Annotated in this window: 57 protein-coding genes and 2 pseudogenes (1 of these 59 running past the window's edge); 23 read left to right on the top strand and 36 right to left on the bottom strand. The window is 69.2% G+C overall.

Features of this window, described 5'->3' with window-relative positions; all coding sequences use genetic code 11:
* Window positions 1–414 precede the first annotated feature (414 nt).
* Entirely contained in the window at window positions 415–624 is a 210-nt protein-coding gene (locus ACTWQF_RS33955; protein ID WP_443283607.1) for a hypothetical protein, read from the top strand.
* A gap of 71 nt (window positions 625–695) precedes the next feature.
* Here the strand turns inward: ACTWQF_RS33955 and ACTWQF_RS33960 are convergent.
* The 3 genes and pseudogenes from ACTWQF_RS33960 to ACTWQF_RS33970 form a co-directional block, all read right to left on the bottom strand.
* Window positions 696–1286: pseudogene (locus tag ACTWQF_RS33960) on the bottom strand (transcriptional regulator).
* Window positions 1287–1423: 137 nt separating this feature from the next.
* On the bottom strand, window positions 1424–2671 hold the full coding sequence (locus tag ACTWQF_RS33965) for a replication-relaxation family protein (RefSeq protein ID WP_443283672.1): 1248 nt from the start codon (window positions 2669–2671) through the stop codon (window positions 1424–1426).
* A gap of 889 nt (window positions 2672–3560) precedes the next feature.
* Window positions 3561–3968, bottom strand: a complete 408-nt coding sequence (locus tag ACTWQF_RS33970; protein WP_443283608.1) for a DUF6233 domain-containing protein — start codon at window positions 3966–3968, stop codon at window positions 3561–3563.
* 214 nt (window positions 3969–4182) lie between these two features.
* Between ACTWQF_RS33970 and ACTWQF_RS33975 the strand changes: the two genes are divergently transcribed.
* Window positions 4183–5049, top strand: coding sequence for an endonuclease/exonuclease/phosphatase family protein (locus tag ACTWQF_RS33975; protein ID WP_443283609.1), 867 nt, complete (start codon window positions 4183–4185; stop codon window positions 5047–5049).
* Between the two features lie 11 nt (window positions 5050–5060).
* Window positions 5061–5498, top strand: coding sequence for a hypothetical protein (locus tag ACTWQF_RS33980; RefSeq protein WP_443283610.1), 438 nt, complete (start codon window positions 5061–5063; stop codon window positions 5496–5498).
* Between the two features lie 118 nt (window positions 5499–5616).
* Here the strand turns inward: ACTWQF_RS33980 and ACTWQF_RS33985 are convergent, their stop codons facing one another.
* The 4 genes from ACTWQF_RS33985 to ACTWQF_RS34000 form a co-directional block, all read right to left on the bottom strand.
* Window positions 5617–6435, bottom strand: a complete 819-nt coding sequence (locus tag ACTWQF_RS33985; RefSeq protein ID WP_443283611.1) for a hypothetical protein — start codon at window positions 6433–6435, stop codon at window positions 5617–5619.
* Window positions 6432–7337 (bottom strand): sigma-70 family RNA polymerase sigma factor, encoded by a 906-nt coding sequence (locus ACTWQF_RS33990; RefSeq protein WP_443283612.1) that lies wholly within the window; start codon window positions 7335–7337, stop codon window positions 6432–6434. The genes ACTWQF_RS33985 and ACTWQF_RS33990 overlap by 4 nt, the downstream gene beginning before the upstream one ends.
* Window positions 7334–7552: a hypothetical protein gene (locus tag ACTWQF_RS33995; RefSeq protein ID WP_443283613.1), complete on the bottom strand. Its 219-nt coding sequence runs from the start codon at window positions 7550–7552 to the stop codon at window positions 7334–7336. The genes ACTWQF_RS33990 and ACTWQF_RS33995 overlap by 4 nt, the downstream gene beginning before the upstream one ends.
* Window positions 7553–8144: 592 nt before the next feature.
* Window positions 8145–8789 carry a hypothetical protein gene (locus tag ACTWQF_RS34000; protein ID WP_443283614.1) on the bottom strand — a complete coding sequence of 215 codons (645 nt, stop codon included), beginning with the start codon at window positions 8787–8789 and terminating at the stop codon, window positions 8145–8147.
* 449 nt (window positions 8790–9238) lie between these two features.
* Between ACTWQF_RS34000 and ACTWQF_RS34005 the strand changes: the two genes are divergently transcribed.
* Together ACTWQF_RS34005 and ACTWQF_RS34010 are read left to right on the top strand one after the other, a co-directional pair.
* Entirely contained in the window at window positions 9239–10387 is a 1149-nt protein-coding gene (locus ACTWQF_RS34005) for a ParA family protein (RefSeq protein ID WP_443283615.1), read from the top strand.
* Window positions 10384–11565: a ParB/RepB/Spo0J family partition protein gene (locus ACTWQF_RS34010; protein ID WP_443283616.1), complete on the top strand. Its 1182-nt coding sequence runs from the start codon at window positions 10384–10386 to the stop codon at window positions 11563–11565. Before ACTWQF_RS34005 ends, ACTWQF_RS34010 begins: the two co-directional genes overlap by 4 nt.
* Window positions 11566–11746: 181 nt before the next feature.
* On the opposite strand, the pseudogene dnaN reads toward ACTWQF_RS34010, so the two are convergent.
* The 7 genes and pseudogenes from dnaN to ACTWQF_RS34045 all read right to left on the bottom strand — a co-directional run bounded on the left by dnaN (window position 11747) and on the right by ACTWQF_RS34045 (window position 16591).
* Window positions 11747–12879: pseudogene (gene dnaN / locus ACTWQF_RS34015) on the bottom strand (DNA polymerase III subunit beta).
* Window positions 12880–12969: 90 nt separating this feature from the next.
* Window positions 12970–13608, bottom strand: coding sequence for a hypothetical protein (locus tag ACTWQF_RS34020; RefSeq protein WP_443283617.1), 639 nt, complete (start codon window positions 13606–13608; stop codon window positions 12970–12972).
* Entirely contained in the window at window positions 13605–13895 is a 291-nt protein-coding gene (locus ACTWQF_RS34025) for a hypothetical protein (RefSeq protein WP_443283618.1), read from the bottom strand. Before ACTWQF_RS34025 ends, ACTWQF_RS34020 begins: the two co-directional genes overlap by 4 nt.
* Before the next feature lie 261 nt (window positions 13896–14156).
* Window positions 14157–14732 (bottom strand): hypothetical protein, encoded by a 576-nt coding sequence (locus ACTWQF_RS34030; protein WP_443283619.1) that lies wholly within the window; start codon window positions 14730–14732, stop codon window positions 14157–14159.
* Between the two features lie 109 nt (window positions 14733–14841).
* Window positions 14842–15261, bottom strand: coding sequence for a hypothetical protein (locus ACTWQF_RS34035; protein ID WP_443283620.1), 420 nt, complete (start codon window positions 15259–15261; stop codon window positions 14842–14844).
* Window positions 15258–15602, bottom strand: a complete 345-nt coding sequence (locus ACTWQF_RS34040) for a hypothetical protein (protein ID WP_443283621.1) — start codon at window positions 15600–15602, stop codon at window positions 15258–15260. Before ACTWQF_RS34040 ends, ACTWQF_RS34035 begins: the two co-directional genes overlap by 4 nt.
* On the bottom strand, window positions 15599–16591 hold the full coding sequence (locus tag ACTWQF_RS34045; RefSeq protein WP_443283622.1) for an AAA family ATPase: 993 nt from the start codon (window positions 16589–16591) through the stop codon (window positions 15599–15601). The genes ACTWQF_RS34040 and ACTWQF_RS34045 overlap by 4 nt, the downstream gene beginning before the upstream one ends.
* 208 nt (window positions 16592–16799) lie before the next feature.
* On the opposite strand from ACTWQF_RS34045, the gene ACTWQF_RS34050 reads away from it, so the two are divergent.
* Complete coding sequence (locus ACTWQF_RS34050; protein WP_443283623.1) at window positions 16800–18002, top strand: IS110 family transposase; 1203 nt, start codon at window positions 16800–16802, stop codon at window positions 18000–18002.
* 143 nt (window positions 18003–18145) lie between these two features.
* Here the strand turns inward: ACTWQF_RS34050 and ACTWQF_RS34055 are convergent, their stop codons facing one another.
* The 16 genes from ACTWQF_RS34055 to ACTWQF_RS34130 all read right to left on the bottom strand — a co-directional run bounded on the left by ACTWQF_RS34055 (window position 18146) and on the right by ACTWQF_RS34130 (window position 32336).
* A complete protein-coding gene (locus ACTWQF_RS34055) occupies window positions 18146–18703 on the bottom strand; it encodes a hypothetical protein (protein WP_443283624.1) in 558 nt (185 codons plus the stop codon).
* A 30-nt stretch (window positions 18704–18733) separates the two neighbouring features.
* On the bottom strand, window positions 18734–19195 hold the full coding sequence (locus ACTWQF_RS34060; RefSeq protein WP_443283625.1) for an RRQRL motif-containing zinc-binding protein: 462 nt from the start codon (window positions 19193–19195) through the stop codon (window positions 18734–18736).
* Window positions 19196–19895: 700 nt separating this feature from the next.
* Window positions 19896–20480, bottom strand: a complete 585-nt coding sequence (locus tag ACTWQF_RS34065; RefSeq protein ID WP_443283626.1) for a hypothetical protein — start codon at window positions 20478–20480, stop codon at window positions 19896–19898.
* 182 nt (window positions 20481–20662) lie between these two features.
* On the bottom strand, window positions 20663–20884 hold the full coding sequence (locus ACTWQF_RS34070; RefSeq protein ID WP_443283627.1) for a hypothetical protein: 222 nt from the start codon (window positions 20882–20884) through the stop codon (window positions 20663–20665).
* A gap of 216 nt (window positions 20885–21100) precedes the next feature.
* Window positions 21101–21715 (bottom strand): hypothetical protein, encoded by a 615-nt coding sequence (locus ACTWQF_RS34075; RefSeq protein ID WP_443283628.1) that lies wholly within the window; start codon window positions 21713–21715, stop codon window positions 21101–21103.
* Complete coding sequence (locus ACTWQF_RS34080) at window positions 21708–23387, bottom strand: hypothetical protein (protein ID WP_443283629.1); 1680 nt, start codon at window positions 23385–23387, stop codon at window positions 21708–21710. The genes ACTWQF_RS34075 and ACTWQF_RS34080 overlap by 8 nt, the downstream gene beginning before the upstream one ends.
* The gene (locus ACTWQF_RS34085) at window positions 23384–24454 is read right to left on the bottom strand and encodes a hypothetical protein (protein ID WP_443283630.1); all 1071 of its coding nucleotides are present in this window, start codon (window positions 24452–24454) and stop codon (window positions 23384–23386) included. The genes ACTWQF_RS34080 and ACTWQF_RS34085 overlap by 4 nt, the downstream gene beginning before the upstream one ends.
* 96 nt (window positions 24455–24550) lie before the next feature.
* Complete coding sequence (locus ACTWQF_RS34090; RefSeq protein WP_443283631.1) at window positions 24551–25849, bottom strand: hypothetical protein; 1299 nt, start codon at window positions 25847–25849, stop codon at window positions 24551–24553.
* Between the two features lie 4 nt (window positions 25850–25853).
* Window positions 25854–26129: a hypothetical protein gene (locus ACTWQF_RS34095; RefSeq protein WP_443283632.1), complete on the bottom strand. Its 276-nt coding sequence runs from the start codon at window positions 26127–26129 to the stop codon at window positions 25854–25856.
* 1 nt (window position 26130) lies between these two features.
* A complete protein-coding gene (locus ACTWQF_RS34100; protein WP_443283633.1) occupies window positions 26131–27129 on the bottom strand; it encodes a C40 family peptidase in 999 nt (332 codons plus the stop codon).
* A gap of 164 nt (window positions 27130–27293) precedes the next feature.
* Window positions 27294–28901 (bottom strand): FtsK/SpoIIIE domain-containing protein, encoded by a 1608-nt coding sequence (locus tag ACTWQF_RS34105; RefSeq protein ID WP_443283634.1) that lies wholly within the window; start codon window positions 28899–28901, stop codon window positions 27294–27296.
* Window positions 28902–29198: 297 nt separating this feature from the next.
* On the bottom strand, window positions 29199–30359 hold the full coding sequence (locus ACTWQF_RS34110) for a hypothetical protein (protein WP_443283635.1): 1161 nt from the start codon (window positions 30357–30359) through the stop codon (window positions 29199–29201).
* 44 nt (window positions 30360–30403) lie between these two features.
* Entirely contained in the window at window positions 30404–30727 is a 324-nt protein-coding gene (locus ACTWQF_RS34115) for a hypothetical protein (RefSeq protein ID WP_443283636.1), read from the bottom strand.
* A 257-nt stretch (window positions 30728–30984) separates the two neighbouring features.
* Window positions 30985–31317 carry a hypothetical protein gene (locus ACTWQF_RS34120; protein ID WP_443283637.1) on the bottom strand — a complete coding sequence of 111 codons (333 nt, stop codon included), beginning with the start codon at window positions 31315–31317 and terminating at the stop codon, window positions 30985–30987.
* 187 nt (window positions 31318–31504) lie between these two features.
* Window positions 31505–31807, bottom strand: a complete 303-nt coding sequence (locus ACTWQF_RS34125; RefSeq protein WP_443283638.1) for a hypothetical protein — start codon at window positions 31805–31807, stop codon at window positions 31505–31507.
* Window positions 31808–31985: 178 nt separating this feature from the next.
* Window positions 31986–32336, bottom strand: a complete 351-nt coding sequence (locus ACTWQF_RS34130) for a hypothetical protein (RefSeq protein WP_443283639.1) — start codon at window positions 32334–32336, stop codon at window positions 31986–31988.
* 655 nt (window positions 32337–32991) lie between these two features.
* Here ACTWQF_RS34130 and ACTWQF_RS34135 point away from each other — a divergent pair.
* The 9 genes from ACTWQF_RS34135 (at window position 32992) to ACTWQF_RS34175 (ending at window position 40842) form a co-directional block, all read left to right on the top strand.
* Window positions 32992–33792: a GntR family transcriptional regulator gene (locus ACTWQF_RS34135; protein ID WP_443283640.1), complete on the top strand. Its 801-nt coding sequence runs from the start codon at window positions 32992–32994 to the stop codon at window positions 33790–33792.
* On the top strand, window positions 33792–34568 hold the full coding sequence (locus tag ACTWQF_RS34140) for a GltA (protein ID WP_443283641.1): 777 nt from the start codon (window positions 33792–33794) through the stop codon (window positions 34566–34568). Before ACTWQF_RS34135 ends, ACTWQF_RS34140 begins: the two co-directional genes overlap by 1 nt.
* 235 nt (window positions 34569–34803) lie before the next feature.
* Window positions 34804–35394 (top strand): hypothetical protein, encoded by a 591-nt coding sequence (locus ACTWQF_RS34145; protein ID WP_443283642.1) that lies wholly within the window; start codon window positions 34804–34806, stop codon window positions 35392–35394.
* A gap of 1184 nt (window positions 35395–36578) precedes the next feature.
* Entirely contained in the window at window positions 36579–37757 is a 1179-nt protein-coding gene (locus ACTWQF_RS34150; protein WP_443283643.1) for a transcriptional regulator, read from the top strand.
* A 9-nt stretch (window positions 37758–37766) separates the two neighbouring features.
* Window positions 37767–38639 carry a DciA family protein gene (locus ACTWQF_RS34155; RefSeq protein ID WP_443283644.1) on the top strand — a complete coding sequence of 291 codons (873 nt, stop codon included), beginning with the start codon at window positions 37767–37769 and terminating at the stop codon, window positions 38637–38639.
* 151 nt (window positions 38640–38790) lie between these two features.
* The gene (locus ACTWQF_RS34160; protein ID WP_443283645.1) at window positions 38791–39810 is read left to right on the top strand and encodes a hypothetical protein; all 1020 of its coding nucleotides are present in this window, start codon (window positions 38791–38793) and stop codon (window positions 39808–39810) included.
* Between the two features lie 46 nt (window positions 39811–39856).
* The gene (locus ACTWQF_RS34165) at window positions 39857–40120 is read left to right on the top strand and encodes a hypothetical protein (protein WP_443283646.1); all 264 of its coding nucleotides are present in this window, start codon (window positions 39857–39859) and stop codon (window positions 40118–40120) included.
* A gap of 102 nt (window positions 40121–40222) precedes the next feature.
* A complete protein-coding gene (locus ACTWQF_RS34170; protein WP_443283647.1) occupies window positions 40223–40471 on the top strand; it encodes a hypothetical protein in 249 nt (82 codons plus the stop codon).
* Entirely contained in the window at window positions 40468–40842 is a 375-nt protein-coding gene (locus tag ACTWQF_RS34175; RefSeq protein ID WP_443283648.1) for a PIN domain-containing protein, read from the top strand. Before ACTWQF_RS34170 ends, ACTWQF_RS34175 begins: the two co-directional genes overlap by 4 nt.
* Before the next feature lie 102 nt (window positions 40843–40944).
* Here the strand turns inward: ACTWQF_RS34175 and ACTWQF_RS34180 are convergent, their stop codons facing one another.
* The gene (locus tag ACTWQF_RS34180) at window positions 40945–41559 is read right to left on the bottom strand and encodes a hypothetical protein (RefSeq protein WP_443283649.1); all 615 of its coding nucleotides are present in this window, start codon (window positions 41557–41559) and stop codon (window positions 40945–40947) included.
* A 38-nt stretch (window positions 41560–41597) separates the two neighbouring features.
* On the opposite strand from ACTWQF_RS34180, the gene ACTWQF_RS34185 reads away from it, so the two are divergent.
* Window positions 41598–42047: a hypothetical protein gene (locus ACTWQF_RS34185; protein ID WP_443283650.1), complete on the top strand. Its 450-nt coding sequence runs from the start codon at window positions 41598–41600 to the stop codon at window positions 42045–42047.
* Here the strand turns inward: ACTWQF_RS34185 and ACTWQF_RS34190 are convergent.
* The gene (locus ACTWQF_RS34190; RefSeq protein WP_443283651.1) at window positions 42044–42652 is read right to left on the bottom strand and encodes a hypothetical protein; all 609 of its coding nucleotides are present in this window, start codon (window positions 42650–42652) and stop codon (window positions 42044–42046) included. The genes ACTWQF_RS34185 and ACTWQF_RS34190 overlap by 4 nt on opposite strands.
* A gap of 179 nt (window positions 42653–42831) precedes the next feature.
* On the opposite strand from ACTWQF_RS34190, the gene ACTWQF_RS34195 reads away from it, so the two are divergent.
* Entirely contained in the window at window positions 42832–44184 is a 1353-nt protein-coding gene (locus ACTWQF_RS34195) for an XRE family transcriptional regulator (protein ID WP_443283652.1), read from the top strand.
* 460 nt (window positions 44185–44644) lie between these two features.
* Here the strand turns inward: ACTWQF_RS34195 and ACTWQF_RS34200 are convergent, their stop codons facing one another.
* Together ACTWQF_RS34200 and ACTWQF_RS34205 are read right to left on the bottom strand one after the other, a co-directional pair.
* The gene (locus ACTWQF_RS34200; protein ID WP_443283653.1) at window positions 44645–45220 is read right to left on the bottom strand and encodes a flavoprotein; all 576 of its coding nucleotides are present in this window, start codon (window positions 45218–45220) and stop codon (window positions 44645–44647) included.
* The gene (locus ACTWQF_RS34205) at window positions 45217–46452 is read right to left on the bottom strand and encodes a helix-turn-helix domain-containing protein (RefSeq protein ID WP_443283654.1); all 1236 of its coding nucleotides are present in this window, start codon (window positions 46450–46452) and stop codon (window positions 45217–45219) included. Before ACTWQF_RS34205 ends, ACTWQF_RS34200 begins: the two co-directional genes overlap by 4 nt.
* 78 nt (window positions 46453–46530) lie before the next feature.
* On the opposite strand from ACTWQF_RS34205, the gene ACTWQF_RS34210 reads away from it, so the two are divergent.
* The 4 genes from ACTWQF_RS34210 to ACTWQF_RS34225 all read left to right on the top strand — a co-directional run bounded on the left by ACTWQF_RS34210 (window position 46531) and on the right by ACTWQF_RS34225 (window position 50483).
* Entirely contained in the window at window positions 46531–46992 is a 462-nt protein-coding gene (locus ACTWQF_RS34210) for a hypothetical protein (protein ID WP_443283655.1), read from the top strand.
* Window positions 46989–47390 carry a DUF6415 family natural product biosynthesis protein gene (locus ACTWQF_RS34215; protein ID WP_443283656.1) on the top strand — a complete coding sequence of 134 codons (402 nt, stop codon included), beginning with the start codon at window positions 46989–46991 and terminating at the stop codon, window positions 47388–47390. The genes ACTWQF_RS34210 and ACTWQF_RS34215 overlap by 4 nt, the downstream gene beginning before the upstream one ends.
* A gap of 271 nt (window positions 47391–47661) precedes the next feature.
* Window positions 47662–49200, top strand: coding sequence for a UvrD-helicase domain-containing protein (locus ACTWQF_RS34220; RefSeq protein ID WP_443283657.1), 1539 nt, complete (start codon window positions 47662–47664; stop codon window positions 49198–49200).
* A complete protein-coding gene (locus ACTWQF_RS34225; RefSeq protein WP_443283658.1) occupies window positions 49200–50483 on the top strand; it encodes a competence protein CoiA family protein in 1284 nt (427 codons plus the stop codon). The genes ACTWQF_RS34220 and ACTWQF_RS34225 overlap by 1 nt, the downstream gene beginning before the upstream one ends.
* A 42-nt stretch (window positions 50484–50525) precedes the next feature.
* Here ACTWQF_RS34225 and ACTWQF_RS34230 read toward each other — a convergent pair whose 3' ends face one another.
* Window positions 50526–53105 (bottom strand): ATP/GTP-binding protein, encoded by a 2580-nt coding sequence (locus ACTWQF_RS34230; protein ID WP_443283660.1) that lies wholly within the window; start codon window positions 53103–53105, stop codon window positions 50526–50528.
* 288 nt (window positions 53106–53393) lie between these two features.
* Window positions 53394–53873, bottom strand: a complete 480-nt coding sequence (locus ACTWQF_RS34235) for an NUDIX domain-containing protein (RefSeq protein WP_443283661.1) — start codon at window positions 53871–53873, stop codon at window positions 53394–53396.
* A gap of 209 nt (window positions 53874–54082) precedes the next feature.
* On the opposite strand from ACTWQF_RS34235, the gene ACTWQF_RS34240 reads away from it, so the two are divergent.
* Both ACTWQF_RS34240 and ACTWQF_RS34245 read left to right on the top strand, forming a co-directional pair.
* Window positions 54083–54832: a hypothetical protein gene (locus tag ACTWQF_RS34240; protein WP_443283662.1), complete on the top strand. Its 750-nt coding sequence runs from the start codon at window positions 54083–54085 to the stop codon at window positions 54830–54832.
* A gap of 332 nt (window positions 54833–55164) precedes the next feature.
* Window positions 55165–55187, top strand: the start of a protein-coding gene (locus ACTWQF_RS34245; RefSeq protein WP_443283664.1) for a DapH/DapD/GlmU-related protein. 757 nt of this gene lie beyond the right edge of the window; the window shows 23 of its 780 coding nt (coding positions 1–23); its start codon is at window positions 55165–55167; its stop codon lies beyond the right edge, outside the window.

A 55187-nucleotide genomic window follows, 5' to 3' on the forward strand; every position in this document is an offset into this window, starting at 1 on the left:
CGCCGCCGTTGATGGCATCCAGGACCGTGGCCTCAACGCTCACGTTGAGGTGGTCGCCGTGGTTTACCCAAGAGCCGTAGTCGGTGGTGATGTTCATCCGGGTCCTTCCGGTAAGGGCCTGGGGCTAGTCCCCTGACCTCACACCACTAATATAGCTTCCTAAAATAGGAAGGTGCAAGGTCTTCCGTCACCGGTCACCCACCACCGTCCCCCGGCCCGCCCGCTCCTCCCGATCCCGGAACGCACCCGCCGCACGGCAATCAAGCGCGCACCGGACCCGAACCGGACCACAGCAACGGCGCATTGCCTTTCCGGTCAAAAAGGGTGCCGTTCAGCGCCAACTGTGCCCATCCGCCGTGCGCCTGACCCACGCATGTCCTACAAGGGCTGGGGGCGTAGGTGAGAGGGGGGCGGGTGCTGACCATCAACATGGCGGTGCTCCTGGCGTTCGTTGTCGTGGTACGTCTGCGACGACGTACGGAAGCACGGAGCCGCAACGACGAGAAACTGACCGTCTTCATCGTCCTGGTGCTGGGGCTCCTTCTCGCCCCCACAGAACTGGGACAAGGGATCCTCCGAGTGACCGGCCAGGTGGTCGAGCAGATGGCCCAGGTCAAGCTGTAAGCCCCGGGCTGGTGCCGAGACAGCTGCACCACTGAGCACGTGCAACGGCCACGGCCAGCCCTTGGTGCACTTCAGGCAGCGAAACCGACGGAAGTGGCGTACTCGTACTGGCCCCACTGCGAGCCCAGATCGGTCAGCTCGTCGTCCCACGCATCCGCGAGCGCCTGGTCGTCTCCGGCCGCCCAGGCGTCCACGATCCGGTCCCAGCGGCGGATCCGCAGTCACCGGAACCCAGCACGGTCGGTGGCGATGACCCGCTTGCGGGGGTCGGCCACCGCGCTCTGGTCCAGGGGCTGGATCTCCACCCGGGTACCGCCGCGGGCGTTGAGGCGCTGCAGCAGGTGACGGGCGACGTTGCGGCGCCGGTAGGCACGGTAGGCCGCGTCGATCCGGGCGAGGTTGTCGCGGGAGGGGGTCTGCTTGTGCTGGAGCCAGCGGCGCAGCGTCCCCCGGGCCACGCTGATGCCCGCCTCCCGCATGGCTTGGTATCCGGCTGGCGAGTTGGTCAGGTAGTTCAGCCGGGCGCTCAGGCCGCGGCGGGTGGTGACCGGCGAGCGGATACCGCCCTCTATCGCCAGGCGGTCGAGGACCTCGGCGGCGAGCTGGGCGCTCTTGCGGCCCTGGGCGCCGTAGAGGCCGAAGTTGAGTGTGCGCTCCGGCATTACTCGGCCTCGTTCCTCGGATCGATCATCGGGGTCATCCATTCTTCCTTCTGTCGGAGAGTGTCCGTCCGGAACACGGAAAGGGCCCCGCCGCCTCCCACTTGTGCTGAGAGGGACGTTGCGGAGCCTCTCCAATGTCAGGCCCGCCGACGGAACAGGCCGCGGAGCCTGCCCGGCTCCTGGTCGTGCTCGGGCTCCGGCTGTGGTGCCGGCGTTGCCTCCCGCGAGTGGTCGGCGGCCTTCTTTCGGGCGGCATCGTCGGCGTGGCATGTCCCGCATATGGTCAGGTCGCCGGCCTTCCAGGACCTGGGGCGTGTGGTGGTCTGCTCCCAGCGTTCGTCGGTGAACTTCGCCCCGCACCGCGTGCACACCGGGCGGCGGGCCTCGCGTTCGGCGGCGCGCCGGCGTTCTGCTTTGGCGCGGGCGGCTTCGGCCTGGCGGTGGAAGAGGGCGTCGCCGTCGGGGTTGTCGAGCGCGGCGTTCAGCGTCTGCTTCCCGTTGCGTCCCAAGCGCCGCCACACCGCAGCGTGAGCGCCGTGCTCGCGCAGCTCCTCCAGGGTGGTGACGATGACCGGCACGGCCTGGCTGTAGTCCCGGGCTGTGACGCCCTCCCACACGCCGCCCGGGTCGTACCGGGTGCCGCACCAGTGGCGACGGCCGGCCTCTTCCAGCACCTTGACGGTGTTGGCGACCTTGGCGGGCGTGGTGTCGGCGAACACGAACGCCAGCGGCGGCGTGCCTTCCCGTCCGGTCGGCGGGTAGAAGCGGCGCCACAACCGCTGTTCGTGGGCGATGTCGCCTCCCGCGCCAGCCAGCCGCTTGGTCCGCTCGTCCGCGTCTGCGGGCAGTTGCCGGAACCAGTCGGCGTAGCGGCGGAGTTTGTGCACCAGCTCGTGGGCGTCCTCGGTGCGGCGGTCGATCTCCAGGAGCAGCACCGGTACCCCGGCCGCGGCGGCTCGCATCACCAGGTCGGCCCGCTGCACGTATCCGCTGGCGAGCCGGTGGGCGACTTCGGTCTGGAAGCCGAGCCGGTTCCCGATCCCGGCGCGGTGCAGTTCGGCGGCCGTCGAGGTGACCGCCGCGGCGTGGTCGTCGTAGCCGGTGCCCAGCACCTCGCCACTCCCGGGGTCGTACTCCTGTTTGCGGAGCGCGGAGAGGCGTATCCCCTCGGGCTGCAGCAGTCGCTTGGCCTCACGGTGCCCTCGCGCGGTCAGCACCCACACCTGCCGCTGGTCGTCCTGAACGGACTCGATCCTCACCAGGCGGTGGTCTTCGAGATCCAGGAGCGTCTCCCGCGTGAGCTTGTCGTGCCGGTTGGCCGGCCGGGTCAGCTTCCACAGCTGATCGGCGGTGGCCCGCTGGAAGATCCCGAGCGCCTGCAGCAGCTCCTTGCGCCGGGGGCCTGTCGAGTTCTTCCGGTGAACAGGACGCCTTGAGTGATAAGGGTTGTCGGACCCCCGCCGGCCCCCAGCTCGCCGGGTCCGGCCTGCGGAAACGCCCCGCTGATGCGAAGCGGGGGCGGAGGGGGCGATGGAGGGGTCTGCGGAGGGGACAGGCGCGCCCTGGCCAAGCAGTGCGCCATGGGCCTGTTCAGCAGCGGGAACGAGACGGCGTAGGGGATCAGCGGCGGTCATCGAGTCCTCTTTACTCCGGCCATGCGGCCGGATCGACGGCGGGCCAGGCCCACGCGCTCCCGGCACGCGAGCCGGTAGCCACCGTGGCGAGGCACCCCTTGACCACGGTCTGACACTCCAGCACCACCGCTGTCCCATATGCCCCTTGACCACCCCTTGTCCGCGCAGTTCGTCCGTGACCGACGCCATACGCCCTGGCCCCGGAACGAAGAGTCACCAGCGCCCAGAGGGAGAAGAGATCTCCCCTTCTCCCCCGGAGAGGAGATCTCTCCCCCTCCCGGGACTGACTCCGTCGCCGTGCTCCAAGCACCCCGATGCGCACCCCGCACCAACCAATGCGCACCCGATGCGCACCCCACGCCAGCCAGTGCGCACCCGATGCGCACCACCATCGTGTAGTGCGCGCACCGCAGATCGGGAGCGGCTCCGCCGCCAGACGATGCACCGCGCCGCGCGCATCGAGTGCGCACCGCAAGCGGGCAACGCCTCTGTCACCCACCCCCCTTTGACCGCGATCTGTCCGGCGGCCCCCGGAGAGCCCGGTCAGGAGAAACACGGGAATGCGCACACCGCGATGCAGCGCACCGTTGGTGCGCATCGGGCGCCCTCAGTGCTGTGCACTCTGGCCCCTTGTCTCGTGTCAGCGGTGTGCGCGCAGTGCTTGGTCGGGTCGGCAGATGTCACATAGGCGATCTGCGGTCAGCGTGGCCAGGATGTCGCGGGCTTCTGCTGTGGTGACCTGGCGCCGGCGCCAGCCGCCGCGAGCCTGCCAGCAGTCACGGCGATGGAGCTGCCACCAGGGGTTGCCGCCGTGCACGCCCGGGGACCGAACAGCCAGCCACTGACGGCCGGCCACCGCGCCCTCGGTCGGTACATGCTCATAAGACTCGCCCGGGATCGGGGCGATGTTCTCCGCTGCGACGCTGATAGCGACGGGCATGCCCTCCGGGCTGGCGTATCCGTCCGGGCCGGGGCGGGCCGGGAGGATGGCCTCGCATTCGTACCACCATCTGCCGTCCCGCGTGCGGGCACGAGTGGTAACGACCACGTCCAGCTCCTGTCCGTCCGGCATCCGGGCTCGCGCCCACGGCCCCGCACGGCCGCGCCACTCACTCACCACATCCGAATAATAGTTCGATAACGGTGAGGTGGGCTCTCTTCCCTGCCAGTCGCACACCCTCGTTCAAGTCGGAGTGATCAGCCGTGGGCAGGGCGCTGAGAGGCGGCTACGGTGCGGGGATACGCACAGCAGGGGGTGGCATATGAAGCTGACGATCGTGGTCCAGAACCTGGGGAACGGTGGGCTGCGCAACGGCGCGGGGGATCCGGAGGACCGCTGGCCGCATCTGGCTCAGCGGATCCTCAGCGCGGGTGAGCCGGACCTGGTGCTGCTCCAGGAGGCGGTCGGCTGGGACAGCTACGGCCACCGGCAGCTCAGCCGGGCCATGCATGACCTGGGCATGGATGCGCCACCGCTGCCGCCGTCCAGCTCCGGTCTCCGGCCGGCGATGCTCTACCGGCGTGAGACGGTCGGCCGCTGGCTGCACTGGAACACCGACTTCGCGCAGGAGACGCTGCACGGCTTCGGTGTCGCGACCTTCGACGTCGGCCTGCCCTCTCCGCTCGCGGTCATCAGCGTCCACCTGAACCCGTTCGTCGCCGACAAGGCACGGGACGAAGCGAAACTCATCGCGACGCGGGCGCTGCGGTACGGGCCATACGGCATCGTGGCTGGCGACCTCAACTACCCGCCCGCTGACCCGCGCCACCCCGCCCCCGACTACGGCGCGATGCTGCCGTACAACAGGTCGGCCCGCACAAGGTTGCCGTCCGAGGTCGACGGCCAGCTGGTGCCCGACCGGCGGGTGACAGAGACCCTCGCCTACACCGGCTTCGTCGACGCCGCGTGGACGCTGTACGAACAGCGCGACGATGACGATGCGGCTCTGTTGCGCCGGACCGGAACCGACGACCGGATCGACCAGCTATGGGCGTCAGCGCCGCTGGCCGACACCATCGTCGACTACACCCTGCTGGACAAGCCGGACGGCGCTTCCGACCATCATGGCTTCGCTGTGCGCCTCGATCTCGCCCTGGCGAAGACCGACAACGTGTGGGAGTACAAGTAGTGGCCGACCCGATGGCCCCAGACGACATCCTCCGCGCCTGCGCCTACCTGGAAGCGGTGTGGCGCGAAGAGACGGGGGAGATGGCAGCGCTCCTGGAGCACCGGCCCGGCGAGACCCCGACGGCTGTCCTGGTCGCCGACCTCGGCGACAACATCATGCAGCTGTTGCTGCCCGCACAGTTCGGGATCCAGGACGGCATGCCCGAGCAGGGACTGGCAGCCGCGGTGGAGAGGATGCAAGCCGATCCGACCGTGCGGGTCTCCCAGGTCCTCATCGAGACCCTCACGGCCTGGGCGCCCGACGCGACACCGGAGCAGTCCGAAACCATCGCCCGCTCCCTCATCAGCTACCTCACGTCCATCAGCAACGCCACCGAGGACGATGTGCTGCCGCTACTCGAAGCCCTGCGCCAGTCCGCCCTCCAGCGAGCCGCCGACCCGGGCTCCTGAGACTGAGTGGTAAGTGCCCCAGTGGCTGATCCTCCGGCGGCGTGTGGCGGATCCGGCCGGTGTCAGGCCCGTGCCTGGCAGGGCTGGGCTGTCTCTTGGAGGCTCGCCCAGCCCTTGCTCAGCGTGTGGCGGTCTCGCCCATCTGCCGGTGGGGCAGTTCTGCGAGCCTGGAGCGGGATGCTGAGCGGGAGGCATCGCGCTGGGTGCGTTGGTGCGGGCCGCTGCGTGCGGGAAGACGGCTGTGGACGTCGGGTCGGTGGGCGGCGGTGGTGAGCAGAGTGCGGATCCGGCGAGCAAAATCGGGTCCGGGCATGGGCAGGTCCATCTCGGGTTCGCGGAGGTAGCCGACGGCGACTGCGCTGGGGATGTAGTCCATGAGGTTGGTGAACGCGGTTGAGCGGTCTCGGGTGGAGTGCTTGGCGAGGTGGTGCAGGACGCGCAGGATCGTGGTTGTGGAGGCGCTGGTGATGCGGTCGTGGTCGTCAGTGTCGGTCGCACTTGGTGGCTGGACGTCGTCGGTCTGGCGGTGCCACCAGTGGGCTGCGTCGTCTTCTCCGAGGGATAGATGGTGGAGGTAGAGGCAGTAGGCGGCGGCGGCTTGCCCGGCGCCGGCGGCGTACTGCCACCAGAAGCGGGCGCCGTCGTCGGTGTCGGTCAGTTGCAGGACGCAGGCGAGGATCAGGGCGCTGCGAGGTTCGGGAAGCTGGTCGGTGACGAACCCGCCGATGGCGGTGGCGGGGGTGTGGGTGACGAGGGTTTCGCACAGTGTGCGCAAGTCGTCGGCTGCGGCGTTGGACGTGCAGCGCGGCTGCTGCGGTGCGGTGGCCGTGCCGGTGTCCGGGCCGGCAGTGGGGGTGAGGGGCGGGACGATGTCACGGGGTACGACGCGTTCGCGGACCAGCAGTGCTCGCGAGAGGATCTCTTCGATGGGGGTCATGCGGTGTGTCCTTCGGTCTCCGGCGGCGGGCAGAGGATGCTCTCCAGGCAGCGGATGGCCTGACGCTCATCGGACCGCACAGCGGCCAGCGGGACGCCGAGGAGGGAAGATGTCTCCTCGGGCGTCATTCCGCACAGGTAGCGCAGCACCATGACGTCGAGCTGGGAGCCGGGCAGTCTGCTGATCGCCTGAAACGTCTTCAGGCTTTCCTCGATCTGGTGCATGCGGTCGGTCTCGGTGGTCAGGGTCTGCAGGGCGACGGTGTCGAAGGCAGCCCGGGCGAGTTCGGGTTGGCCATCGAGGTGCGGGGTCTTGGCCATGACGGTGGTGCGCAGGACGTTCCAGGCGAAGCGCCGGGTGTCCGGGCTGGAGAGAGCCTCGTCCCAGGACAGCCAGAGGCGGTCGAAGGTGTCGGCCACTGCGATGTCACTGGCCTCGTCGAGGAGGAAGACCTGGGCGTAGCGGTGGTAGTAGCTCTCCACCATCTGGCGAAGGGCGCTGTGTTCCAGGGGCGGGGCGGCATGAGCCGTGGTCAACGTAGGCGTGTCACCGGAGCGTTCGATCCAGTCGCTGGATTTTTGTGCGTCGAGAGCCGCCTGGCGCCACAGCCAGTAAAGGGGCCAGTCGGGCATGGCCAGCTCAGTGGACAGGCGGTGGATGATCTCCCAGCGTGGATACAGCCCCAGGCCCCGCAGCAGTTCGGAGAGCTTGGACTTGTGCAGCCAGACTCGATCACTGAGGTCGCTGAGAGTCCGCCCGCTGGCGAGGTAGGTCTCACGCACTGGTTCCAGCCAGGCCCGGTGGGAGCTGCCCACGTTATCTGCGATGGGGCCGAGTTTGCGGCCCGGACGAGCCGGTGCCGGCCCGGGGGCGGGCACCGGCGATTCGGAGGGAATCGTCACAGGGCGCCGTCCTCCTTATCGGGTACCGCCGTGACGCGGTGCCCCGAAGCCGATGCGGTCCGCGAACGGGCCGCACGGACAAGCTGCGCCACAGTCAGGCCCAGAACGGGAGCGAGTGAGGCGATGGCGGCTACATGGCCCATCGCCGCCATCACGATGCTCCAGGCGAACACCACCGCCATCGCGACCGTGATCATTATCTGCTTGTGGTCCATCCCTCTCCTCGGTGTCGGCGTCGGCCATTCCCGCGCGACCATCCGGAGACGCGCAGGGCTCCCCCAACAAGCGGGTGCCGTCCGCCGCTGGGAGGGCACTCAGCATGGACCGACAACGAGGCGTTACGCCACGTGATCAAGGAATCACGGAACAATGCCAGTCGTGGAGCGAGCACGAATGACCAATCCGGCACAGGTAAAGAGCAGTCCGGCTTCGTTCCGAGTGGAAGTTTCCTGTATCTCTTGCAATCCCACCGCCGACCCCCGTCAATGGGTGCAAGACACCCTCGGTGTCGGCCTTCCATCCGGAAGAGGCCCGTCCCCGTGCCGACAAATAAGGGGACGCGCTGTGCCTGTTCCCGCCTGGCCGGTCTTGACGGCCAGGCGGGAACGCATGCGTCCTGCAGGACACCAGCACGACCGTAGACCAGGCCACTGACAACGCCCCAGGCTGACCGGCCCCCTGGGCCATACCGCCTGGCTCACCGGCTGCCAAGTCGCTTCTCATGGCACTTCGGGAGGCACCTGCCCTGCCCCGAATGAAGGTTCGGTGCGACAGGACAACCTCCGGTCCTTCGGGGGTCGCCTCAGTTCACTGGCCGGGTGGGGCGGGGTCCATCATGCGTCCTCGAAGTGCGGCCTGGTCTGCCGCCTGCCGGGTCATTGCCACGTCGATCGCCGTGGCCTTCTCCTGCAGTACATCCTCCGGCTCCGAGCGTCGTTGCTGGGAAAGGAAGGAGCAGAGTGCTGGTATGTGTGGCGCTGCTTGCTTCCAGTCCACTCCGACCGGCAGGCGCTGTGCCTCGAAAGCTTCGATGGCGCGGTGGTGTCCGGCCTGGGCACGCACCAGCGCGAAGGCGTGCGTGTTGTCCACCAAGGGCAGCTGCTCAGGCGTGATCGACCCTGCTTCGCCGGTGGCAATCTCCTCCAAAGCCAGGCGGCCTTTGCGCAGGGCAGCAAAGAGGCGCCGGCGGAAGTCCGCAGCCTCTTCGGCCGGGTGCTTGTCTCTGCTTGCGGCGGCACCGGCTTCAAAGCGCTGCCGTAGCACCGCATCGAGGGCCTTGACCTCGTCCAGCGCAGACCTCAGCCGGTTCAACACCTCGATGCCATGGGGGAGAGCGTGCTCGCCCATGGAATCCCACTGCTCGGCACGTTGAAGCAGATGGGCCGCCGCAGACGCGCGGTTACGAATGAGCGTGGCAGTCGTGCGCTTGCGTGCGGCGGTCTTCATCTGCACGCGCCGCCGGCCACGCTTGAGACGGGTTTGACGGCACGCTTCACACTCAGCGCCTTTGGGCCCCAGCCGCAGCCGGGCCGACCCGCACATCTCACAGGTGACGGGGCAGAGAACCACTCTTGATGACCGTCCGCGACGATGCTCCGGTGTTATGCGGCCGCCGAACTGCCGTACCCGACCGCCTTGCTGACGCCGACCCGCTGCCACTGCTCCCCCACCGGTAGCTGTCCGTCTCGCGGGCTCTCTACCCCTGCCAGCCTGGGCGGAACACGGTCCGTGGTCTCCACTGCCAGGGATGCATACCGGTCCCCTTGCACTCAGTCCTTATCGCAGCGCACGCTGCGCTTGGCGCCTGAGTGGGAAACGAAATCGCGCAGCGTCCGGCTGGCAGCCTGCGGCCGACGGCGTGGGAGGTGTAGCCCATCCCTCATGGTTAGTAAGGTAGCCCCATGACCGCGCCATACAGTCCTGAGGAGCGGAAAAAGGTAGTGTCCAAGCTGCCGTCTGCGCTCCGCCGTGAGTTGAAGGTCCGTGCTGCCCAGCTGGGTATCGACATCAAGGACGCTGTAGCAGAGGGCATAAACGCCTGGGAGGCATCAGAACCGCTTCCCCAGGTCGACACCGCTGGCGGTGGCCCCTTCGCCACCTACCTGCCCACCGGGTTGTACGAAGGCTTCAAGGAGGACTGCAAGAAGCGCGAGGTCTCTTTCGCTCAAGGTCTCGCTCAGGCAGTGCGATTGTGGCTGGACAGTCACCCTGCCACCCGGCGTGCGAGGCGGGTCACGGGCGCGCGCCGCATCATCTTCGGCAACCAGAAGGGCGGTGTTGGGAAGACATCGGCATCGGCGGGTGTTGCCGAGGCCCTGGCCGAAATGGGTCACAAGGTGTGCGTCGTCGACTTCGACCCCCAAGGGCACCTGACCAAGCAGTTCGGTCTGGATCTGCTGGGGATCGACGATCCGAGCCTGGCCAAGCACATGCTGGGTGAGGTGAGTGACGATCTCCAGAACCTGCTCGTCCCTATCGAAGAGGGCATTTTCGGGGGACGGCTGTTCCTCGTCCCCGCTTGCAAGGACGCCTTCCTTCTCGATGCCAAGCTCGCGACGAGTCGGCACGTGCGGGTGAAGGAGACGGCGCTGGAAAAGGCAATGGAGCCGCTGGAGCAGCGGTTCGACTACATCGTCGTCGACTGCCCGCCCAGCCTCGGCTACACCATGGACACTGCTCTGTACTACGCGCGGACCCGCGACGGTGAGGATGAAGGGGAGTCGGGCATCTTCATCCCCGTGCTCGCTGAGGACTCGTCCGCTGACGCGTTCGACATGCTCGACGAGCAGATCGACGAACTGTGCGGGGACCTCAACATCGAGGTCGCCCAGCTCGGGTTCGTGGTCAATATGTACGACAGCCGCCGCGGCTTCGTCGCCACTTCCTCTCTGGACAGTTGGAAGGCGATCGGGGACCCACCAGTCGTCGCGGTCATTCCAGATCAAAGCGAGCAGCGGAAGGCCGTGCGTCTCAAGCAGCCTCTGCTGGCGTACGCGCCAGACAGTGAACAGGCTGAGGCGATGCGCACCATCGCGAGGGTGGCATCATGAGCCGGGTAGCTGACCAGCTGGGAACCGGAGCGTCGTTCGGGCGAGCCGCCAGCCGCGGGCGCAGTGCCCGTGGACGGGCGAAGGCGGTAGCCCAGGGGGACATCCCCGCGTATGAGCTCGTACACCTGCCTTTGGACCGGATCGCCCCCACGCCTCTGAATCCCCGCCGGAACTTCGGCACGGACGAGGACTTGGCTCGTTTCGGCGAGGAACTGCGGCACGCTCAGTTGGCGGCGTGTGTCGCCGTGACGATCGGCGCCTACCTGAAGCTGTGGCCGGAGCAGGAGCAGCGCCTCGGGGACGTGGACTATGTCCTGGTCAATGGAGAGCGCCGGTTCCGCAGTGCTCTCCACGTCGGCCTGGAGGTCCTCGATTTCGTCGTTCGCGACGACCTGGCCGCGACCAAGGAAGACTTCATCGACCACCTCCTCAAGGAGAACCTTGAGCGGGAGGACTTCGATGTCATTGAACGGGCCCGTGGTGTGCAGCAGATGGTCGAGGTCTGCGAGGAGGGCGAAGGCGGTGCTCGCGCACGCGCAGCACAGCGGCTGGGCCGTGATCGCTCGTGGGTGACGAACCAGCTGGCTCTGTTGCGGCTTCCTGTGGAGATCCAGGCCATGCTCAGTTCTGGCGAGATGCCTGAGCGGGACGGTCGGCAGCTGGCGCGGCATGTGAAGGATCATCCGGGCCTTGACGCAGCTGCTCTTATAGAGCACTGGAAGGGTCTAAAGGAACTGGCCGCTCAGAAGCGGGACGAGGAGAAGGCTCTCCTTGAGGCTGCCCGAGGCCAGAAGAGCGACGTGTTGTCCGCGGACAACACGGCTTCGCCCTCGGCGCTCTCGGGGAAGGGGCAGAAGGAGGCATTGTCCGCGGACAACACAGGCGCCGCCGGGAAGAGCGACACGTCGGGGAGCGGCGCCAAGGAGAAGGGAAGCAAGACCCTCGGAGCGTTGTCCGCGGACAACACAGGCACTCCCGATGCCTCGGCCCCAGGGGCAGGTGGCGATCGGCAGGACTCCACTGCCGACGCAAAGGAAGACGACCCGTACGTGCTGCCTTGGGGGGACCCAGAGGCACTGTGTAAGGTCCTGATGCGTCGAATGACCCGTACGAACCGGGTCGAGTTGACCAAGCTGCTGATCAACGCAAACACCCTTGAAGCAGGTGATCGGCCGTAGGCTGGGCATTCCGAAGCAGCTCTGCACGTGGTCGAGGGACCGGTCCTTCCAGTGAGGGGTGTGTTGTCCGCGGACAACACACCCCTCACGGCCGCCCAGGGGAATAGGGGTCTCCTGTTCTGGGTGGGTGACAACAGACCGAGCGCCGTGCTCGCGTGGCGGGCACGGCGCTCGATGTGTGTCAGCTGGAGAGGCGGATCGGCATGAGGAGGTAGCGCAGCGCCTGGTCGTCGCTGTCGGCGCCGCGCAGGACAGCGGGCTTGGTGGGGGAGGTGAACTGGAGCTGGACGGACTTTGTGGTCAGGGCGCCCAGTCCGTCGGTGAGGTACGTGGGGTTGAACGCGATGCTGAGTTCGCCTCCCTCGAGGTGTGTTTCGACGTTGTCGAGGGCGTGGGCGTCGCCACTGGTGCCGCCTTCGAGTACGAGAGTGTCGTCGGCTGTGAAGGTGAGCCGGATCGGGTCGGCCTTATTGGGGGAGACGAGGGCGACGCGTTGGACGGCGGCCTGGAGGGCGGCGATGTCCACGGTGGCGGTGTGGGCGAACTCTGCGGGGAAGAGTGCTTCGTACTTGGGTAGTTCGCCCTCCAGGGTGCGGACGGTGGTCGTGCTGTGGCAGTGCGCAGGGCGAACAGGCTGGAGGAGCCGCGGGTGCCCGGGCCGGCGGGCAAGGTTATGTCGATGGTGGTTTCATCGGCGCTCGCTTTGGCCGCGTCCTGGAGGGGTTTGCCGGGGATGAGGGCCGTGCCGTCAGGCAGGTCGATGTCTTTCCACGGCAGGGTGCGCACGGCGAACCGGTAGCGGTCGGTGGCGTAGAGGGTGAGGGTGCGGGCTTCGCTGTCGTGCTGTAGGCCGATGCCGGTCAGGGTGGGCAGGGAATCGTCCCGGCTGACCGCGCAGGCGACCTGTTCGACGGCTTCGGCGAAGGTCGGCGCGTCGAGGGTTCCGGAGGTCTCGCCGGGTTCGGGGAGGGAGGGGTATTCCTCCAGTGGCAGGGTGGGCAAGTGGAAGCGGGCGGACCCGGCGCGGAGCGTGACGCGGCTGCCGGTGTGTTCGAGGTGCACGTCGCCGCGGATGGTGGCGACGATGTCGGACAGCAGCCTGCCGGAGACGAGGACGCGCCCGTTCTCGGCGATGGTGGCGGGGACGGTGGTGTCGGTGGATACCTCGTAGTCGAAACCGCTGACGCGCAGCTGTCCGTTGTCGGCGGCCAGGAGGAGGCCGGCCAGGACGGGGACGGGCGGCCGGGTGGGCAGGCTGCGGGCGGCGCAGCGGACGGCTGCGGCGAGGTCGGCGTGTTCCACGGTGAGCTGCACTGGTGATTTCCTGTCGATCGATGGGGTGAGGTAGAGCAGAGCTGCGGGTGGGCAGCGGTCGGCGTTCTCGCGCGGGATCGGCGGGACGGCCTATGCGGCGAGCCGTGTTTTGAGGGCCGGGTTGGCGGCAGCGATCTTGGCCAGGAGTTCGCGGGTGGGGGTCCACAGGCGCTGCGCCCCGAGGGCGGCGACCGGTTGGTGAAGGCGCTGCACGCGGGTCAGCTCCCAGTGGTAGCCGTCCGGCTGGGACCAGGGGGTGCACGGGCCGTCGTCGGGGTGGATGCTGGTCAGGTCCGCGACGGCGACGATGGCTCCCTGCACCGGTTCGTAGTCGGCGGGCAGCGTTTTGCGTACGTCGGGGAGGGTGAGTGCTGGCGTGTCGATGGTGAGGCCGCCGTGGATGAGTAGAGTCCCGCGCCAGGTGGTGGACCAGACGCGGTTTTCGATCCGTTTGCCGAGGTCCTCGTCCTCGATGGCGATGAGGTCGGACCATGGCGGCCGGATGGTCAGCGCGCGGATCGGGATGCGCTCCTCTTTGGGGAGCAGAGTGTCCTGGCGAGGGCTGATGGCGTGCTGGAGCAGCGTGAAGTTGTGGCGCTGCTGCTCGGCTGTCAGGGGCTGAGGCCCTGCCGGGGTGCGGGTGGTGAAGTATTCGCCGGTGGGTTCGGTCTCGTGGCGGATTCGGGCGTACAGCTGCGCGTCGTGGCCGGTCAGGCTGGCGGCGGTCACCGTTCCTCCTCCATGGGTGCGTGGGCGGGCCCCGGGGCGGGGAGTGTGGGGGTGCGGCCGACGGCGATCAGCAGCACTTGGAGGGCGGCGCCGGGGTGGGTGTGCTCTTGTGTGGCGGGCAGTCCGCAGGAGAAGCAGTCGGATTCCGCGCCGGACCAGGCGACGCTGCAGCGTCCGCATACGTAGCCGGGGCCGCGGCTGGGCAGGGGGCGGGGTCGGTTGAGGCCGACGGCGCGCATGCGGGCGGCCGTGGTGCGGCGGGTGGTGCGGGTGGGGGAGTGAATCATGAGGCGGGTTCTCCCGTCGCTCGTTGTCAGTGCGCAGCCCGGACGGCCGCACGGTGCGTCCGTGCGGCCGTCCGGTGCGGGGGGCTTGGTTCAGGCGGCCAGTGAATGAGCCGTGGTGCCCGGGCGGCCGACGCGACGGCCGCCTTGTTGCGAGGTAGAGGTAGGCCCGGGGGTGGCCGACTGGTTTCTGAGGCCGAAGTGCGGCCGTCCCGGGGCGCTTTCAGAAGAGGGACTTGGTAGACGGGTGCAGGGGCGAGCCGCCTAGAGGGGCGGCTCGGTGCTGGTGTGCGCGGTGTCGGCGTAGCTGGCCGAGCGGATCAGCAGCTGCCAGTTGCAGTCGACGGGGGCGCCGGGCGGGGTGTCGAGTTCGTGCAGCAGGACAACCAGGTGGTCCTCGTCGACCAGCTCGGCGTGGAGGTAGGTGCCGCACGAGCAGGGGGCGATGAGGGTGAGGACGTGTGCCAGGTCGCCGTCCTCGCCGGAGCCTTCCTCGCGTTGGGTGTAGTGGAGCCACCAGCCGCGCTGTCCGTCGGCGGAACCGAGGTAGGTGACGGCACTGGCCATCAACTGCCGTTCGGCGACGGGCGGGTAGCCAGCCCAGGACGTGGCTTGCACCACGGGGTCGAGGGTGTCGGGGAAGGTGCCGGTGAGTACAGCCTGGGCGGTCAGTACGGCCTGGAAGGCGGCTTCCTCACCGCGTTCCCGCTCTCGCTGGGACAGGTCGAAGGTCTGCACACGCTGGTGCAGGGCGACAATCGGCTCCGGACCGGTGCCGTCATTGTGGTGCGGGCGATCGTCCCCGTCCCGGTGGGCGGGGGCCAGTTGAAGAACGGTCATCAGGGCGGTCCTCCTCTCGGGGGTCCTTCGTAGGGCCGGGCAGGTCTGCCCGGCCCTGCGCACCGCCCCAGCCAGTGCGGGGGATGGGGCGGAACGGGCGGCCGCCAGCTCAGGCGACGTTGTCCATGCGGAGCTCGGCGAGCGCGATGCCGTACGTCGCGCAGGACCCGGAGCAGTAGTCCCGGGCGGGCTCGGCGGATCCGGTGACGTGGATGCGGACCCAGGCGCGCTGCTTGGGGAAGCGGCCGACGGCCTCCTGGCCGCAGCCCGCGGTGGGGCAGTCGGCCCGTATCGCGGTGTCCGCCTCCGGGCGGGAGGCGCCGCGCAGTCGGCTGCCGTTCCACTGCTGCCGGGCAGCTCGCTTCGGGGCGCGGCCGGCCTGCCGGGCGGCGGACTTTCGGGCGTTCTCTTCTCGCAGGGCCTGCAGGCACCCGCACTCTTCGGTCGCGGGCACCTTGCGGTAGATGTGCTGGCGGTAGCCGCGCATCGAGCCGTGCTCGATGCCTTCTTCCTTGCCGATGACGCTCACGCGTCACCTCCTGTTGCTTGTAGGTCGTCGTGTGGGTCGGCAGGCGAGGTGGTGGGAGCGCAGAGCCGGTCCTGCTGGTCGACCAGGGCCAGGAACTCGGCACCGAGCTCCGGCGCGGACAAGATGACACGCAGGATCGAGGCGAGGCCGTCGCGCTCGATGGGGTTGAGGCGCGCCATCAATTCGTGTGCGTCGCGGTGGGCGCCGACGGTCTGGAGGTAGTCCTCCTCGGTGGTGACCGTGCGTTCGGCGCCGCACAGGCCGCACCGGAAGGTCGCCTGGTCCCAGCCGACCGCAGGATCAGGTCGGCTGGGGGAGGAGGTGCCGGAGCGGGTGCTCATGAGGCGACTGCCTGCAGGCCGACGCCGTCTTCTGCGTCGTCGGCCCCGGCCTCCCAGTCGGCGGCCTCGTGGTCCACCTCGCCCCGGTAGCCGCAGTGGGTGCACACCAGGTCTTCGTCATTTTCGAGTTCACCGAGGTAGGCCCGGTGCAGGTCGGTGGAGTTGTAGACCGGCACCCAAGCCGGTCCGGGGCAGCGCTCGCCGTCCTCGGTGTCGTTCTCTGTGACGGGGCAGGGCAGCAGCACGTCGAACCCGATGTCGCCCTCACCATCAGCGTTGAGCCGCAGCGCGAGGGTGAGGGAGGCGGCTCCGGCCCTCAGCTCCAGGACGCGGTCGCCGTTGGCGAGTGTGGAGCCGGACTTCCAGCTGGCGAGGGCCACGAGGGCGGGGCCGAAGAAGCGGCGCAGCAGGAGCTCATCGCCCAGGCCGTCGCCGCCGTCCCAGCCCAGCTCTCGCCGCCGGGTCTGGCTGGCGCGGTGCAGGAGCGGGCCGAGCCGGTCGATGCTTGAGGCGAACACCACATGGTCGAAGCCCTCCTGGCGCAGGCGCGGGTGGGCGTCGACCACTGCCCGGTGCTGCGCGCGGACAGTGTCCTCCGGAACACGACGGTTGTCGGCCCGGGCCGCGTTGCGTTCCAGGCACACCTCAAGCGGGGTGGGCACCAAGAGCGCGACGGTGGGGATGCCGTAGCAGCGGGCGGTCTGGATGATGTGGGCGCGGACCGGGGCCTCGGTGTGAGTGGCGTCGAGGACGGAGGTGAGGCCGCGGCGCAGGCGGGCTTCCAGGACACGGTGGAGGGCGAAGACGGCGTCGCCGGTGGCGGCTTGGTCGCCGGCCTCATCTGAGACGAGTGCCCGGTAGTGGTCGAGGGAGAGGATCTGGGTGGGCTCCCAGGTGGAGGCGAGGGTGGACTTGCCGGAGCCGGCCGGACCGATGAGCACGATGACGGCCGGGTCGGGAATCGTCGTATCGAGCGGCTGGAAGGTCATGCTCGTTCCCTAAGAATGTTGGCGGTCCAGGAGGACCGGGTGTGGCTGATGCTGGGTTGCCGTTGATGGCTCAAGGAGAATGGCCGCCCGGTCCTCCGGGACGCTCCGACCACTGATTGAGAACTGCGGTCATCGCTGGTTAGGGACCTGTCGGCGGAGTGTTCTCCGGGCCACGAAGTGCTGGTCACGGTGGAACGGAGCGACGGGCTTGAGTACGTCTGACGCGCGAATATGGGTCGGCGTCGATGCGGGCAAGGGGCATCACTGGGCGGTGGCGATCGACGCCGACGGCGAGACGCTGTTCTCGACGAAGGTGATCAACGACGAGGCCCAGATCATGGCGCTCATCGAGACCGCCCGTGAGCGGGCCGACGAGGTGCGGTGGGCCGTAGACCTCTCCGGCCGGGCCTCCACCCTGCTGCTGGCTTTGCTGATCACTCACGGCCAGCAGGTCGTCTACGTGCCAGGCCGCACGGTCAACCGGATGTCCGGCGCCTACAGGGGCGAAGGCAAGACCGACGCCAAGGACGCGAAAGTCATCGCTGACCAGGCCCGCATGCGCCGGGACTTCGCTCCGCTGGACACTCCGCCTGAACTGGTCTCCACGCTCCAGCTGCTGACGAACCACCGGGCCGACCTGATCGCCGACCGGGTCCGGCTGATCAACCGGCTCCGCGACCTGCTCGTGGGCATCTGCCCCGCCCTGGAGCGGACCTTCGACTACTCCGCGGCCAAGGGACCGGTCGTCATGCTGACCGAGTACCAGACACCAGCTGCCCTCCGGCGGATCGGCGTCAAGCGGCTGACGACCTGGCTGGAACGCCGCAAGGTCCGTGGTGCCACCGAAGTCGCCACCAAGGCCGTCGAGGCTGCCCAGTCGCAGATGACCGCTCTGCCCGGTGAGAAGCGAGCCGCCAAGCTGGTCTGCGACCTCGCCCACCAGCTCCTGGCCTTGGACGAGCGGATCAAGGACAACGACCGGGAGATCCGTGAGACCTTCCGCACCGACAACCGCGCCGAGATCATCGAGTCCATGCCCGGCATGGGCCCCATCCTGGGCGCCGAGCTCGTCGCTATCGTGGGTGACCTGGGCGGCTACAAGAACGCGGGCCGCCTCGCCTCGCACGCCGGCCTGGCCCCGGTCGCCCGGGACTCCGGCCGCCGAACCGGCAACTACCATCGGCCCAAGCGCTACAACCGGCGCCTGCGGCACATCTTCTACATGTCGGCGCAGACCGCGATGATGCGGCCGGGCCCCTCGCGGGACTACTACCTCAAGAAGCGATCCGAGGGCCTGCTGCACACCCAGGCCCTGCTGGCACTCGCCCGCCGCCGGGTCGACGTGCTGTGGGCGATGTTGCGTGACAAAAGGCTGTTCACCTCCGCCCCGCCGATCACGCAGGCGGCTTGACACGATCATTGAGATTCTCCTGATCTCGACATGGGTGAAAGGGGAGCGGGGCGGCCGGTCTCTTGCCGATGCTGCGGTCGCCCCGCGGAAGCGCTGTCGCCCCGGCCGATTCGGCCGGGGCGATGGTCTGTGTGGTGTGGCGGTTACTTCCGGGGCGGGTGCGGCTGGACCAGGAACCGGGTGCCGGTGCTGCCGCTGTACGCGGGCGCGGCCTTGAGGAAGTCACCTTCGGTCCGCGCGATCTCGAACATCGCCTGCTTGATGAAGTCGTTGTCGCGCTGGAGGTCGACGCGGTCCTCGATGAAGTCGGTCAGGTGCACGAGGTGCGGCGAGGGGCCGTGCGGGCGCTTGCTCAGAAGGCGGGTGCGCACGGTCTGCGCGGCGTCGGCGTCGTCGGGGAGCGCCGGGACGCCTCGGTTGATCGCGCGGCAGTGGGCGGCGTGCGCGTTGGCGAGGTCGGCGGCCTCCGTCTCCGTCAGCCGGATGCGGCGGCGGTTACGGGCCGCGCGGTAGGTGCAGCCCAGGCACGCGGCGCCGCAGGAGGAGCTGCGTTCGCTGGCGGAGGTGTAGACGAGGACGATCGCGCCCTCCAGCGGTCCGAGGGTGTTGCGGTAGCGCTGGACGACGGTGGTGCCCGGCGGCGTCCAGAGGAGGGCCGAGTCCTGCACGTCGGGGCGACGGGTGAACAGGCTGCTGAGCATCGGTGACTTCTCCTTCGGGAGGGTCGTTGTTCAGGCGGCCAGCCGGTGGGTCACCGGGGCCGTGGACGCGAAGTACGTGTCGGGGCTGGGCTCGTAGCCCTTCTCGCAGGGGTCGCAGCGGCCCTGGGTGCGCAGCGGGAGGCAGAAGTAGTAGCGCCTCTGGCACCCGGGACAGGTCGACCTCGCGGCCATGGCCCGGTCCAGCGCCCATTCCTGCGCGAGCGTCGGCGTGCGTTTGGGCCGGGCGAGCTCCACGCTGTAGAGCCAGGCCCGGGTGGGATGAATGCACGCCTGGTCGGGCCGGTAGGAGCACGCCTTGCAGCGCAGGACCGCGACCGGGCCGTGTCCGCCGGGGCTCAGCCCTTTCTCCCGTAACTGCCGCCGGGTGACCAGGCCCTCGGGACAAGCGCGCCGGTCGAACTCCGGCAGCGTCACGTCGCTGCGCGGCACCTTCGTGATCTCGCGGCGGCGCTTCTTCCGGGGGCGGGGCATCACCTGCTCCAGGTACCGGGGAGCCGGGTGGGGCGCTGCGGGTAGCGGGGGCCGGGGCGCTGCGGGCGGGGCTGGCCAATCCGGCGGTGCGGGCGGATGAGCACGAGCGGTTCCTCCAGACATCGAGGGAGTAGAGCGCCAAGTGCCTTGCCCGCCGACGGTGTTCGTTGGCGGGCGCGGGCAAAGCGGCCGGACGCACTGTCCGGTCCTCGTCCACCGCGACGGGTCGGCGAGGACCAGGCATAGCGGCCGGGAGGTCAGCGCTTCTGCAGCGGGTGCACGTTGTTGTGGGTGTCTTCGGCCGGCGGGGCGGCCGGAGCCGGAAGGTGAAGATCGCCGGTCGCAGGCTCAGCCCGCGCAGGGCGAGGGCTGAGGCGGTCGTCCAGGCGAGGACGGCGATGACCGGGACGTCGGCGGCGGCCGGTCACTGCTTCAGATGGGGCAGCTGCTGGAGCACCTGCGCCACCAGGTCCGGTGATGGCTTCCACGGGCCCAGCTGCCCGCCAAGGGAGGACATACTTGAGTTCTCCGTCTCGTCTCGTACCGGATGGGTGGACCCGGGGCAGGCAATCTGGTTCGGACGCCTTGAGCGCCTGTCCCGGGGCGAAGTCTCGACTGGTCCGGGGCAGCGGACCTGGCGGACACCGCACGGCCCCGGCCGCGGGGAGGCTGGCGGGCGGGGTCGCACGAAGAGCGCCGGTCAGTTCTCCGGGAGGCTGCGTGCGTAGTAGAAGATGCGGTCGCTGTACTTGCTGCGCTCGGTGCGCAGGATCTCGGGTTGGTCGACTGCCAGCTGCTGGAGTGCGGCCTCGATCCAGTCGTTGGGGCGCTGGATGGTGAGGCGGATCAGGTCCAGGTCGGACAGCCACAGCTGGACGTCCTTGTTCCGGCGGCGGGCGCCGCTCGCCCAGCTGCGCAGCCACTCGCGCACGGTGGCGTCGTCCGGGCGGGCGGGGATGTCGCGGGGCAGCGCACGGCAGGCCGTGGCGTGTTTATTCGCGGTCTTCGCGGCGTCCGTGAGGCTGTAGCGCGGGTTGTAGGTGCGCCGCTCGTCCTCTGCGGAGGCGAAGTGGCAGCCGAGGCATGCGACCGCGTAGTAAGTGCCGGTCGTCCCGTCGTCGGCGGTGTAGACGAGGACGACCGCGTGTGCCTGGTTGTAGTACCGCTGGGCGATGGTGACGCCCTCGGGCTGCCAGGTCTCCCCGGACTCCGGCAGTGTCTCGGGCTCGCAGACGGTCGATTCGATGAGGGCGGGGCGGCGAGCGAAGAGAGTGGTGAGGGGCATGGTCGGGGTTCCTTCCGTACGAGCGGGCTTGGCAGTTGTCAGGCCATCAACGCGTGGCTGCGGGCGGGTTGGCGGAGCGGGGTGAGGTAAGTGCCCGGGCCGGCGGGGGTGCCGTCTGCGGGACGAGCGCCAGGGCGCGGCCACGGTCTCCGGGAGCGTCTCGCAGACGGGGGACGGTGCGGTCAGTTGGAGTGGCGGGGTGTGATGTGCACGGGCCCCTGGAGGGCTGGTGTGGTGTGTCCGGGTCGGGGTGGCTGTTCGGCCGGGGCGGCGCCGGCGGCAATGGCGAGCTGGTAGCCGAGGAACAGACCTGCGACGAACAGCACCTTGTGGCGGTGGGCTCGCCACCAGGTGGGCCGGGCTGGTTCGGTCAGGACGCCTATGACGCGCGGGGGCTTCGCCACTGGAAGAGTTCTCCTTCGCTGGTGAGTGGGGTTTTCGTGATGGGCACACGGAAGCGGGGGCGGGGCCGGGTGGCCTGCCCCGCGTCCGAGCCGCATCAAGCGGTGTTCGGGCGGGAGACAGGGGACCCGGAGCGGTGGCGCCGCTGTGCGTTGCGGCACGCAAGACTGATGGCCCGCCCCTGGAGGGCGGGCCATCAGGTGCGATATGGCTTGGTTCTAGTCGTGCGGCAGTCTCTGCCCGGTCTTCGCGTCGTAGGCGAGGTCGGTGGGGGAGAGACGGACCGTCCGGGAGGACGGTTTGGTGCCCTTCGTCCATGTCTTTCCGCCGACTTCGACTCGGACTGAGACGTCGGCGAGGTAGTCGTGCACGGGGAGCGTGATCGCGGGTTCTTCGATGTACCAGCCGTATTTCTGGACTTTGCTGGCGTCCTTGTCGGACGCGGTGATGCGCAGGTATTTGGCGTCCTTGTCGTACCAGGAACGCAGTTCGACCGTCACGTGGTCTCTGTGGCTGTTCCACTGGGCGATCACCTCGGCCTGGACACCGTCGAGGCTGAACTCTGTTCCGGACCGTCCCTTGTAGACGGCGGCTTTCTGTTCGCGTTCCTGGGCCCGCCGTTCGTCCTGGGCGTGCTGCCACACGCCTCCGGCCGTGAGGGTCAGTGCGGCGACGGCGGCCACGGTGGTCCAGGTCCGTCGGCTTGGCCGCGCCGGTGTCCGGTCAGGCGCCGGCGGCGGCGGCGGTACCACAGCGGGGGGCGGGGGCGCCTGGTGCCATGCGGGCGAGGCGTCCTTGGCATTGTCCTTCGCCCACCAGTCCTGGTCAGCCATACGAGCGGGCCTCCCTTCGCATGCGGGTGACGGTTGCGCGCAGGTGCGCGGCTTGGCTTCGGCTTCCGGACATATCCGCGACGCGGGCGCGGGTGAGGATCCAGGCGGCGGCCTGGGGGGAGTTGATGCCGTGGGCAGTGATGTCGGAGCGCTCGCCGAGAGCCGCGAGCTGTGCGGCTTCCGCGATGCGTCCCTCCCTGGCGACTTGGAGAACCGTCTCGTGCCGGGTATCGGTGCCGACGCCGCCGTCGCTGGTGTCGATGTCGATGATGTTGGGGGTGTCGATGACGTTGGGTGGCATCTCCCAGTCCCAACCTTCTGTGGGCTCGTCGGTGTGCCAGTCGGCCCGGTCGGTGGGGACCGGCAATTCCTTGTCCGGCTCCGTCTCGTACTTCGTCAGCGTCACCGTGGGCTCGTCTTCGAGGAGCCCTTCTTCTTCGGCTTCCTGCCCGGCCTCCTGTTCGACGGTGTCGGTGGCCTCCTCCTGTTCGACGGCCGGTGCCTGCTGGGCCATGCGGCGCCGGGAGGAGGTGTCAGTCAGAACCCCCTCTTCCTCGTCCAGGAGGGTCTTGACGACGTCGATGTAGTTGGGGCCGACTTTCCAGATGGCCTCGCCCTGGGCGAGGGTGGGGATCCGCTCGATCGCCCAGGCGGGCAGGCCCAGCAGGGCGCCGACGAGGGCGGCTTCTTCCGGTCCCAGGCGGCCGACGTGGGCGATCTCGCACAGTCGGGCCAGGTCGGTGGCCCGACCTTGTCCGAGGTCGGAGAGGGTGTGCATCACCACATCCAGCGACAAGGCCGCCTTGCGGCTGTTCTTCAGGAGCCGCTGGATCAGTTCGGCGGTCGCGGGGGAGAGCAGGATTTGCCATGCCTCTTCCAGGACCAGGTGCCGGTGCACGGCGGTGGACTCGCGCAGCCACACGTGCTCTGCCCAGCAGGCCACGGCCGCCATCAGGCTCGGGATCGCCGGCGAATTGCGGTCCAGCGCGGTGAAGTCGAAGGAGATGATCGGCAGGTCGGTCTCGGGCAGGGTCGCGTCCTGCCCGTCGAACAGGCCGCGCAGCGAGCCCTCGGTGTAGCGGGACAGGGCAATCGCTGCGCCTTCGCCCCACTCGGTGAGCTTCTCCGCCGGCCACCGGCCTTCTTCGGGGCTGACCAGAACGTCGACCAGGCCGCCCAGTGCGGTGGCCTTGGGGTGGTTGAGGGCGTGCTGGAGTGCGTGGGTGGCCTGGTGGGTGAGCGCGCCCGGTTCGACGGCGGCGATCAGGGAGCGGACCAGCTGCTCGCGGACCTCGGGCGGGAACAGATGCGAGCACGGGTTGAGGGTGAAGCGGCCGGCGTCGATGACCCGGCCGCCCAGGGAGCGGACCAGCGGCGCCCATTCACCGCTGGTGCTGTCCTCGCCGAAGGAGTCGATGACGACGGCCTGGTGGTGGTTTTGGAGGATCTCGCGGCGGATTCTCGTCTTGGCCGTGGCGCTTTTCCCTGAGCCGAGGCCGCCCAGGGCGAGGCTGCTGGTGGCGGGCAGGACCGCGGCCGGGGCCAGGACGGGGGAGAGGTGGAAGGGGCGCCCGTCCAGCAGCGACCGGCCGATCGGAATGCCAGGGAAGTGGGTGTCGGAGGCGACGAGGGGTGCGGTGATCGCGGCGTGGGTGGTGGGCAGGCGGATCACAGGATCGTTCCCTTCCTGGTGGAGGCCCCGTGCGAGGTGGTCATCACGTGGGCGCGGTGCTGCTGGCCGGTGAGCCAGTCCAGTTGGATGCGGTGCCGGTCCGCGGTGAGGGATGCCTGCCAGCGCGCGTCGATCACCTCTTCGGGGTCCTGGCCCCACACGGTCAGGTAGGCGTCGAGGTCCACGAGGGTGGCGCCCTGGACGAGGGAGGCGTGTGCGGTGCTGCTGGCCATGTCGTGGGCGGCCTGCTTGACCTTGTCGGTGGTGAATGCCTCGGACGCGGCGTTCTGCCACTTCGCGGAGCGGCGGGACTGGGCTACCGGCAGCGGCCGGTACATCACGGCCACCGACCTCTGGGCGGCTTGGCCCAGCAGGAGTTTCGGCATCAGGTCGCCGTCGGTCTCCTCGGGCCAGCCTGTGATCCGTGCGGTCGCGGCGTACCGTCCGTCCTCCAGTGCCACCCAGCCCGGGCCCCGTTCGGCCACGGCCGGGATGGGGTCGGGGGTGTAGGTGGCCAGGGCGCCCAGGGAAGCGAACTCGCCTTGCAGCGTGTCCAGGACACGGTCCGGGTTGCCCAGCCCCTTGGGGACGTGCACGGAGACGGTCTGGGTATGGGCGGTGTGCTCGCCGGTGGTGGCGTGGTGGGTGACGTGCACCTGGATGCCGGCATGGCGGGCCTGCCCGCCCGCGAACGTCAGGGCGCGGGAGAACGCGGCGTGGAATGCTGTCCGGCGCTGGGGGTCCTGCATGGTGCCGTGCTCGGGGTACAGGCCCCAGGTGACCGTCGCGCCCTGCTGGGTGAATGCCGCTTCGGGGGCGGTGTGTTCGCGCAGGCGGCGGTAGCCGACGGCTGCCCAGCGGGCGACCGAGCGCGGGCCCGGGGCGAGGTTGAGCAGGGCCGCGGCCGCACCGACCGCGCCGAACGTCCACACCGGCGGCGGGGTGATCGCGGCCGACATCAGCACGGCTGCCCCGACCCCGGCGTTGGCCTTGGTCGCCAGGGATTCGACGGGGCTCAGCCCGCGCTGCAGCCCGGGGATGCGGTATCCGGGGGTCAGGGAATACACGGAATTCTCCTCGAAGTCGGGTGGACCGCCGCCTCCCCGGGCGTGTGCCGCCGCCGTGCGGCGGGAGGGCACACGCCCGGGGCTTGGCTGGGCGGTTCAGGGGCGGTGCGAGCGGTCCGGTACCGGACCGGTGTTGGGCTCCTGCTGGTTCTGCTGGCGCTGTGTGGCTGCGACCCGCGCTTCGCGACGGGCAGTCACCAGCCGTGTGCGGCGGTCGGCGTCCTCGTTGATCTGGGAGACGGCCGACTGGGTCGTCAGCCGTGCCGGCCTCGTGTGCTGCGGGAGCCCGTACGCGGCGAACAGGACACCGCGGTCCCGGCTCATGCCGCGCCCCGGGGTGTCCACGGTGCGGGGATGCCGGGGGGCGTTCTCCTGCTCCCGTACATCCGGAGCACCGGCCCGCATGACCGCATGGGCCAGCGGGTGGTCGGTGCGGTTCTCCACGAAGCTCCTGGCGCCGCGGGCGACCCTGGGCCCGAAATACGGCACCCCATGGAAGATCATCCGCAGCATCAGGACGTCCGCTGCGACCAGCAGCACCGAGTCCACCACCAGCGACCCCTTCGCCATCTCCACGAAAGGGGAGACCAGCAGCAGCGCGAACGGCGCCAGGATCAGCCCCAGCAGCCGCTGCGCCCAGGCCTTGACCGCCGAGGTGTCACCAGCACGGGCCAGGGAGGCCAGCACCAGCGGGGCCATGCACACGAACGCCAGAATCCCCAGCTGCCGCGTCATGAACACCAGCGCAGCGAAGCCGAGGGCCACCACCAGCGCGGAGACCAGCACCAGGATCGCCAGCGGGTTCCCCGCATCGGCCCCCTTGTCCAGGTCCTCACGGATGACGGTGAACAGGGTGGACTCGTTGCTGTCGAACATGACGCTGAAGGCATTGCTCACGGCCTTGTTCAGCAGCATCACCACGCCGGGGACCGACGCCATGCCGGCAACAGCCGCCAGAGCCCAGCCCGTTGAGGAGCCCATCTGCTTGAGCCGGGGTGCGCCCTGCCAGGCGGTCAGGGCGCACACCACGACCACGCAGATGAAGATCGCCGCAGTCAGGTGCTGTCCCAGCCACAGAAACTGCTGGTACACCCAGCTGTCGGCCTTCTCCGGCGCCCAGGTATCCCCGGGCGCCACCAGGTGCTTGAGGGTCTTCAGAAGGCTGTCGGCAAGGTCCTTGACGTGATCAGAGGCACCATCGGTGAGGCCGCCGCCTCCGTCGAGGCCGCCGCCTCCGTCCGAGTGTTTGTTCTTGCACCAGTCGCCGGCGGGGCCGGCACAGTCGGAGGCGCCACCTCCGTCCGGAACACCGGGCGGAGCGCCGCTTCCCCCTTCGCAATCCTCCTTGAACGGGCCAGGGATGTCATCGCAGGGGTCTTTGTCTTTGCGGGGCATGCGCTCAGCCCTTCGCGTCGGTCACGGTGCCGAAGAGGGTGTCGCCGTAGAGCGCGAGGACCACGGCGACGAACAGCGTGCCGATGGCCATCGACCCCTTGCGCAGGGCGCCCTTGGGGTCGCCGGACAGCTGCAGCAGCATCCGCACCGCGATCACGGCGATCACCGCGGCGACGCCCTTGGTGACCAGGCCGCCGCCGGTCAGGCCGATGGTGTCGAAGAAGTCGGTGAAGCCCTTGGACATGTCGACGGGCTTGGCAAGGGAGGTGAGCTTACGCATGTCAGATCTCCTTGTTGGGGTGGGAGGTGGGGCGGGCGACAGCGACCAGATCGCTCATCACGTCCATGGGGTCGTAGCGGACCTTCGCCCCGGGCCGCGGGGCGTTGAGAATCCAGCCGCCGCCGACGTAGATACCGACGTGGTGAATCGTCGATGTGGTGGCGCCGTAGAACACCAGATCGCCCGGCTTCATATGGCCGGGTTTTACCGGCTCGGATGCGGCGTACTGCTGGGCGGCAGTGCGCGGCAGCGTGATTCCCGCCTTCGCATAGGCGTAGAGGGTGAGCCCGGAGCAGTCGAACCCGAGAACGGACTCCCCCGACCGGCCTTTGGGGGAGCAGCAGATGCCGGTACTGGGCCCTCCTGCTGTCCCCCCGCCCCACGAATACGGTTTGCCGAGCATCTTCCGTGCCGCGTTGAGCGCGGTGGTGGCCTGGTCCGTGCTGGCAGATTTTCGTCCGGCTGGTTTTTTGGCCATGGATGTGATGGACCGGACGTAGTTGCGTGTTTCCTTGTAGGGAGGGACGCCGCCGTATTTGAGGACGGCGCCGCTTCCGGCGTTGTAGGCGGCAAGCATGTTCTTCTGCTTGTCGCCGGGAACGTCCTTGACGTCGTCGGCTATATCGCACAGGTAGCGCCCGGCGGAGGGGATCGCGTCCTGCGGATCCTGGACGTTCTTTTTTCCGTCGCTGTTTCCGTCGATTCCGTGGCTTGCCCACGTGGCCGGCATGAACTGCGCGATCCCGGTCGCACCGACCGGGCTGCGCGCTCGCGGGTTGAACCCGGATTCCTGAGTGAGAAGCGCCGCCAACAGATTCGGCGTCACTTCCGGGCAGGTGTCTCCCGCCTTCTCAACGAGTGCCTTGTACTTGGCGGGTACGGACAGGCTCAGCCCGGCCTTGATCACCGGGTCATCGCCGGCGGCCTGCACGAGCGCGGCCACGACAACGGCCGCGGTCGCTCCCGCCCCGATTCCGACGGCTGTGGAGGTGCGCAGCACCTGTTTGCCTCCTTCCTTGGTTTTTGGACGTCTGTGCTGGTCAGCACCGCCACCCGGCACCGACAAGGGACCGTCGAAGCACCGTCACCCGGACCGGAAGCACCGTCACCCGGCCTGCCTGGGTGACGGTGCTTCGACGGTGGCCTGACGGTGCCGGGTGACGGTCACGAATCGGACATCGCGGCTGCGGTGAGGTCCTCCAGCCGGTAGCCGCGCGCACCCTTGGTACTCCGGTGCGACGGCACGCCCAGCAACTGGCTCAGGCGCTTTCCGCGTTCGGTCGGCTCGGTCTCCTCAACCCCGAGTTCCGGCGCCAGCTCAGACGTGAGAACGAAGTCTGAGCCCTGCTTCTTCATGAAGCTGATCGCTTGAAGGAGAGGCGATTCCGGATTTTCGGTGAGCGCCTTCTGCCGACGGTCGTGCACCTCGTCCGCGACCTGCCACATGAATTCGTCCGAAAAATTGAATCCCCGGAGGAGCGTGGAGGTCCCGTGCGCGAAAAGTACGCCCTGCCCCTTGATTTCCGAGTCGATCAGGACAGGGTTGATCGGGGCTACCGTCTCGAAGTAGGTGTCCCCGAGCGCGACTTTCGCGGTTCCTTCCGATGCCACATACAGGCACATGCGGTAGAGGAATTGATCCCGCACCATCACCGGAATCGCATTCTGCGAAGGACGCTGCGTGAGCATCACGGTGGAGATACCGGACTCCAGGCACTTGGCGACCAGCGAGCGGGTTTTATCCGCGATCCGCCGCGCCTGCTCCCTCCCGGCGGGTGTCCCGTCGTCGGCGAAGAAGTCCGCCGCCTCGTCCACGATGAAGAAAACCGGCCGGAATGCCGGAGCGGGCCGCCGATTGCGAATGGCCTCCTGGATCTTCTCGTAACGGCGGTCCGAGCGGGCATTCAGCTCATCGACCATCGACTCGAAGACGACCGGATCATCGGACGCCTCATAGCGGGCCGCGACCTTTTCGTACCTGGTCAGGCCGCAGAATTTCCCGTCCAGCAGATACAGGTCGAATTCGCCGTAGGCGATCAGCAGGCACGTGATGAGCCCGTTGACCAGCGTGGTTTTGCCCATCTGGGTCATGCCGCCGATCAGCAGCGACGCCCGCTCGAACGTGGGCACGCCCGCCAGCCGGCCGACGACGTCGTGCCCGAAGGGCACCCCGTCGAACGCCCGGATCTCCTCCCTGGTCGGCGGGGTGAAAGCCCGCGTGAAGGGAGGTTCGTCCAGGACCAGCAGCTGCACCTGGCGCTCGTTGCGGCGGCTGCGCTCCAGCTTGGTGTGCAGCCGCGTGACGCCGAAGACACCGGCCAGATTCCCCAGCCGCTTCTCCACGTCCTTGTAGGTACGCCCAGGAGGCACCAGGAAGTCGAAGCGCGTACCCACCCCGGGAAGCTTCTCGATGCTGACCTCATCGGCCCGCACCAGCTCTTCCCGGTTCAGTACGCCCGACGCGCGCAAGTCGCCGGTCAGCTGCGGATGCGGATGCGCCCCAACAGCCTCCCCGGCTGCCTCGACAGCCGACTCGACGGCCACCTCGACGGCCGACTCGGCGGTCTTCTCCGCCTTCCCGGCCTGCTTCCCGGCCTCCTGCTTCAGGGCCGTGGCGGGCCGCTGGTCGCGCGCCCACGCACGGGTGACGGCCACACGGATGCGCCAGGCCAGGTAGCCCAGCGCGACCAGCGCACCTGCGGTCAGCAGCACGGTGGCCGGCCAGGACAGGCCGAGCTTGTCCTTGATCGCGGCCAGGATGCCGAAGACCACGGCCAGGCCGCCGATCGCACCGGCGGCCTGACCCCAGGTGTCTTCACCACCCCCCTGAGCTGCTCTTTTCCTCTTTGCCACACCTCCTCCTTCCGGTCATGGTCGACGCGGTCTTTGTGTTCTGCGGGGTGCGCGCCGGGTCTGCTTCCTGGGTCTGCGAAAGAGCCGCTCGCCAGGTCACTCGCCGGGTCTGCACCGCCTCGACTGCGGGGTGCTGGGTGCTTCCGGCAGTCGCAGCAACGGCCAGCCCGCAGGGGTGCGGGCTGGCCGTCACTGGCGTGTGCCGGACGCCGGAGATCAGAGCCGGTGAGGCTCCTGCTCCTCGTCCTCGCTGTCCTCGTCCTCGTTCTCGTCTTCGTCCCGGCCGCCGTCTCCGATGGCTGCCTTCTCCTCCCCCTTCACCTGGGCCCACGCCTTGCGCAGCCGCTCCGCACTGCCGATGAACTTCTCCGCACGGAACGCGGGTTCGGCCTGCCGGTAGGAGAGAGGCGGGTCCTCGCTGTGCCGCAGGTGCCGCATGACGACGAGCAGCTGCTCATTGCTCAGCTCGGTGCCGGGCGTGGGTGTCGGCACGCCCGCCACGCTCGCCAGCTCGGCGAGCCGCTCGGCACGCTTCTCGCGTGCCGCCCGCGTGTCGGTGTCACCCTCGCCCGTGCCGGATGTGCCGCTGGCCTGCGTGTCTCCCGCATCCGTACCCGTGTCGCTGGCCGTGCCGGGTGTGCCGGTGGTCAGCTGCGGCGTGCCGGGAGTCCACGTGCCCAGCTCCGGGAGCCGGATAGCACCCACGGCCGGCGGGAGGGTCTTCTCGGTGAGGGTCTTGGCGGTGGCCTCCGCTTCCTTGTGCAGTGCCTCGGTCGTGGACTTCTGCGTCTTGAGCACCGAGAGGCGGTAGTCCGCCTCCGCCTGCGCCACCTGCTCGTCCAGCGTCGCGGCCAGCTTGAGGACCTCGATACGGTGGGAGGCTTCCGCCTCCATCTCCTCCAGGCGGTCGGCGACCTCCCGCCTCTTGGCCAGCAGCGCCTGCCGGGTGCCGGGGGAGACCGGCCGTCCCAGCGAGGGAAGGGTGATCCACCAGGCGGTCTTGGTCGCCACGATCGCGATAGGCGTCAGCACCACAGCCAGGTCGAAGCCGCCGCCCGCGCCCGAGAGGATCAGATCGGTGGTGGGGATCGCGGCGTTGACCAGGGTGAGAGCCAGACCGGCGCAGCGGACGCGGCGGGCGCGCCGGTTGTTGTTGCCGGAGAGGATCTCCGTGAGCTGGAAGACCACCCACAGCGCGTCCAAAGCGCCCACCGTCGGCGCGGCCCAGGACCCGAAGCGGGGGTCGAGAATCTGGAAGCTGACGTACATCGACAGCACAGCCACCCCGAGAGTGACGGCGCCCAGGATGCCCAGGACCAGGCCCCGCGGCGACATGCCCCGAAGCCACGCTCCGGGACGGAAGTTCTTGCTGGTCATGCTGCTTTCTCCCTTCGGGAAGCGTGCGGTGCGGCGCGGCCAGCTCATGCGGCCACGCCCAGAGGGGTGGTGGACAGCAGCCGCGCCGGGGCCGGCGGCCACGTCGGGGTGGAGCGGGCCGCCAGGTACCGGCGGACCAGGACCTGCCGCGCGACGTGCGCGAGGGCGGTGAACTCCCGATCAGCGCTGACCTCGATGAGGGCGGGGGAGGCGCGGACCACCTGCCACACCTGACGGCTCACCGCGTCGGCCTGCCGGTAGTGGTCGGGGCCGAGGCGGGCGGCGATGTAGGCGGACAGGCGGCGACCGTGCCGCAACTGGAGCTCGCCTGTGCGGTCCCGGCCGCGGGCGGGGGCGTCGGTGCGCATTGCTGTTCCTTCCGGTAGTCGGGGTGCAGGGCTGCGACGGGGTATCCCGCCCGCCAAGCGGCCGCCGCCAGCAACGCAGCGCGGTGCAGAAGGCGGCAGGTGCGGGCGGTGATCCCGTAGAGATGCAGGGCCCGCACCGCGTGATGCTGCGCGGCGCGGGCCCTGCATATGAGGTCATCGGTCACGTGCGGGCTACAGCTCCCAATCGGGGCCGGCGTTCTCCATGTCGCGGTACTCGAAAATGGACGGGCCGGCTGTCAGGCCGTGCCGCACTGGCAGGACCAGAACCCGCAGATCGGGCACCCGTCGTCCTCGTCATCGGGCATCGTCTGAGCCCGAACAGGAGCCGGGACCAGATCTCCCAGCTCTGCCAGCGGCTGGCAGGCGGAGCAAACTCCCCCGCTCCAGCCCTCGAACCAGCCGCCGCACACGCTGCACTGCCCGGCCCCACCCATGGGCAAGGGGACGAGTTGCTGCACGAGCTGGTGGAACGCGGCCTCGTCCGGCTCGGGTTCAGGACCGCGGGCGTCGTCCTCCCGCTCAAGGTCCTCGATCAGCCCTAACTCCGGTCGTTCTGCGATGATGTTCACGCGGATCAGCTCCTTCTGGTGGATCCGTAGACCCCCGGCACGGCGCTGGTATCGCCATATGTGCCGGGGGTCGCGCCTCAGTGGTTGATGGGGCAGTGGGTCAGGCTGTCGTCGACCCAGATCTTGCAGATCCAGCACTGCCAGCCGGTGCGCCCGAGGTTCTGCACGAGGGTGCGTACACGATTCATCAGGCCACCCCCGCTCGCCGCAGCTGGCGCCGCTCGGTGTCCCGGGCGATGGCGTGTACGGGGGCCATCTCGCTGAGAGTGCGCCGCGCCGGGGTAGTGGCCTTGTGGGTGTCGTTCCAGTCGATCCAGCTGCGCAACAGCGTTTCCAGGTTGGCCGGGCAGCTCGTCGCCTGGCTGCTGGGGAAGCGCGGCATGCGGGGCAGCTCTGGCATGGCGTCGGGGTTGGACGTGTCGCGCTCGTGCTGGGGTTCGGGCTCGGATTCGTCCCCGGCCGCGACAGGAGCGGGCGGGTGTGTCAGCATCGTGTGCACAGGTTTCCTCCGCGGATTTCCTGTTTGATGCGGCGTCCGGGTGCATCCGGGCGCCGCTCTTTGTTGTGACCACTCACTCCGAGCGGCCATGGCGACCGACACCCGTACGCCCGGGGGCGGTTGGGTGTCGGTCGCCATCACCAATCGTTGAGTTGCAGGAGGCTGCGGGTCAGGCAGCGATGCGGTAGCGCTCTCTGGCTGCGGGGCGGATGGACGCCAGGTCCAGCACCGGCGTGCGGGGGAAGTGGCGGACCACGCCGCGCACCGCCACCTCGGTGCCCGGAGCGAGCAGGAAGTCGGGCACGGTCGACAGCCGGTCGGCGCTCACCATGGCCATTCCTTCGCGGCCGGCGGTGTCGGTCAGGACGAGTACGGCCCGTCGCGAGGCGCCCAGGCCGAAGTACCGCACGCTGCTGACAGTCGCCACGGTGGTGCCAACGGTCTGGTCAGCTACCGAGGTCAGCGGTGTGCGGAAGCGCTGAAAGCTGATGCCGACGCGGTGAACGATCACAAGGGACATAGGAACCTCCAGGGTGGAAACCGCTGGCCCGGCGGGCAGCGGGGGGTGCCCTGGCCTGGAAAGGCCGTGGGTGGTGCCCTTCGTGGGGCCTTCCTGCGTCCCACGCCGACGCCCCTCCCAGCCGCCCACAGAGGGGCGTTGGAGGGGGACGACGTGCAGTGCAGGACTGCTTGGTCTCGTGACGCGGCGGCTGGTCTGCTCGCTGTTCGGGCCCGGGGAGACCGTCTCCCGGGCCGTAGTCCCAGCCGAAGGTTGGGCCGCGTCGTTCTTTTACGTCACGGGGCTGCCGACCCTCCGCGCTCGCCCGCAGCGATGAGCCCTGCGGGGTCGATGGATGGCGCGTGTCGGCTGCCACCACCAGCGGTAATGGCACCTCGCGACGGATCTCCACTCACCTCGGCCGGTGTGGGTCACGGCCTTCAAACGGCGATGGATCACGCTGTGGAGTTGGGTCCGGGCCCAAGCGCAGGCAGTTCAACGGCAGTTGTGCATGACTCGCCGTCAGGAGCCCTGCCCCGTCGGGTGTTTGTCCCGGTACAGAACGAGACCGTGTCACGGGATACAAGTGGCCGTCAAGCTTCTATCCCGAGATGAGCGAGATTTTTGTCTCGGGACATTCCTTGCGCTCGTTCAAGAGGGATGAGATCGTCAGCCCATGCCCAGACCGACGAAGTACCTCGACCTGGCGGACACGCTGACCCGCCGCATCGAGGGCACCTTGAAGCCCGGAGACTCGTTTCTGACCGTCCGTGAGATCGCTGAGCAGTACGACGTCGGCAAGAACACCGCCGACCGAGTTGTGCAGCTCCTAAAAGAGCGCGGCGTCATCTCAGGTAAGCCGAACGGCAAGACATGGGTTCGCGTACCGCCTAAGCGCACCGAGCGCAGCAACGAGCGCTACTTCGAAGAGAAGCAGCTCGTCCATGAGCCTGAGGCGGTTCGGCGTAACAACGGGCAGACCGAACGCGACCAAGGAATCTCGCTCCGAGACATCGCGGAAGACGTGGCTCACCACGAGACCATTCCGTGCCCCGAGGACGTCGCCGCTGTACTCGGACTAGCGCCTGGAACGCTCGTCCTCCGCCGTACCCGGGTCCGTCGCTACGACAAGCAGGCGGGGGCCAGCGGCTCGGCATCGTATGTGCCCCTAGACATCGTTGAACGTGACCCAGCGGTCTTCGATGAGGACAACGACCCGTGGCCGGGGGGCATGCAGCACCAGCTGTACACCGTGGGCCTTGAACTGTCGAAGATCGTCGACAACGTCACCGCGACTATGCCGACCGAAGACGAAGCTCAGGAGCTGGACATCCCGCCGGGCGTCCCCATGTTCCGCATCCGCAAGATCTCGTACGCCACGACGGGCCGAGCTGTCGAGGTGACCGATTTTCCCTTGCCCGCTGAGCGAACAGTCCTGACCTACGTCACCAACCTGCCGAAGTGGAGCGACTCCTGATGCCGACGATCACTGTTCTCACGCCTGTACATGACGGCGGCGACGGCTACATTGCTGAGCTGCATGAGTGCCTGGCCACCCAGAGGCTCCCAGAGGGCTGGGAGGTGGAATGGGTACTCCAGGAGGACGGGCGTACTGGCCGCCCGCTTGCCTCCGTCCCGGACGCTCCGTGGATCTCCAAAGGTGCAGGTCGCTGGGGAGGCGCCGCGCAGGCACGCACCATGGGGTTGGCTCGTGCAACTGGGGCTCTTCTGCGGTGTGTCGATGCCGACGACCTCCTGCCGGATTCCGAAACGCTCGCGCGCGACATTGAAGTCTTGACGAGCAACCCGACTTATGGATGGACCGTCGCCCCTTGTCTCGACCTCTTCCCAGACGGTCGCCGCGCCCCTGGCCCGTATGACCCGGACCCGGGTCCGTTGGCGCCAGGGGCGTTGCTGGATGGGGCCAAGCGGGGGGAGATGCCCGTAATGGGCACGACCCTCACTGCTCGCACAGACGTAGTGCGCCTCGTGGGTGGCTGGCCAGCGATCCCCGCATTTGAGGACGCTGCCATCCTGCTGTTCTGCGAAGCCGTGAGTTCGGGATGGATGCAGCGTCTCCCTGGTGAGATCTACCGCAAGCACGAGGGACAGCACACCGCCAGCTTGGCCTACCACGACGCCGAGGAGACGCAGCTCCGACAGCAGATCGTCATTGATCGCGCTGAAGCCCTCCATGCATCCGGATGGCGCTGGACCCCCCGGGCGCATGATGCGGCCAACATCGCCAGCTGACAGCTCACAGGGAGACCACGTGAAAGTGCTTTGGCTCGGGGGACCGCCGGCGGCTGGAAAGTCGACCATCGCTCAGCGCCTCGCGCGGCGCCATGGACTGCGCTGGTACAACTCAGACGCTCACACGTGGGAGCACCGAGACAGAGCAATCGCATACGGACATCCGGCAGCGATCCGGTATGAGCAGCTGCCGATCCCTGATCGGTGGAGCACACCATTAGACGAACGGCTTGCAATGTCGCTGCACTACGAGCGAGGTCTGATGGTCCTTGAGGATCTTCATGCACTGCCCTCAGCCCCTCTTACCATCGCTGAGGGCACCCCCATAACACCGCAGGTCGCTGGCTTGAGCTGCGCCGTGTGGCTGATACCAACTCCGGAGGTGCAGCGGGCCCGGCTCGCGGAACGGGACCTGCTGCCAGGAGTGCACGAGCTGTACCAACACGTGGGCGACAAGATCATCGCTCAGGTCGAAAAACACAAAGGACACGCCATGACGGTGCCTGTTGACGGTCGTTCCGTGGAAGAGATCACAGCCGAGGTTGAGGGCATTTTCGCGAACGCCCTTGTCGAGGGGCCGAGAGCCACGACGGCCGCGGAGAAACGCGAGATGCTGCGCTACGCCAACAGGGCCTTTGTCTCCCAGTACCTGACGTTCTTCACTCGCCCGTGGGCGCAGGCACTTGGGGATGCCCGGGACGTTGTGCTCCCGTTCCTCTGCGAGTGCGCGGACTGGCGCTGTCAGGAGCAAGTGAACCTCGCAGTCGCCGACTTCCGCGAACCGCCGAATGAAGCCTCTCCCGCCGTTCTGGCTCCAGGGCACTGACGATGAGGCTGGTGGCCCGGCCCTCGCAGACGACACGGTGCCCCCTGCGCCACACGGAGTGCTACCAGACAGGTACAGTGACTCCGCGTGTTGATCTAAAAATGAAGTGGCCCCGTCGACCGGCCTTGAGCAAGCCGGGAGGGGCCACGTGGCCGAGGGACCTTGTGATGGGGGTCCGGTCGGCCTGCCGAGCACCCTTTTTCGGCTACACGAAGGGCGTCGACATGGTCAGGGTACCTGTACCCGATTCCGGAGACACCGCACCCCGCCGTGGGGCCAGCAGTCATGCGTGTGGCTGGCCTTTCGGCGGGGTGTTTGTGTTGCTCGCGCACGCCCCAACTCGCACCTCTGGGATGGAGGGGGCGGGGATGACGTAAGTCCTTTGGGGGCGGCGCCCGTTTCGGGTCTTCTTGCCGCCCCGGGCTCTCAGTGACCAGGTGATGTGGGAGTCACCTGGGCTCAGTGCCCTTCTGCTACCGGAGAGCTTGCCAGAGCCCTCCGAGGGGATTGTCCGCCCGGTGTGGGAGCCGGTCGAACAGTTCGATCAGGTTTCGGGAGAAACCAGAAGCACCACGAGGGGGCTTCGTCGTGCCGTGAGGTAGGAGCCCCGCGACAGGAGCCATTGTGCATTACTGCACGAGGGCCCGCCAGCTTTGGCGTGCCCATACACCCGTTTTGCGCCTATTCCAACGCTCGTTCGGCCAGAACGAGGTGGCTGTTTTCACCTTCCGACGGCGGCCCGCGCACGCGGTGTCCGACCTGGGGAGGGTCTTCACCGGCTGCGCTGTCTCATCCGGCCGGCCCGGTGCCCGGTGCCAGGACACGACCGCCCTCGCCCCCGGCGGGGGTGTGCGGTGAGCGCGGCGGCGGCCGTGATGGTTCCGGCCCCGCGTCCAGCAGCCGACGACGATGCGGCCGACGTGCTGCCCTCTTTGTATGTGCCGGAGGTGCGGCAGTGGCTATCGACGTCGGCAGGCCGGGTGGCGTCGGATGGCTACTCGTGGATGCAGGCGGTGCACTGGGTGGCCGGGTCGGGGGTGTATGAGCCGCGGCGGTTCCGGTCGCACGGGCCGCGTGCGTTCGGCCGGACCACAGTGTTCGTCGCACAGCTGCTCGCGGAATTGTCGCCTTGCCATCCGGGGCTCGGGTACCTGATGCGTCGCACGGGCCTGTCGGAGCGGGCAGTGGAGTACCACCTGGCGATGCTGCGGGAGGCGGGGCTGCTCGCCTACGTCGTCAAGGGCACGCGGGTGCGCGGCGAGAAGCCGCAGGCGTCGGAGTTCGCGCTGATGATTCCCCCTCAGTTCGACGAGGTGCTGGGCATCGTGACGGCGGGTCAGGGAACCGAGCGGCGCATGACGGGGATCGCGGAGACCGGCCGCACGCTGATGACCAAGCTGGCCAAGAAGGCGGCCCGCAAGACACGTAGGCCGCGGTCGAAGTCGCCCTCGAAGACCGCCCCGACGCCAACCCGCGGGACCGATCAGCCCACGGATTCGGGCAGTTCGCGTTGCACCCCAATGGGGGGTAGTCCTCAGGGGTCTTCTACTGCGGGTGCTACTTCCTCCCCCCCTGAGAGCAAGCTCGCAAGCGGGGAAAGCCAGTCACCCACCCCGAAGAAGTCCAAGCGCAAGACCGGCGGCCGCCAGAAGCTCAACAAGATCGGCCGCCGCTACCAGCTGGCGGCAAAACTGATCCGGGAAATCGACTGGCTGAGCCGCTGCCACATCGAGCGGATCGCCTGGGTAGCCCGCCACGTGGCGGACGCCGGATGGAGCTTGACCGAGGTCTGCGCCTGGCTGCACCTGCGCGGCGAGACCGGCCGGGTACGCCGCGGCTCGGGTCTGCTGGCCACGCTGCTGGCGGGCGCGGAGACGGTGCTCGACACCCCCGCCAAGCGCACCGCCGCGGTCGACCAGTGGCGCGCTGCCCAGGAAGCCGCCCGCCGCGAGCGCGTCGAACGCGTCCGTGAGCGGCATGAGCGGTTCGAGGGTGACTGGCAGGCCCCGGCCAGCTGCTCCGTGCGGCGCGAGGTGGAGGCGGCGTTCGCCCATGCCCACGCGACGGTCAGCAACGGTCTGCCGCCTGCGTCCGCGCAGACCAGCGGGCCCGACCACCACGCCGCCCCGGACCTGGCAGAGGACGCCGACCAGCAGCAGGTGGTGAGCGCCCAGGAGCGGCAGGCTGCCCGGGAGGAGGCATGGGCCCGGCTGGCGATGGGCGACACCAGCTTGGTCCAGGTCGCCATCGACGTCCAAGGTCGGGACGGTGCCGCTCAGTTCTACGGTGCCGACCTCGTCCAGCGCGCCGAGCAACTGGCCCGCGGCGCCCGCAGCTGCCTGATGACCCTCGGACACCGGTAGGAGGCCGCAGTGACCGACACAACCACCCCCGCGCCTGCCGGAGCCCCGCCGCAGCCGAGTGCGGACCTGGCCCGGGTCGCACTGCATCAGGCCCGGGAAGCCGCGAGGGCGCGCGGTACCAGCGAGGCACGTACGCCACGAACTCGCCGCCCGCGAACCGCTCTTCGGCGTGACGGACGCGACCCCCAAGGGCTCGGTGCCGTCCTCCAGGGCCTGCTCGCCGACCGGGGCTGGGAGGCCCCAGCCGCCGGCGGCACCGTGCTGGAGCAGTGGCCGACCATCGCCGCCGCCATCTCCCCAACCCTGCCCGCACACGCGACCGCCGTGGCCTTCGACGCCAAGACGGGACAGCTGGACCTGCGCCCCGATTCACCCGCCTACGCCACCCAGCTGCGACTGATCACCGCCCGTATCATCGCCGCGGCCAACCAGACGGCCGGCACCGAGGCCGTACGCACCGTGCGGGTACTGCCCGTCGGCGCCGCACCCGCGCCCCGTGCGCCCGAACCCGCCCCCACACCTCCGGCCGCTCCCGGGGATGTGGCCCAGGCCCGGGAGCCTTCCGAGGGCTACCGCCAAGCGCTGAAGGCACACCGGGCCTGGCGCTCCGACCGGCACCAGGACCCGGCCATCGCCCGCGCCATCGAACGGCAGACCCAGGCACTCCTCAAACAGCGCGAGGCCGCATTCGCCCACGGACACCAGGCCGCGGAAGAGGACGAGCAGACCCGACCAGCACCGGCGTCGGCGGACGTCAGCCGTGCCCGCGCGCTGGCCCGCGCCCGCGCCGGACGAGCCGGAATGCCCCTCATACCAACCGCCACCTCTACTGACCAGGCGCTGCCCGCACCACATAGCCCGACGGATCCTGGGGCGCTGTGAAGGCGTGCGGAAGGCTGTTCAAGGGTCGGATGTGCTGCTGCCGAGGTCGACGGTCCCCTTCTCTTGGAGGGACCGGTTGAACTCCTCGGCGATCTCCTTGCCCCACTCTTCAGCCGTGAATGCGGCTGCGGCCGACCATAGGGTGGGCGCGATGGACGAGGGGGAGCTGGAGACAGCGCACGAGGAGCGGTACGCCGAGGGCACATGGCAACACAGCCGACGGCTTGCGTGGGAGCTGACTCTGGCCGCCGCCGAAGACCGAGAAGACCGCGAACTGGCAGGACCGGAACGGGAGCGGTGGGCCCCGGCCTCATGGCTGCTGGCCCTGGCGCTGTGGCGTGCTGCGCGCGCTGACGGAGAGCTGGTCGCGCGTGTGCCGCTTGTTCGTACGCTGTGGTGGCTGGGCGACGCCGAGGGCGCCCAGCTGTACGAGCCGCCGCTGCCGCCACTGCCGGTGAGCTGGACGTCCGTGCGGCACCGCGCGGCCGACCTGGAGGAGTCCGCGCGCTGGGTGGTCACCTGGCACATCCAGCGCGATCTGACCGAGCACGAACACCTTGCCGATACAGGCGAGCCGCCCCTGGAGCTCCTGGTGGGGGATCGCTGCCGCGCCGTGGCTTCCGGCCACGCCAGCTCCCCACGCTGGCAAGGGGACGTCGAACACGCGGAATGTGCGGTCAACCGCGCCATCGCTGTCCGGGGAGAGGGGAGTTGGGCGCGGTCTGTTGCCGTGCATGCCACGGCCGAGGCGTTGACGCCGACCCTGCGCGCACGCCCGGCCGCGCTGTGGGACCCAACCGCCGGCACCCTGGTTGTTGAGGACGAGCCGCCCGGGGAATGGGCGGTGCGGCTGATGTACCTGCGGCACGTGCGGACAACGCTCGCTGCCGTGCTCGACCAGTACGACGACGCCGTCGACCTAGACTCCCACCCCGCCGTCCCGTTCGGCAACGCACTCGCGGCCGCGCTGGTTGCCCTGTCCGCGATCGTTCCGGCCGCTGTCGAGGTGGAGGAGCTGTGGGAGCAACGTCGCCCCGACACCTCGCTCGCGCCATGGGAGCGAGCGCACGTGCCTGCCTCGCTACGCGCCCACATCGTGGCTCTGGAACGGCTGCTCGTCCGGTTGCGAGCGCTGTGCTGGGACATCCTGCACGCCGACGACGAGGAGTGACCCGCGTGGCAGCGGGAGTGTCGGTGGCCGGTCGTAAGCTCACAGCATGGCCTCTGTAATCGACCCCGACAGACACACAGACCTCATACGACTCCAGCAGAACGTCCACGACCTGTTCGACGAGCTGGACGCCTACACGGGGGGCGACGCAGAGAGTATGCGGGAACGCGTACGGCAGGCCGTCACGGAGAAGGAAGCCGCACTGCGCGCCTCCGGCCTGGTAGAGCAGCACAACTACTTCCTGGCCAGCCAGGATTTGAAGAAGGCTGCGAGGGCGGCGAGCGGTTCCCACACGGAGTCGCCGACGTAAGTCCAGGCCGCGGTGCACGTGGCGGGACGGTTGCGGCGTCCTTATGGGTCCGCTGCGTATGCACCGTTTTCCTGTCGGTTCTACCCACGGTAGAATCACTTCATGGGTAAGCCGACGAGTATCAAGACCAGCGAGGATGTCCGCGACCGACTCCGGATCCTCGCCGAAGAGCGGGGCACCACTATCACCGAGCTGCTGGAAGACCTTGCCGGCCGCGAGCTCACCGAAGCCGAGCGTGAGCAGCGCGCCCTGGATGCTGCCCAGGAACTCGGTATCGAGTACACCGAACAGGTTCAGAAGACCGGTCAGGATGCCTGGGCGAAGATCCGCGCCCACCAGGACGCTGCGTGAACCTGACGGCCGTGCTGGATCACACGGCCCTGGCCGCTCTCTACCAGGCCGACCCGTTCTTGACCGGCCTCTATATCGAAGCCTCTCGCGGCGGGGGACGAGTCCTGGTCCCGTCCGTGTCCGTACTCGCCGCTGAGCGTCAGCTTCCCGGCTCGGGTCAGCACGCCGCTTCGCTGCGGTTTGCCGAACAGGTGCCCTTCAGTGCCGCTCACGCGGTGGACGCTATGGACTGGCCGGGGGTGGAGTGGCTGGTGGTTCACCCGGCAGCGATCGCCTGGCAGGCGGCCAAGGCGGGGGACCCGGTCACCGTCCTATCCTTGGCGCCTGCCCTGTACGCGGAGACCGGTGTTACCCCGCTCGACCCCACCTGACGCACCGCTGCTCTCATCCGAACCAGTGCCCGTTCCGATGCCTGGCAGGGCTTCCTTCCTCGTCCCTGGCGCTGGTCAGTCACGTTGTCCCCACCGTTGCTCTCATGTCTTCGGCGCGGAGCGGCCATAGACGGCCGGGGTGGGGCAGCGGTCCAGGAGTGTGCGGTAGAGGCGAGTCATGGGTTCGGGAACGCGGCCGGCGGCGAGATCGCCGATCTGGTGGAAGTAGGGCAGGAGCCGCACGAACGCGCGGCGCTGGGCCCAGAACTCTTCCCGGTCCTCGGCGCGGTCGGCGCGGCCGGTCATGTACCGGAAGGCGATGATCTTGTCGGCGACGGCGGCTTCCAGCAGCCAGGATGTGCCGGTGAGGGTGGCCAGGTGTGCGGTGACGGCCGCGGGCTCTGGGTTGTCCAGGACGGCGTGCTCGGCATGCAGGGCCTGGATGAAGGCGAGGGCCTCGGCTCCGCACCTGCGGGTGATCTCCTCGGCCATCGCGCTGGGATCAGGGGCGAGGTCGGGGGCATCGTGCAGCAGGAGCGCCGCCACCACGTGGGCAGGTGCGGCGGGGCAGTGGGTACCGAAGAGGGCGGTGACCTTCACGGCGTGGCTGAGAGCGGGGGCGCCGTCGATGACGTGGCCCTGGCACCACGTCCGCGCGAGGGCGAGGGCGGCTTCGACCATGGCGTCCTGGCGGGCCTGGGCGAGGTATCCGTTCACGGGGTGGTCCCTCCTGGTTTGTCGCTAGAGTGCGATGGGTGAGTGAGGATGTCCGCTGGCTTGCGCCCGCCCGTGAGCATCTGGTGTGCGCGGCCTGCCCGTCGCTGTGCCTGCCGCTCGGCACGTTCGACGTCGCAGCGAAACCGTCGGCGGAGTCGGCGTATGCGCGCGAGCAGGGCTACCGCATCGACCGGCACTCACACACCCCGGTGTGCGTCCACCCCCACAAGGTCGGGCTCCCGCCCGCGGGATACGCCTCCCGAGGGGTGCCGCTCCCGGGCGCGGCCCAGCCCGCCGCGCCTCCAAAGCTGCCGGAGGAGCGCGGCGGGCTGGACGGCTGGCTGCTGGACTACCTCCGTGAGGCCAACGAGGAGCCCGAGGTGTTCGAGCTGGCCCTGGAGCGGGCCGGCCGGGCCGCCCGCGAGCGGTTCGGGGACGAGGAGACCGTCGCGGCCCTGCGCCGGGTTCTGGGCTCCGGGCTGCTCTAGACCGCGACGGGCTGCGGCTGCTGCCCGAAGTCCAGGGTGTGGGAGCGGCCCAACTCGTTGATACCGATGCGCTGGAGCAGCCCGTCGATGATGCCGTGCCGGCGGGCGGTCTCCTGCTTGTCGATCCAGTACCGGGCGGGCGGCTCCTCCTTCCAGGCCGCGCGGTAGAGGCGGTGGGTGTAGTCGCCGGGCTCCCAGCCGAACCGCTCCTGGTCGGTCATGTGCACCAGATGCAGGCCGGTCTCGGTCTCGAACCGCCGGGCGAGGTTGTGCTGGGCCAGCAGCGCGTGCACCATCTCGTCGACCGGCGCCGGGATGACCAGCTCGGCCGCATGCTCGTCACCGCCGGTCATCTCAAAGACGGCCGTCTTCATGGCCATCACGCGCAGGGCCTCGACCAGCAGCGGCCCGGCGTCCCGCTTGAGGTCGAAGCAGGCGATGGAGGTGTAACCGGTGTAGGTGCCCCAGCAGTCCGGGTAGCTGAGGGTGGATTCCTCCAGCCGCGCGAACTCACCCCAGGAGCGGATGTCCGCGAGAATCTGGCGGGCTCGGTTCCCGGCGGGTTCGAGGTCGGGCAGGGTGGTGGATGCGGTGGACTCGGGCATGCCAATTGCCTTCCGTCGACGCGGTGTTCGGTGACGGCCAGGCCGCCGCGAAGGGGATGTTCACCGCGCGGCGGCCGGCACGAGCAGCAGTCAACGCCGGATCGGCAGCCGTCGGCAGGGGCTCGGGCGTAGGCCCGCGTAGCCCCGTGTAGTCCCGTGTGGAGGCCAGGAGGCGACGCGTGCAGCACCTCGGACGGGAAGCCAAAGCCGCCGCAGGCGCGGCGATCCGCGCCGCCTGCGAGGCCAAAGGGTGGGGGCCCTCTCGCATGGCCAGGGAGCTGGGCATCGCCGAAGGGCGAGGGCCGCAGGGGTTGGGGCGGCAGGCCGTACGGCGCTGGATGACTGGCGGCCAGGCCCCGGTCTACTGGCGGCCCTGGATCGAGAAGCTGCTGCATCTCAACCTGGCCCCCTACCTTGATGCGCCCGGTCCTGCCACGGTCGTTGAGGACTGCGCGGGGGAAGCCACAGCCGACGTGTGCGCCGCGCCGCCGGGCGCGCCGCCCGACTTGGGAGATGCCACGAACCGCCGGGATGCTCTGAAGACCGCCGCGCTGGCGGCGGCCGCGACCGCCGCCGACATCACCTCGCCCACAGCCGCGCTCGCCTACACCCGCCGCCTGGAGTCCACCGCGATCGGCTCGGGAACCCTGGACCACCTTGAAGGCCAACTGGAGCGGCTGACCGCGCGCTACGCTGCCACCCCCGCACGCGAGGCATGGAGGATTGCCGGTGGCGTGCGCGCCGAGGTCGCGCAGCTGATGGAGGGACGCCACACCCTGGTCCAGGGGCGGGAGCTGGCCCGGCTGGCGGGGATGCTCTCCGTCGTCCTGGGCTGGCTCGCCCACGACATGGGCGCGGCCACGGCCGCCGAGGCGTGGTGCCGGGACGGATACGCCCACGGCCTACAGGCCGAAGTCCCCGAGGTGTGCGCCTGGGCCGACGACGCCCGTGCCACCATCTGCCTCTACGACGACCGCCCCGGCCAGGCTCTGGCAGCCGCCGAACGCGGCGCCGCCCACGCACCGGCAGGCTCCCGCGCAGCCGCACGGCTGGCCGGGCAGCTCTCCCGCACCAGCGCCGCCGCTGGCCGCCCTGACGCGTTCGCGGCGGCCCACCGCACCGCGCTCCGGCACGTCGAGCAACTGCCTGCCCACGGCGCGGGCCTATTCGGTGCCGACGCGGTCCGGCTGCGCTCCTTCGACGCCTCCAGCTACCTCGCCCTCGACCAGCCCGGCCGGGCCCTGAAGGCCGCCGAAGACGCGATCTGCCAGTACAGGTCCGTGCCCTACCACCAGCAGTCCCCCACTCGGATGGCCATCGCACAACTCGACGCCGCCGAGGCCCACGCCGCACTCGGCCAGATCGACGCCGCACTCGCCCTTGGCAAGGACGCCCTCGGCTGTCAGCGCATGGTCGCCGCCATCACCTCCCGCACCGCCCGCCTCCTCCACCGGCTGCATCCCCACCGCCACCGGCACCCGCAAATCCAGGAATTCGCCCGCACCACGGCCACGCTTCTGCCCGCTCCCTGACGAGCGGCTTCACGCAGCGGGCAGCGTCAGGTCAGTGGCTAAAGAGCGTGCCAGATAGCGATCTTGGGGCGACGTAGGGCGCTTGGTCTGTCGCAGGCGAAAGCGAGCGTGGTTAAGCGCGTGTACCTCGCGCTTCGTCCTACTGTCGAGGCATGCGGAGCTACGCAACGGCCCTGGACCTTCACTCCGAGCAAAGACCATCTTTCGACAGTGACCGCGTTTCCGGACTCGTCGGCTCCGGCGATGTCCATGCGGTGGAGTGGCCTGACCCTCACGGCCTGACTTGGGACGAGGCAGAAACGATGTGCGGTCTGCCAACCCACGGCATGGAGATGCAGGAGCATGCCAACCCTGCTCAATGGCCTCTCCCCAAGTGGAGGAAGGAGGCTTGCGGCGCTTGCGGCGAGGCCGTGCAAACCTCTCAGTGACGCAAGTTCGCCCACACTTATCGAGCGTCGGCCTACTCGTCCCTGGTTTCTTCCGGCGGGCTGACGGTTCGGAGGGCGTCGAGACCGGCTTGCCAGGGGTAGGCGTCCAGGTTGCCGTGGCGGGGGCGGTGTGGGGTGAAGCCGCCGTCGCCGAGCAGGATGGTGACGCCGGCGGCGCGTAGTTCTTCCACGCTGCGGCGGGTGGCCGGGTGGAGGTCCTGGGCGTGGTTCCAGTGCGGCAACGCAACGGTGGGGATCTTCAGCCCGATCGCTTCGGTGATGAGGCCCAGGGCGAGGGTGTCGCTGATGGCTGCGGCCCACTTGTTGAGGGTGTTGCAGCTGAGCGGAGCGACGAGCATGGCGTCGGGCTCGGGCAGTGCGTCGGCCTGGCTGGGCAGCTTGTACTGCCACCGCACAGGGTGCCCGGTCAGCTGCCGAAGGGCCTCGATCTCGCCCTCGGCGTCCTCGGTGGCCCACCGGTAGGCGGCAGGCGTGAGGATGGCGCAGACATCCCAGCCGTCCTCCTGCGCTGCCCGGATGGGGACAGGCAGGCGACGAGCAGGTGGAGCCGCACAGGCGATCAGATACAGAGTGCCTCGTTGTGTCACCCGGGCAGTCCACAGCGATCAGCAAGGGCACGCAACCGCCCCTCGGCGGATCCGGCACCCAGCAGCCGCAGGTCCTCGACCAGGCGCTTGGAGCGGGGGCGGCAGACGACTTCCTCCGCCGCGAGGGCTTCGGCCTCCAGGAGCGTGTCGACGGCCTTCTCGCGCAGTCCGGCCTGGACCTCGCCGTGGGCACGGTCGGTCAACAGGTGGGCCCGGCGCTCCCGGGGCATGCCCTGCAGCGCGGGGGAGGGGATACCGGCTGCGACCGCCACCGCGTCCGCGCCCTCGGACAGCTGCACGTGGGCGGCGACCCGGTGAAGCGCGCAGTTGGTCGGGCCGAACGACGTCCACATCGCGTCACCGTCGCCGCCGAGCCGTACGGCGTGCTCGTCGGCTTCATCGAGCAGGTCGGGCGCCGCGCGGGCGTGAGCGGCCGGGTCACGGTCTTCCGCCTCGGCGGCCGCGGCGGAGGCCATCGCCGCCTTCAAGAACAGCATGCCCAGCACGCTGAGACCGTCCGGGCCCCGCTGGAGGAGCTCGGCGTGGAGCCGGTCGGCGGCCGCTGTGGCGAAGGCGACGGCAGCCGCAGCTTGGCCGTGGTGGGTCATCGCGTCGGCCAGATGCCGCGCCGCCGACGCCTGGACGACGACATCTTCGGACCGTTCTGCCGCTGCGACCGCACGGTGGCCGGCCACCAGCGCCAGCTCGGTATCGCCCCACTTGATGGCGGCCGCCTCGGTCAGCTCCAGGGTGAGCGACAGCAGCCCGAACGCCTCCAACTGGTCCTCGCCGCGGTACTGCCCGGCGGCCCTGGTCGCGTCCACCAGCAGCGCCGGGATGTGCGTGCCCAGCTGCGCGAAATGCCCAGCCTGGAAACCGGTACGGGCATACACCAGGCTGCGCCGCAGCACCTGAACGGACACCGGTTCGGCATCGTCTCCGCAAGCGCCGGTGACGACGTCGTGCCGCTGGAGCACGGCGCGTACCGCATCGATCTCAGATTCCCCGGGACACAGGACGGCCGGGTCCCCCAGCAGGCGGTCCACGGTGATACCCAGGCGCAGGGCCGCCAGCCGCACCACCGACAAGTTCGGATCCGCCTGGCGGCGCCCGCCCTCCAGCTCTTCGACCCACCGCAGCGACTTGCCCATCAGCGCGGCGAACTCACTGCGCGACAGGTGGCGTCGGGTGCGCCAGTAATGGACACGACGGCCGAACTGAATGCTGTCCAAAACAGGCTCCGAAAAGGAGTGGAGAACCCACACACATCGTGTGGCCTGTTCTCGGTATACCGCCCCTACGGTCCGCCTATGGCCACCTTCGGAGAGCTGACCACCTCACGGTGGCACCGGCTCGCACAACCCACCGAAAGACACCGCGCGTTGTGGGCGCGCGGCAGCGACAGCACCCGCTGGGCGGAGTGCGGCCGCACCTGGGACGCGGTGGCCATCACCCCGATATCACGCGGCCTGGACGCCCTCGGCGCCATGCGGCTGAACCCCACAGCCGGATTCCCCGTGCTCGCCGACCGCCTCCGCGACGTGCTCTACATCCTGGTGCCACCGCGCACCGGATCAGCTGCCGCCGGCCTGCCCGGCGTACGGATCCTCTCCCTCGGCGACCAGCTGCTGCTCCCCCAGACCCCGCACGGCACCGAGGCGGCCTACTGGATCAGCACCCCGCGCCACTTCCGCCTGGTCCGCACGGACCGGCTCTCCGTCCACCTCCGCGCCCTTGCCGATCGGGCAGGCGAAGAGGCTGCCACCCCATGACCCAGCCCACCCACCACGTGCTGTACGACCCCGACGGCCTGATCACAGGCAACCTGCCGCTCGACCGCGGACCGCACGAAGCACTGGTCGACGCGGTGCTCGCACTCACCGAGCCGGAAACCAGCCTCCCGCCCCGTGACTACGAGCAGATCGCGCTCCAACTGACCGGAGCCGCCCGAGCAGTAGCCGCGGACGTGGAACGCCGTTCCGTCACCCTTCCGGAAGGAGACGAAAGGCGAACCGCAGCCGAAGAAACCCTCACTGCCGCAGAACGGCTGTTGAGCCACCGATCCCGGGGCACGCTCCAGTGCGCCAAGGACCGAGCCCGGCTCGTGAAGTCCCTCTACGATCGCCTTGACCACTTGGAAGGTGTGGCTGCTGCCGACCCGGCAACCTGATCCCGCACCTCCCTATCCCCGTCCAGCGCCTCCCCCCCGTGGGCCTGGATGGGAGCAAGCCCCCGGCGCGCTGTTCACACTCCGCCGGGGGCTTGCTTGCGCTGATCACGGCACGCTCGCACTTCCTCGCGTGCTCGAACTCCCATTCCTTTCTGTGACGTCCTGGGTACGGATTGTCAGTGATGGGCGTCATGCTGAACGTGGCCACGCGTGTGGACGCGATCGTGAACCGCCCTCTTGCGAAGGGCATTTGAGAGAAGAGGAGCTACGGGTGCCAGAGCCGACCGAGGAGCAGGCTGCTGTGATCGACGCGTTCGCCAGCGGTGACGATCTTGTCGTCCAGGCGGGTGCCGGCACGGGCAAGACGACCACGTTAGAGATGCTCGGAGCCAGCGACGACCGCCGTGGCCTGTACATCTCTTTCAACAAGTCGGTGGCCGTGGAAGCCCGGCGGCGCTTCCCGCAGAGGGTGAAGTGTTCTACGGCGCATGCGCTGGCTTTCCGGGCGGTCGCCATCCCGTACAAACACCGCCTGGGTGCGCCGCGCCTTCCCTCCCACCGCATCGCGGCCTCGCTCGGCATCCAGCATGCTCTGCCGCTGGCAGGCAAGGTCCTTGAGCCACGCAACCTCGCCTACATCACGCTGCAAACTGTCCAGTCCTTCTGCTGGTCCGCAGAGCGCGAACTCTCTCCCCGGCACGTGCCTTTTCAGCGCGGAGCGGAGGAACCCGAGACGCACCAGCTGCTGGTCCAGGCCGTCATGCCCTTCGCCCGCGAAGCATGGCAGGACGCCACCGACCCGGAAGGGCACAAGGTCAACTTCAAGCACGACCACTACTTGAAGATGTGGCAGCTGCAAGACCCCCAGCTGCCCTACGACTACGTCCTGCTGGACGAGGCACAGGACACCAACGGCGTACTGGACGACGTCATCAAGAACCAGCGCGGCCGCACCCAGATCGTCCTCGTCGGCGACTCCGCCCAGCAGATCTACGCCTGGCGCGGAGCACGGGACGTGATGACCCGCGCTCCCGGCACCCACCTGCACCTGTCACAGTCCTTCCGGTTCGGTGACGCGCTCGCCCAGGAGGCCAACCGCTGGCTGGGCGCCGTACGCTCCGGCCTGCGACTGACCGGGCACGCACCCATCACGACCCGGATCGGGCGACTTGAGCAGCCGGACGCAGTGCTGTGCCGGACCAATGCCGGTGCGCTGACAGAGGTCCTCTCCCACCTGGGGGCCAGCCGCCGCGTTGCGATGGCCGGCGGCGGTGACGAGCTGCGCAAGCTGGCCCTGGCCGCCCGCGATCTGAAAGCCGGACGCGGCACCAGCCACCCCGAACTCCTGCTGTTCAAGACCTGGGGAGAGGTGCAGGAGTACGCGGAGAACGACCCCTCGGGAGCCGACCTGCTGCCCTGGGTCGAACTCATCGATGACCTCGGCTACGAGGAGATCCTCGGCTCACTCCAGCGTCTGGGCGACGAGGACTCCAGCGACGTCACCATCTCCACCGCCCACAAGGCCAAAGGCCGCGAGTGGCCCCGGGTTCGTATCGGCGACGACTTTCCCGAGCCCGACCCGGAGGAGAACGGAAAACCTGGCCGCATCCCCCGCGCTGAGGCCCGACTCGCCTACGTCGCCGTCACCCGCGCCCAGCACCACCTCGACCGCGGCAGTCTCTCCTGGATCCTCGACCACCCCGCAGGCCAACCCACCGTCCGCACCGACGCCGCCCCTCGCCAACCGGCCCCGGCAGCCGGATACCGAACGTGGGGTGATCTCGGGCCCACCCCCAAGAAGGGCCGCTGATGCCGCTGACCGCCCTTCACACCCGCTTCGGCCTGCTGGACGCCACCTGCGAGGACCTCGATGCCGGACTGGGCTGGGAGACCATCTACCGGGTCCGCCCCCGAGCACCCCTGCACTGCACCGCCTGCCACGGACCCGTCCACGCCAAGCTCTCCCGGCGCGGCCGCCGCTTCTTCGCGCACGACAGCGCCGCTCCCCGCTGCCCCAGCCACGGCGAAAGCCCCGAACACCGTCGGCTCAAGCGAGCCCTCGCGCTCGCCGCCCGCCGCGCCGGCTGGCGAGCCGAGCTGGAAGTCGCCGGCGAGGGCTGGCGCGCCGACGTCCTGGCTACCGAGCCCAGCGGACGCCGCCTGGCCCTCGAGGCACAGCTGTCCCCCATCACCTACGCCGACATCACCGACCGCACCTACCGGTACGCCGCCAGCGGCGTTGAGGTCTGCTGGGTCACCGACACCGAGCCGCCCTGGCTGATGTCCGTGCCATCCCTCCAGGTCACCGCTGAAGAAAACGGCCAGCTTCGCATCCTGGACGGCCACCGCGCCTTATCCAGCAAACCAGTCACCCGCCTCTGCGCCGTCGACCTCGACGGCGACCGCGCCGACCACGACGTGTGCGGTCTGCGCTGGCAGCACTGGGAACAGGCCCTACCCCGCACACCCGTTCCCTGGTACGACCCCTGGCGGCTCCTCGCGGTTCACCGCCCCACCGAAGACGACTCCGAAGACGAAGCACCACTGGCCATTCCGCGCGCCAATACCTTTCGAGCCCACCTCGGCTGGTGGCGCCCCAATCGACAGCTGACCGTCGAACGGTTCCTCACCGCACTACGCCACGACCAGATCACACTGCTTGAACTTGCCTCACCCTTCCGCGACATCTCCAGCAACCGGCGCGACGCGCTGGTGTGGACAACCCACGACTACCTTGAGCGCGCCACCAAGCTCACCGCATTCGCATACGGCTGGCGGCTCTACCACCGAAGTGAACCAAACCGGTGCCCGTGCAGGAGCGGCGAGACCTACGTCCTCAGCGCTGACGATCCCGCTGGCCATCTCATCGATCTGTGCTCGCAGTGCGACCGGGAACTCGTAGAGCTGGCCTCCGACATTGAGGACTGGGAGGGGCGGGGCCAGTACGTATCTCTGGTCGCGGACAGCCCTCTGGTGTACCTCACACCCTGGCAACGGCAGCTGCTCGCGCCCTCAGTCGAGACGGAAGTCCGGATCGAGACAGGCATTACGCCGCAAGAAGCTGCCCGGAGACTGACTGGGTACGACGGCTGACCGACTTCAGCCCCCCCCCGGCCCCGGCGCTGGCATTGGCTGTCAAAGGCTGGCGCGACGGTGCTGGACCAGGCTGTGCCAGCGTCCGCGTGTGGTCTCGGTCCCGTCGATCCACTGGGCCGTCGCGTTGGGGGTCGGTGGCAGTCCGGCCATGAAGCGGGCGATCTCGATGTAGTGGGCATGGTCGCCGCCCTCGGACAGCTCACGCAGGCGGCCGAGATCAGCGGCAAGCTGCTCCTGGTCGTCGCGGACGGCGTGGTGGAAGGCCAGGGCCAGTTCGAGCTTGACCTCTGCTTCCTTGACACCGGCGACTTGTGCTTCGGTGCGCACGAGCTGGGCGCGGTCGTCGATGTCGGCGTCGTCGCGTCCGGCGTCGCGGGCCAGGGATGCGATGTGGACGGTGAGGTTGGTGGCGCGCATGTCCAGTGGGGCGAGCAGCTGCTCGGCGAGGTCGATTTCCTCGGCGGCGGCCTGCGGGTCGGTGAAGGACAGGGCGAGGGTGAGCTGGGCCTGGCATGCGGCGACCTCGCCATCGATGCCTTCTTCCTCGGCTTCGCCGCGGGCGGTGCGGTAGGCGGCGGCCGCGCGGCCCATGTCGCCGTGGGCCCACCACACATCACCCTCGATGCGATGTCCTCGCCCTTCCCGTCCGGCCTGACGGGCCAGGGTCAGAGTGGTGGGGAAGTCCCCGGCAAGGCGGGAGAGGTGGGCCAGTCCGCGGCGGGCGTCCGGCGCCATACGGCCGCCGCCGTCGGCGACTTGCTGCATACCGCGGCGAGAGGCCGCGCTCTGACCCAGGTCCCGCTGGTCCTTGGCCAGGTAGTAGAGCGGCATCTCCCGCAGATTCTCCGGCAGCACGTCGGCGTCGATGACGCGGGCGAGACGGTCGGCGATGTGCGCACGGTGCTCGTGCTGGCGGCGGGCCAGCGCGCTGAGAACTTCGGCCAGGCCATCGGCGGACGTCTCCAGCCGCGCCCGCCCACGCTCGTCCGCATCCCGGGCCGGCGGGGCGAGGGGCTCCCAGATCGCATCCCGCACATACACCCAGGCGGCATCCACCAGCCACTCCAGTTCCAGGTGGAAGTCGCGGGCCAGGGCGAGGCCCTGGCGCAGGCAGCCGACCAGCAACCGACGGTCCAGGCCGCCGCCTGCCCCCCATGCCTCACCGAGCGCGGTGTGGGCCCGGCGCGCGGCAGCGAGCCAGTCATCCGGTGACCAGCGGTCGTCGGTGTGGTCGGTGGCGTTACGCAGGGTGGAGCGGATCAGGTCGTGCAGGTGGAAGGGCCACAGCCCGAAGGGGTTCTCACGCACGAAGGGGCGCTCGGTCAGCCGCAGCGCAGCCGACTGGTGGGGAAGGCCGGCCGTACGCGTGGCCAGCTGGAGGTCGAAGGCATCCAGCAGGGCGACCGAGCGCAGCACGGAGCGCTCTTCGGAGGTGAGGTCGGCCAGGGTGCGGGCTATCAGGGCGGGGAAGTCGGCTTCGAAGTCGTCGGCTTGTGGGGTGTGGCCGCCGCGGCGCAGTTCCAGGAACCGCATCACGGACAGGTCGAGGTAGAGGGGCAATCCGTGGGAGCGCTCGGCGATGACCTGCCGCACGGGTGCGGGGATGAGGGGCTGGCCCTCGTGGGTCAGGCGGCGGGCGAGGTAGTCCTCGCAGTCCTCGGCGGAGAAGTCGCCGATCAGGATCTGCCGACTGTAATCGTGCCCCGGGCCCCGGTCGGGCAGGTGCGGCAGCGAATGAGCCGCCAAGCCTGGCCAGGCAGTCGGACCGGCCCAGTCGAGCTGCCCGTGCAGGGCGGCGTCGCCCCATTGGAGGCGGGAGCGGCCGGTGACGATGAAGAACGCGTTCGGCATCAGCCACGCCACCCGCTGGATCAGCCGCTCCAGATCCCGGTGCGTACGGTCGCCGACGTCCTCGAACGTATCCAGCAGCACCACCGGCACGACCCTCTTGTCGGCCGGGAGCTGGGCGAGCTCCCACGCCAGCAGGTGCGGGTAGAACGAGAGCGCTTCCAGGTCAGGTTCGGCCTCCAGCAGATCGGCCAGGCGTCGGCACCCGGCCAGCGCCCGCACCGTCTGCCGCCGCTCGCGCAACGCACTGACCAGGGAGCCGGTCACCTGCCCCACCAGGCCGCCGATCGTGCCGGGCAGCGCGAGGGCCTGGGCGACATCGCCCAGAGCGGACTGGAGTTGTTGGGGCAGCGCCTGGCCATACCGGCTGGCCAGTCCTCCGTTGCGCAGGTACTCCTCCAGCGGCTGGCCGGGGTGCTGGTGCTCCCAGTAGCGGCGCAGTGCCAAGTCGAAGGCGGGCAGTGGCCGTCCGATCCGGGCGAGAGCGAGACGGATGGTCAGTACGAGGCGTTCGAAGTCGACGCCGGCGGAACGGGCCATGTCGACACGGACAGGCACCAACCGCGCGTCGCCGCGCACGGGCCGTTCCCACTGCGCGGGCCGGTGCCCGTCGTCGGCGAGTGCTGCTTCGAGCCGACGCGAGAGGGTCGTCTTGCCGATGCCGCCGACGCCGTGGAAGACCAGGACGTTCGTGCGGGGCGCCTCGAGGTCCTCCACGTCGAAGTCTGGGCTGGTGATGTGCCGCAAGTGGGCTTCCAGCGCAACGGCCACGGCTTCCCACTGTGCCTGCCGGTTCGTGAACGCCTCGGCCGCCCTCAAGTCCCCGTCATTCGTGCGGAATAGCGCCCGCAGATCCCCGCCCGCCACAAAGCCACCCCCGCCAAACGATCAATGTGCCCCACGCTACGCCGCACCCATGAGGCCGTGGCAAGCATCCCGTCACCCCAGGGGAGACGGCAGCCTCTTCCTGACCAATCGGCGCGCCCGAGCCCGCCGTCGGCAGACTCAAGAAGTGGGCGCGCAGCGCGACCGGACCTCCCGGTGCACCGGGCGGACCCGTCACGAGACCGGGTGACCGTTCTCCATGTACACGGTCAGGCCCTGCTTCCGGGCGCTCACGCAGGCGCGCACCCGTCGCGCGAGCAGAGGAATCAGCCGGGTGTCGAGTTCGTCCACGGGCACGAACTCGAAGGACCGGATCTCATCAGCGGGCAGCCGGATGGACCGCAGCTCCTCCGGGGTGAGCACTCCTCCGTCGAAGATGGTGACGAGTCCCTCGCTGCGCTCGGGGCGGGGAGCGGTCCAGTCCAGGCCCAGCAGGTCGCCGATCGCCGGCGCGATCCCCAGCTCCTCCTTCACCTCACGGCGCGCGCCCTGCAATGGTGATTCGTCCGCTTCCACGGCACCGCCCGGGATCTCCCAGGGCTCCTTGTAGACGGGGTCGACCAGCAGCACCCGCCCCGCCTCGTCGAAGAACAGGACACCGGCGGCGGCCCGCTTGCGGGGCAAGCCTTTGTCGTACTCGGATGCGGTGCTCACAGGGGACTCCTCGGCTGGAGACTCAGGCGCGCGGCCGGACACCAAAAGGGGTCGGCGCCCAGCCGCCGAAGCGGGTGACAAGGGCGCCGACCGTCGAAGATCAACCCGTAGGTCGACCGCTTCCAGTGTAGGCCGCGACATTCTGGGGTGTTAGAGAGAATCGGGCATCGGGGTGCCCGAGGCGGACCCATCAACGAGAGAGGTGCAGGATGATCCGGGCCGGGCGTCGGGACAAAGTGCTGACCGTGGCCGGCCTGGCCAAGCAGCTGGGACTGTCGGAAGGCACTGTGCGGAACACCAAGCCGTACACGGCCGCCGGCCACCCGGCGCCGATCAGCTCGGCGTCGGCACAGACCCTGTTGTGGGACAGCGAGCAGATCACTGCCTACTACGCGGGCGAGCCTGTGCCGCAGCTTCCGGAGGAAGGCCCCCAGGACCTGCTGGACCGTCATGAGGCTGCAGCCGAGGCCGGCGTTGCGGTGAACACGTGGAACGGCTACAAGCGGGACCCTGCGATCGCTGACCACCTGGTGGTCGTGGCCGGAGTCGAGCACTGGCCCCGGGAGGTGGTACGTGCCTTCCAGCAGTCCCGGAGCAGCGCAAGGCCCAAGCCCAGCGGCGGCCGGCCCCGGGGAAGCGGAGACGCCGTCCCCCGGACCGAGATCGCCTCCCGGGTAGCCGACCTGCTGACGGATGCCCCCGCCATCTCCGCCGCCCAGGTTGCCCGGGAGCTGGGTATCGCCTACACGACGGCCTTGAACGCACTGGCGACCGCACGAGGACAGAGGATCTCTGACGTGGTCAGGGAAGACCCCGGCCTGACCCCAGCTCAAGCCGCCGAACGACTCGGCTACCCCCGAACCGGTCTTCACCGTGCACTGGCAGCGGCTGAGGGCCAGGAGCAGGGGCGCGGAAGGACGGACGAGAACCCTCCCGACTCGACGCCCCAGAAGAGCTGACCGTGCGCCCCGGCCTCGAATGACGTCCGCTCCTTGAAGGATGCAGCAGTGGCCGGGCGCTCCGCGCCGGACGTCCCCGTCCTCTGGCGTCCCGGTGCGGTGACCGGTGGTGGACAGGTCCGAGCGCGGTGCGGCGTAGGCGGTGATTCTGGTCGTCTGGCTGCGGCCCCCAGCAGCTCCCGACGCTCCGCGTCGGGGGCTTATCGCTGCTCCGACCTGCGCAAATGGTCTCCCGTGATCTCGATCGTGATGAAGTGAGGGTATAGTTTTTGTGGGTGGTCGCCAGTGACAGGTGGCCACCGGTCGAAGATCACCACCCGAAAGGGACCCAAGTGAACAGCCGTATTGACAGCGC

This window comes from Streptomyces sp. 8N114 (assembly GCF_052245835.1).
Taxonomy (GTDB): domain Bacteria; phylum Actinomycetota; class Actinomycetes; order Streptomycetales; family Streptomycetaceae; genus Streptomyces.

What these genes read in the sequence shown, in the direction of transcription:
- ACTWQF_RS33975 (WP_443283609.1), top strand. Translation starts at nt 4,183, where the DNA reads ATGAAGCTGACGATCGTGGTCCAGAACCTGGGGAACGGTGGGCTGCGC.
- ACTWQF_RS34045 (WP_443283622.1), bottom strand. Translation starts at nt 16,591, where the DNA reads ATGACCTTCCAGCCGCTCGATACGACGATTCCCGACCCGGCCGTCATC.
- ACTWQF_RS33980 (WP_443283610.1), top strand. Translation starts at nt 5,061, where the DNA reads ATGGCCCCAGACGACATCCTCCGCGCCTGCGCCTACCTGGAAGCGGTG.
- ACTWQF_RS34210 (WP_443283655.1), top strand. Translation starts at nt 46,531, where the DNA reads ATGGCCACCTTCGGAGAGCTGACCACCTCACGGTGGCACCGGCTCGCA.
- ACTWQF_RS34090 (WP_443283631.1), bottom strand. Translation starts at nt 25,849, where the DNA reads ATGCCCCGCAAAGACAAAGACCCCTGCGATGACATCCCTGGCCCGTTC.
- ACTWQF_RS34030 (WP_443283619.1), bottom strand. Translation starts at nt 14,732, where the DNA reads ATGACCGTTCTTCAACTGGCCCCCGCCCACCGGGACGGGGACGATCGC.
- ACTWQF_RS34115 (WP_443283636.1), bottom strand. Translation starts at nt 30,727, where the DNA reads ATGCGCACCGACGCCCCCGCCCGCGGCCGGGACCGCACAGGCGAGCTC.
- ACTWQF_RS34055 (WP_443283624.1), bottom strand. Translation starts at nt 18,703, where the DNA reads ATGCTCAGCAGCCTGTTCACCCGTCGCCCCGACGTGCAGGACTCGGCC.
- ACTWQF_RS33985 (WP_443283611.1), bottom strand. Translation starts at nt 6,435, where the DNA reads ATGACCCCCATCGAAGAGATCCTCTCGCGAGCACTGCTGGTCCGCGAA.
- ACTWQF_RS34060 (WP_443283625.1), bottom strand. Translation starts at nt 19,195, where the DNA reads ATGCCCCGCCCCCGGAAGAAGCGCCGCCGCGAGATCACGAAGGTGCCG.
- ACTWQF_RS34005 (WP_443283615.1), top strand. Translation starts at nt 9,239, where the DNA reads ATGACCGCGCCATACAGTCCTGAGGAGCGGAAAAAGGTAGTGTCCAAG.
- ACTWQF_RS33995 (WP_443283613.1), bottom strand. Translation starts at nt 7,552, where the DNA reads ATGGACCACAAGCAGATAATGATCACGGTCGCGATGGCGGTGGTGTTC.
- ACTWQF_RS34125 (WP_443283638.1), bottom strand. Translation starts at nt 31,807, where the DNA reads ATGCTGACACACCCGCCCGCTCCTGTCGCGGCCGGGGACGAATCCGAG.
- ACTWQF_RS34025 (WP_443283618.1), bottom strand. Translation starts at nt 13,895, where the DNA reads ATGATTCACTCCCCCACCCGCACCACCCGCCGCACCACGGCCGCCCGC.
- ACTWQF_RS34135 (WP_443283640.1), top strand. Translation starts at nt 32,992, where the DNA reads ATGCCCAGACCGACGAAGTACCTCGACCTGGCGGACACGCTGACCCGC.
- ACTWQF_RS34095 (WP_443283632.1), bottom strand. Translation starts at nt 26,129, where the DNA reads ATGCGTAAGCTCACCTCCCTTGCCAAGCCCGTCGACATGTCCAAGGGC.
- ACTWQF_RS34130 (WP_443283639.1), bottom strand. Translation starts at nt 32,336, where the DNA reads ATGTCCCTTGTGATCGTTCACCGCGTCGGCATCAGCTTTCAGCGCTTC.
- ACTWQF_RS34065 (WP_443283626.1), bottom strand. Translation starts at nt 20,480, where the DNA reads ATGCCCCTCACCACTCTCTTCGCTCGCCGCCCCGCCCTCATCGAATCG.
- ACTWQF_RS34215 (WP_443283656.1), top strand. Translation starts at nt 46,989, where the DNA reads ATGACCCAGCCCACCCACCACGTGCTGTACGACCCCGACGGCCTGATC.
- ACTWQF_RS34040 (WP_443283621.1), bottom strand. Translation starts at nt 15,602, where the DNA reads ATGAGCACCCGCTCCGGCACCTCCTCCCCCAGCCGACCTGATCCTGCG.
- ACTWQF_RS34140 (WP_443283641.1), top strand. Translation starts at nt 33,792, where the DNA reads ATGCCGACGATCACTGTTCTCACGCCTGTACATGACGGCGGCGACGGC.
- ACTWQF_RS34225 (WP_443283658.1), top strand. Translation starts at nt 49,200, where the DNA reads ATGCCGCTGACCGCCCTTCACACCCGCTTCGGCCTGCTGGACGCCACC.
- ACTWQF_RS34075 (WP_443283628.1), bottom strand. Translation starts at nt 21,715, where the DNA reads ATGGCTGACCAGGACTGGTGGGCGAAGGACAATGCCAAGGACGCCTCG.
- ACTWQF_RS34240 (WP_443283662.1), top strand. Translation starts at nt 54,083, where the DNA reads ATGATCCGGGCCGGGCGTCGGGACAAAGTGCTGACCGTGGCCGGCCTG.
- ACTWQF_RS34170 (WP_443283647.1), top strand. Translation starts at nt 40,223, where the DNA reads ATGGGTAAGCCGACGAGTATCAAGACCAGCGAGGATGTCCGCGACCGA.
- ACTWQF_RS34190 (WP_443283651.1), bottom strand. Translation starts at nt 42,652, where the DNA reads ATGCCCGAGTCCACCGCATCCACCACCCTGCCCGACCTCGAACCCGCC.
- ACTWQF_RS34145 (WP_443283642.1), top strand. Translation starts at nt 34,804, where the DNA reads ATGTCGCTGCACTACGAGCGAGGTCTGATGGTCCTTGAGGATCTTCAT.
- ACTWQF_RS34110 (WP_443283635.1), bottom strand. Translation starts at nt 30,359, where the DNA reads ATGACCAGCAAGAACTTCCGTCCCGGAGCGTGGCTTCGGGGCATGTCG.
- ACTWQF_RS34160 (WP_443283645.1), top strand. Translation starts at nt 38,791, where the DNA reads ATGGACGAGGGGGAGCTGGAGACAGCGCACGAGGAGCGGTACGCCGAG.
- ACTWQF_RS34010 (WP_443283616.1), top strand. Translation starts at nt 10,384, where the DNA reads ATGAGCCGGGTAGCTGACCAGCTGGGAACCGGAGCGTCGTTCGGGCGA.
- ACTWQF_RS34165 (WP_443283646.1), top strand. Translation starts at nt 39,857, where the DNA reads ATGGCCTCTGTAATCGACCCCGACAGACACACAGACCTCATACGACTC.